Origin of the sequence: Haloarcula sp. CGMCC 1.2071 (assembly GCF_037078445.1) — an archaeon.
Classification (GTDB): domain Archaea; phylum Halobacteriota; class Halobacteria; order Halobacteriales; family Haloarculaceae; genus Haloarcula; species Haloarcula amylolytica.
In genome coordinates, this window is the sequence record NZ_JAYMGY010000003.1 from 336,052 (window position 1) to 390,284 (window position 54,233).

At 63.8% G+C, this 54,233-nt stretch carries 61 protein-coding genes and 2 tRNA genes (2 of these 63 only partly in view); 25 read left to right on the top strand and 38 right to left on the bottom strand.

Translation table 11 applies throughout. The features are described from left to right. The 10 genes from VI234_RS09045 to VI234_RS09090 form a co-directional block, all read right to left on the bottom strand. Positions 1–136 carry the 5' portion of a DNA-directed RNA polymerase subunit N gene (locus tag VI234_RS09045; RefSeq protein ID WP_004516797.1) on the bottom strand. 65 nt of this gene lie to the left of the window's left edge, so 136 of the gene's 201 nt are visible here — the first part of the coding sequence; its start codon is at positions 134–136; its stop codon lies off the left edge, out of view. A 12-nt stretch (positions 137–148) separates the two neighbouring features. Beyond that, entirely contained in the window at positions 149–547 is a 399-nt protein-coding gene (locus VI234_RS09050) for a 30S ribosomal protein S9 (protein ID WP_336329796.1), read from the bottom strand. Next, complete coding sequence (locus VI234_RS09055) at positions 541–978, bottom strand: 50S ribosomal protein L13 (protein ID WP_336329797.1); 438 nt, start codon at positions 976–978, stop codon at positions 541–543. The genes VI234_RS09050 and VI234_RS09055 overlap by 7 nt, the downstream gene beginning before the upstream one ends. Beyond that, on the bottom strand, positions 975–1,325 hold the full coding sequence (locus VI234_RS09060) for a 50S ribosomal protein L18e (protein WP_004516800.1): 351 nt from the start codon (positions 1,323–1,325) through the stop codon (positions 975–977). Before VI234_RS09060 ends, VI234_RS09055 begins: the two co-directional genes overlap by 4 nt. A gap of 24 nt (positions 1,326–1,349) precedes the next feature. Then, positions 1,350–1,434 (bottom strand) — tRNA-Leu (locus VI234_RS09065). 104 nt (positions 1,435–1,538) lie between these two features. After that, positions 1,539–2,318 (bottom strand): DNA-directed RNA polymerase subunit D, encoded by a 780-nt coding sequence (locus VI234_RS09070; protein WP_336329798.1) that lies wholly within the window; start codon positions 2,316–2,318, stop codon positions 1,539–1,541. 3 nt (positions 2,319–2,321) lie between these two features. Further along, positions 2,322–2,711 carry a 30S ribosomal protein S11 gene (locus tag VI234_RS09075; protein WP_004516802.1) on the bottom strand — a complete coding sequence of 130 codons (390 nt, stop codon included), beginning with the start codon at positions 2,709–2,711 and terminating at the stop codon, positions 2,322–2,324. After that, positions 2,708–3,223 carry a 30S ribosomal protein S4 gene (locus VI234_RS09080; RefSeq protein WP_004593562.1) on the bottom strand — a complete coding sequence of 172 codons (516 nt, stop codon included), beginning with the start codon at positions 3,221–3,223 and terminating at the stop codon, positions 2,708–2,710. The genes VI234_RS09075 and VI234_RS09080 overlap by 4 nt, the downstream gene beginning before the upstream one ends. After that, positions 3,223–3,756 carry a 30S ribosomal protein S13 gene (locus VI234_RS09085; RefSeq protein ID WP_008310371.1) on the bottom strand — a complete coding sequence of 178 codons (534 nt, stop codon included), beginning with the start codon at positions 3,754–3,756 and terminating at the stop codon, positions 3,223–3,225. Before VI234_RS09085 ends, VI234_RS09080 begins: the two co-directional genes overlap by 1 nt. A 21-nt stretch (positions 3,757–3,777) precedes the next feature. Next, a tRNA-Ser gene (locus tag VI234_RS09090) sits at positions 3,778–3,862 on the bottom strand. A 218-nt stretch (positions 3,863–4,080) separates the two neighbouring features. On the opposite strand from VI234_RS09090, the gene VI234_RS09095 reads away from it, so the two are divergent. Further along, on the top strand, positions 4,081–4,380 hold the full coding sequence (locus VI234_RS09095; RefSeq protein WP_008310373.1) for a hypothetical protein: 300 nt from the start codon (positions 4,081–4,083) through the stop codon (positions 4,378–4,380). Positions 4,381–4,511: 131 nt separating this feature from the next. Continuing rightward, positions 4,512–5,573, top strand: a complete 1,062-nt coding sequence (locus VI234_RS09100) for an Mrp/NBP35 family ATP-binding protein (RefSeq protein ID WP_336329799.1) — start codon at positions 4,512–4,514, stop codon at positions 5,571–5,573. 62 nt (positions 5,574–5,635) lie between these two features. Here VI234_RS09100 and VI234_RS09105 read toward each other — a convergent pair whose 3' ends face one another. The 5 genes from VI234_RS09105 to cofD form a co-directional block, all read right to left on the bottom strand. Continuing rightward, positions 5,636–5,827 (bottom strand): 30S ribosomal protein S17e, encoded by a 192-nt coding sequence (locus tag VI234_RS09105; RefSeq protein ID WP_004516807.1) that lies wholly within the window; start codon positions 5,825–5,827, stop codon positions 5,636–5,638. Between the two features lie 190 nt (positions 5,828–6,017). Continuing rightward, positions 6,018–6,644, bottom strand: a complete 627-nt coding sequence (locus VI234_RS09110; RefSeq protein WP_336329800.1) for a DUF447 domain-containing protein — start codon at positions 6,642–6,644, stop codon at positions 6,018–6,020. Then, positions 6,641–7,504: a triphosphoribosyl-dephospho-CoA synthase gene (locus VI234_RS09115; protein WP_336329801.1), complete on the bottom strand. Its 864-nt coding sequence runs from the start codon at positions 7,502–7,504 to the stop codon at positions 6,641–6,643. The genes VI234_RS09110 and VI234_RS09115 overlap by 4 nt, the downstream gene beginning before the upstream one ends. Next, the gene (locus VI234_RS09120) at positions 7,477–8,223 is read right to left on the bottom strand and encodes a tRNA-dihydrouridine synthase (protein ID WP_008310379.1); all 747 of its coding nucleotides are present in this window, start codon (positions 8,221–8,223) and stop codon (positions 7,477–7,479) included. The genes VI234_RS09115 and VI234_RS09120 overlap by 28 nt, the downstream gene beginning before the upstream one ends. Further along, a complete protein-coding gene (gene cofD, locus VI234_RS09125) occupies positions 8,223–9,215 on the bottom strand; it encodes a 2-phospho-L-lactate transferase (protein WP_336329802.1) in 993 nt (330 codons plus the stop codon). Before cofD ends, VI234_RS09120 begins: the two co-directional genes overlap by 1 nt. A 161-nt stretch (positions 9,216–9,376) precedes the next feature. Between cofD and VI234_RS09130 the strand changes: the two genes are divergently transcribed. After that, the gene (locus VI234_RS09130; RefSeq protein WP_336329803.1) at positions 9,377–9,916 is read left to right on the top strand and encodes a protein-tyrosine phosphatase family protein; all 540 of its coding nucleotides are present in this window, start codon (positions 9,377–9,379) and stop codon (positions 9,914–9,916) included. A 16-nt stretch (positions 9,917–9,932) separates the two neighbouring features. Here VI234_RS09130 and VI234_RS09135 read toward each other — a convergent pair whose 3' ends face one another. The 5 genes from VI234_RS09135 to VI234_RS09155 form a co-directional block, all read right to left on the bottom strand. Then, complete coding sequence (locus tag VI234_RS09135; RefSeq protein WP_008310382.1) at positions 9,933–10,673, bottom strand: ABC transporter permease; 741 nt, start codon at positions 10,671–10,673, stop codon at positions 9,933–9,935. After that, a complete protein-coding gene (locus tag VI234_RS09140; protein WP_336329804.1) occupies positions 10,670–11,611 on the bottom strand; it encodes an ABC transporter ATP-binding protein in 942 nt (313 codons plus the stop codon). Before VI234_RS09140 ends, VI234_RS09135 begins: the two co-directional genes overlap by 4 nt. A 269-nt stretch (positions 11,612–11,880) precedes the next feature. Continuing rightward, the gene (locus VI234_RS09145) at positions 11,881–12,120 is read right to left on the bottom strand and encodes a SelT/SelW/SelH family protein (RefSeq protein ID WP_008310386.1); all 240 of its coding nucleotides are present in this window, start codon (positions 12,118–12,120) and stop codon (positions 11,881–11,883) included. A 31-nt stretch (positions 12,121–12,151) separates the two neighbouring features. Beyond that, positions 12,152–12,853, bottom strand: a complete 702-nt coding sequence (locus tag VI234_RS09150) for a DUF7546 family protein (RefSeq protein WP_336329805.1) — start codon at positions 12,851–12,853, stop codon at positions 12,152–12,154. Then, positions 12,850–14,238 (bottom strand): heme o synthase, encoded by a 1,389-nt coding sequence (locus VI234_RS09155; protein ID WP_008310391.1) that lies wholly within the window; start codon positions 14,236–14,238, stop codon positions 12,850–12,852. Before VI234_RS09155 ends, VI234_RS09150 begins: the two co-directional genes overlap by 4 nt. A gap of 142 nt (positions 14,239–14,380) precedes the next feature. On the opposite strand from VI234_RS09155, the gene coxB reads away from it, so the two are divergent. Beyond that, positions 14,381–15,145, top strand: a complete 765-nt coding sequence (coxB, locus tag VI234_RS09160; RefSeq protein WP_008310393.1) for a cytochrome c oxidase subunit II — start codon at positions 14,381–14,383, stop codon at positions 15,143–15,145. Between the two features lie 894 nt (positions 15,146–16,039). On the opposite strand, the gene VI234_RS09165 is transcribed toward coxB, so the two are convergent. Then, a complete protein-coding gene (locus tag VI234_RS09165; RefSeq protein WP_014039742.1) occupies positions 16,040–16,810 on the bottom strand; it encodes a CAP domain-containing protein in 771 nt (256 codons plus the stop codon). Positions 16,811–16,932: 122 nt separating this feature from the next. Here VI234_RS09165 and srp19 point away from each other — a divergent pair, with 122 nt between their 5' ends. From srp19 to VI234_RS09180, 3 genes are all read left to right on the top strand, one after another. Next, positions 16,933–17,211, top strand: coding sequence for a signal recognition particle subunit SRP19 (gene srp19 / locus VI234_RS09170; RefSeq protein ID WP_004593581.1), 279 nt, complete (start codon positions 16,933–16,935; stop codon positions 17,209–17,211). Beyond that, on the top strand, positions 17,208–17,435 hold the full coding sequence (locus VI234_RS09175; protein ID WP_008310399.1) for an H/ACA ribonucleoprotein complex subunit GAR1: 228 nt from the start codon (positions 17,208–17,210) through the stop codon (positions 17,433–17,435). Before srp19 ends, VI234_RS09175 begins: the two co-directional genes overlap by 4 nt. A 75-nt stretch (positions 17,436–17,510) precedes the next feature. After that, a complete protein-coding gene (locus VI234_RS09180) occupies positions 17,511–18,623 on the top strand; it encodes a presenilin family intramembrane aspartyl protease PSH (protein ID WP_336329806.1) in 1,113 nt (370 codons plus the stop codon). 14 nt (positions 18,624–18,637) lie between these two features. Here the strand turns inward: VI234_RS09180 and VI234_RS09185 are convergent, their stop codons facing one another. Next, positions 18,638–19,645, bottom strand: coding sequence for an ornithine cyclodeaminase family protein (locus VI234_RS09185; RefSeq protein WP_008310403.1), 1,008 nt, complete (start codon positions 19,643–19,645; stop codon positions 18,638–18,640). A gap of 115 nt (positions 19,646–19,760) precedes the next feature. Continuing rightward, on the bottom strand, positions 19,761–19,994 hold the full coding sequence (locus VI234_RS09190; protein ID WP_008310405.1) for a hypothetical protein: 234 nt from the start codon (positions 19,992–19,994) through the stop codon (positions 19,761–19,763). 477 nt (positions 19,995–20,471) lie between these two features. Between VI234_RS09190 and VI234_RS09195 the strand changes: the two genes are divergently transcribed. After that, entirely contained in the window at positions 20,472–20,639 is a 168-nt protein-coding gene (locus tag VI234_RS09195) for a DUF7331 family protein (protein WP_004518770.1), read from the top strand. A gap of 36 nt (positions 20,640–20,675) precedes the next feature. On the opposite strand, the gene VI234_RS09200 is transcribed toward VI234_RS09195, so the two are convergent. Next, positions 20,676–21,089, bottom strand: a complete 414-nt coding sequence (locus VI234_RS09200; RefSeq protein ID WP_336329807.1) for a DUF3054 domain-containing protein — start codon at positions 21,087–21,089, stop codon at positions 20,676–20,678. 110 nt (positions 21,090–21,199) lie between these two features. Between VI234_RS09200 and VI234_RS09205 the strand changes: the two genes are divergently transcribed. Both VI234_RS09205 and fen read left to right on the top strand, forming a co-directional pair. Continuing rightward, the gene (locus VI234_RS09205) at positions 21,200–21,757 is read left to right on the top strand and encodes a GNAT family N-acetyltransferase (protein ID WP_008310413.1); all 558 of its coding nucleotides are present in this window, start codon (positions 21,200–21,202) and stop codon (positions 21,755–21,757) included. A gap of 83 nt (positions 21,758–21,840) precedes the next feature. Continuing rightward, the gene (gene fen / locus VI234_RS09210) at positions 21,841–22,821 is read left to right on the top strand and encodes a flap endonuclease-1 (protein ID WP_336329808.1); all 981 of its coding nucleotides are present in this window, start codon (positions 21,841–21,843) and stop codon (positions 22,819–22,821) included. A gap of 58 nt (positions 22,822–22,879) precedes the next feature. Here fen and VI234_RS09215 read toward each other — a convergent pair whose 3' ends face one another. The 3 genes from VI234_RS09215 to VI234_RS09225 are packed head-to-tail and all read right to left on the bottom strand — an operon-like array spanning position 22,880 to position 26,027. After that, a complete protein-coding gene (locus VI234_RS09215) occupies positions 22,880–24,019 on the bottom strand; it encodes an ABC transporter ATP-binding protein (protein WP_336329809.1) in 1,140 nt (379 codons plus the stop codon). Between the two features lie 17 nt (positions 24,020–24,036). After that, positions 24,037–24,966 (bottom strand): carbohydrate ABC transporter permease, encoded by a 930-nt coding sequence (locus tag VI234_RS09220; protein WP_008310416.1) that lies wholly within the window; start codon positions 24,964–24,966, stop codon positions 24,037–24,039. After that, complete coding sequence (locus VI234_RS09225; RefSeq protein WP_336329810.1) at positions 24,963–26,027, bottom strand: carbohydrate ABC transporter permease; 1,065 nt, start codon at positions 26,025–26,027, stop codon at positions 24,963–24,965. Before VI234_RS09225 ends, VI234_RS09220 begins: the two co-directional genes overlap by 4 nt. Before the next feature lie 567 nt (positions 26,028–26,594). On the opposite strand from VI234_RS09225, the gene VI234_RS09230 reads away from it, so the two are divergent. Both VI234_RS09230 and VI234_RS09235 read left to right on the top strand, forming a co-directional pair. After that, positions 26,595–28,001, top strand: coding sequence for a class II fumarate hydratase (locus VI234_RS09230; protein ID WP_008310418.1), 1,407 nt, complete (start codon positions 26,595–26,597; stop codon positions 27,999–28,001). A gap of 238 nt (positions 28,002–28,239) precedes the next feature. After that, positions 28,240–28,473 (top strand): hypothetical protein, encoded by a 234-nt coding sequence (locus tag VI234_RS09235; protein WP_336329811.1) that lies wholly within the window; start codon positions 28,240–28,242, stop codon positions 28,471–28,473. Positions 28,474–28,517: 44 nt separating this feature from the next. On the opposite strand, the gene VI234_RS09240 is transcribed toward VI234_RS09235, so the two are convergent. Further along, a complete protein-coding gene (locus VI234_RS09240; RefSeq protein ID WP_008310421.1) occupies positions 28,518–29,018 on the bottom strand; it encodes a GNAT family N-acetyltransferase in 501 nt (166 codons plus the stop codon). A 158-nt stretch (positions 29,019–29,176) separates the two neighbouring features. On the opposite strand from VI234_RS09240, the gene VI234_RS09245 reads away from it, so the two are divergent. Continuing rightward, positions 29,177–29,473, top strand: a complete 297-nt coding sequence (locus tag VI234_RS09245; protein WP_008310423.1) for a DUF5789 family protein — start codon at positions 29,177–29,179, stop codon at positions 29,471–29,473. A 34-nt stretch (positions 29,474–29,507) separates the two neighbouring features. Here the strand turns inward: VI234_RS09245 and VI234_RS09250 are convergent, their stop codons facing one another. After that, the gene (locus VI234_RS09250; protein WP_336329812.1) at positions 29,508–30,302 is read right to left on the bottom strand and encodes a DUF7537 family lipoprotein; all 795 of its coding nucleotides are present in this window, start codon (positions 30,300–30,302) and stop codon (positions 29,508–29,510) included. Between the two features lie 88 nt (positions 30,303–30,390). Here VI234_RS09250 and gatE point away from each other — a divergent pair, with 88 nt between their 5' ends. Further along, positions 30,391–32,262, top strand: a complete 1,872-nt coding sequence (gene gatE / locus VI234_RS09255; protein ID WP_336329813.1) for a Glu-tRNA(Gln) amidotransferase subunit GatE — start codon at positions 30,391–30,393, stop codon at positions 32,260–32,262. Here gatE and VI234_RS09260 read toward each other — a convergent pair. Beyond that, positions 32,259–32,678 (bottom strand): DUF7344 domain-containing protein, encoded by a 420-nt coding sequence (locus tag VI234_RS09260; RefSeq protein WP_336329814.1) that lies wholly within the window; start codon positions 32,676–32,678, stop codon positions 32,259–32,261. The two genes, gatE and VI234_RS09260, sit on opposite strands and share 4 nt — an antisense overlap. A 61-nt stretch (positions 32,679–32,739) precedes the next feature. Then, on the bottom strand, positions 32,740–33,228 hold the full coding sequence (locus VI234_RS09265; protein ID WP_336329815.1) for an HTH domain-containing protein: 489 nt from the start codon (positions 33,226–33,228) through the stop codon (positions 32,740–32,742). Positions 33,229–33,527: 299 nt separating this feature from the next. Between VI234_RS09265 and VI234_RS09270 the strand changes: the two genes are divergently transcribed. Next, positions 33,528–36,002, top strand: a complete 2,475-nt coding sequence (locus tag VI234_RS09270) for a bacterio-opsin activator domain-containing protein (RefSeq protein WP_336329816.1) — start codon at positions 33,528–33,530, stop codon at positions 36,000–36,002. A 3-nt stretch (positions 36,003–36,005) separates the two neighbouring features. On the opposite strand, the gene VI234_RS09275 is transcribed toward VI234_RS09270, so the two are convergent. Then, positions 36,006–36,731, bottom strand: coding sequence for an RNA methyltransferase (locus tag VI234_RS09275; RefSeq protein ID WP_336329817.1), 726 nt, complete (start codon positions 36,729–36,731; stop codon positions 36,006–36,008). Further along, the gene (locus VI234_RS09280) at positions 36,728–37,252 is read right to left on the bottom strand and encodes a hypothetical protein (RefSeq protein WP_014039720.1); all 525 of its coding nucleotides are present in this window, start codon (positions 37,250–37,252) and stop codon (positions 36,728–36,730) included. The genes VI234_RS09275 and VI234_RS09280 overlap by 4 nt, the downstream gene beginning before the upstream one ends. Before the next feature lie 265 nt (positions 37,253–37,517). On the opposite strand from VI234_RS09280, the gene VI234_RS09285 reads away from it, so the two are divergent. After that, a complete protein-coding gene (locus tag VI234_RS09285; RefSeq protein ID WP_008310442.1) occupies positions 37,518–38,477 on the top strand; it encodes a transcription initiation factor IIB in 960 nt (319 codons plus the stop codon). A 150-nt stretch (positions 38,478–38,627) separates the two neighbouring features. Next, on the top strand, positions 38,628–38,960 hold the full coding sequence (locus VI234_RS09290; RefSeq protein ID WP_336329818.1) for a hypothetical protein: 333 nt from the start codon (positions 38,628–38,630) through the stop codon (positions 38,958–38,960). A gap of 319 nt (positions 38,961–39,279) precedes the next feature. Here VI234_RS09290 and sop2 read toward each other — a convergent pair whose 3' ends face one another. Together sop2 and VI234_RS09300 are read right to left on the bottom strand one after the other, a co-directional pair. After that, positions 39,280–39,990, bottom strand: a complete 711-nt coding sequence (sop2, locus tag VI234_RS09295) for a sensory rhodopsin II (RefSeq protein ID WP_336329819.1) — start codon at positions 39,988–39,990, stop codon at positions 39,280–39,282. Positions 39,991–39,992: 2 nt separating this feature from the next. Beyond that, entirely contained in the window at positions 39,993–42,194 is a 2,202-nt protein-coding gene (locus tag VI234_RS09300; RefSeq protein WP_336329820.1) for a methyl-accepting chemotaxis protein, read from the bottom strand. A 401-nt stretch (positions 42,195–42,595) separates the two neighbouring features. Here VI234_RS09300 and VI234_RS09305 point away from each other — a divergent pair, with 401 nt between their 5' ends. Both VI234_RS09305 and VI234_RS09310 read left to right on the top strand, forming a co-directional pair. Further along, the gene (locus VI234_RS09305; protein WP_336329821.1) at positions 42,596–43,552 is read left to right on the top strand and encodes an NADPH:quinone reductase; all 957 of its coding nucleotides are present in this window, start codon (positions 42,596–42,598) and stop codon (positions 43,550–43,552) included. Between the two features lie 94 nt (positions 43,553–43,646). Continuing rightward, a complete protein-coding gene (locus VI234_RS09310; protein WP_336329822.1) occupies positions 43,647–44,357 on the top strand; it encodes an SDR family oxidoreductase in 711 nt (236 codons plus the stop codon). A 154-nt stretch (positions 44,358–44,511) separates the two neighbouring features. Here VI234_RS09310 and VI234_RS09315 read toward each other — a convergent pair whose 3' ends face one another. After that, entirely contained in the window at positions 44,512–44,808 is a 297-nt protein-coding gene (locus VI234_RS09315; RefSeq protein WP_008310451.1) for a DUF5789 family protein, read from the bottom strand. A gap of 315 nt (positions 44,809–45,123) precedes the next feature. Between VI234_RS09315 and VI234_RS09320 the strand changes: the two genes are divergently transcribed. Beyond that, positions 45,124–46,461, top strand: a complete 1,338-nt coding sequence (locus tag VI234_RS09320) for a sodium-dependent transporter (RefSeq protein WP_008310452.1) — start codon at positions 45,124–45,126, stop codon at positions 46,459–46,461. Between the two features lie 97 nt (positions 46,462–46,558). Here the strand turns inward: VI234_RS09320 and VI234_RS09325 are convergent, their stop codons facing one another. After that, the gene (locus VI234_RS09325; RefSeq protein ID WP_008310453.1) at positions 46,559–47,539 is read right to left on the bottom strand and encodes a DMT family transporter; all 981 of its coding nucleotides are present in this window, start codon (positions 47,537–47,539) and stop codon (positions 46,559–46,561) included. Between the two features lie 224 nt (positions 47,540–47,763). Between VI234_RS09325 and VI234_RS09330 the strand changes: the two genes are divergently transcribed. Next, the gene (locus VI234_RS09330) at positions 47,764–48,555 is read left to right on the top strand and encodes a helix-turn-helix transcriptional regulator (protein ID WP_008310454.1); all 792 of its coding nucleotides are present in this window, start codon (positions 47,764–47,766) and stop codon (positions 48,553–48,555) included. Between the two features lie 58 nt (positions 48,556–48,613). Here VI234_RS09330 and VI234_RS09335 read toward each other — a convergent pair whose 3' ends face one another. Next, positions 48,614–49,237, bottom strand: a complete 624-nt coding sequence (locus VI234_RS09335) for a uracil-DNA glycosylase family protein (RefSeq protein WP_336329823.1) — start codon at positions 49,235–49,237, stop codon at positions 48,614–48,616. A gap of 141 nt (positions 49,238–49,378) precedes the next feature. On the opposite strand from VI234_RS09335, the gene VI234_RS09340 reads away from it, so the two are divergent. The 4 genes from VI234_RS09340 to VI234_RS09355 all read left to right on the top strand — a co-directional run. Continuing rightward, positions 49,379–50,929: an acyl-CoA carboxylase subunit beta gene (locus tag VI234_RS09340; protein ID WP_008310456.1), complete on the top strand. Its 1,551-nt coding sequence runs from the start codon at positions 49,379–49,381 to the stop codon at positions 50,927–50,929. A gap of 2 nt (positions 50,930–50,931) precedes the next feature. Continuing rightward, entirely contained in the window at positions 50,932–51,237 is a 306-nt protein-coding gene (locus VI234_RS09345) for an acc operon protein (protein WP_336329824.1), read from the top strand. Positions 51,238–51,456: 219 nt separating this feature from the next. Then, entirely contained in the window at positions 51,457–53,301 is a 1,845-nt protein-coding gene (locus VI234_RS09350; RefSeq protein WP_336329825.1) for an acetyl-CoA carboxylase biotin carboxylase subunit, read from the top strand. Between the two features lie 81 nt (positions 53,302–53,382). Next, on the top strand, positions 53,383–54,233 hold the 5' portion of the coding sequence (locus tag VI234_RS09355) for a biotin--[acetyl-CoA-carboxylase] ligase (protein WP_336329826.1). Its footprint extends 97 nt past the window's final position; only the first 851 of its 948 coding nucleotides appear in the window; its start codon is at positions 53,383–53,385; its stop codon lies beyond the right edge, outside the window.

A 54,233-nucleotide genomic window follows, 5' to 3' on the forward strand; every position in this document is an offset into this window, starting at 1 on the left:
GCCGCTCGACGCCGAGTTCGTCGAGAACCTTCTCCGGGTCCTCGGGCTCTTCGGCCTCACGGGTGCGTGCCTTGAACTCCTCCCAGTGCTCGCCGACGACGTTACCGCAGGTGAAACACCGGACCGGTACCATCATGCTTGAATCACCTCAGCGGTACGATTTCTGGTAGCGGGCCCGCGCACCGGGGCCGCCCCACTTCTTGGGTTCAGACTGGCGAACGTCGTTGACCAGCAGCGAGCGGTCGAACTCCATGAACGCATCACGGAGTTCGGCGTCGTTGGTATGGTCGACGAGCCCGCGAGCGATGGCGGTTCGGGCGGCGTCTGCCTGCCCCATGACGCCGCCACCTTCGACGGACACTTCGACATCGACCTCGTCGCGGAGGTCGTCCTCAGCGATGCGGAACGGTTCCAGCATCTTGAGCTGCGCCAGCTCGGGGTCGACGAGTTCGACCGGCTGAGAGTCGATACGCACGCGGCCCTCACCCTCGCGAACGGTTGCGCGGGCGACGGCGGTCTTCTTCTTGCCAGACGTGTTCGTTACCATGTCTTGTTCGCTCCAAGTGTTTCGCTGACCTCGCCCAGCGTGACGAACTTGATGTTCGACAGTCGGTCGAGCGACGTGTCGTCGAGGACATCGCCGTCCTCGTCGTACGGGTTGCCGAGGTAGACACGGACGTTCTCGAACGCCTCGCGGCCACGCTGCTTCTTGTGGGGCAGCATGCCGCGGATGGTGCGCTTGAAGATACCGTCCGGTCGCTTGGGGTAGAAGTACCCGTTGTCGGCACCGTTGTCGACACGCCGCTTGTACTTCTCGGTGATCTGCTCCGCTCGGCCGGTGATCACGGCGCGTTCAGCGTTGACGACAGCGACCGTCTCGCCGTCGAGTGCCTGTTCGGCGACCTGTGATGCGACGCGGCCCATGATACAGTCGCGGGCATCAACGATGACGTCTGCGTCGAACTCTGCGACGCTCATCGGATCACCCGGACGTGGGAGCCTTCTGGGTTGTTTTCGATTGCCTGTTCGAGTGATACAGCCTCTCCAACCTGGTCGATCTTCGTCTCGGCGGTTCCGGAGAAGTCGACGGCGGCGACGGTGACGTCCTTCTGCAGGACACCGGAGCCAAGCACTTTGCCGGGCACAACGACGGTTTCGTCTTCCTGGGCGTATCGTTCGATACGGCCGAGGTTGACTTCCGCGTGTGTGCGCCGTGGCTTTTCTAAGCGCTCGGCGACGTCGCCCCAGACAGCACCGCCCGAACTGCGGGCGGCTGACTTCAGGTCGGCGATGAGACTACTGAGTCTCGGGTTCGTCTTGCTCATTTGATTCCTCCGTTGTAGGAAAAGTGCAGGGAGCAGGATTTGAACCTGCGGACCCCTACGGGACAGCGCCCTGAACGCTGCGCCGTTGGCCAAACTTGGCTATCCCTGCGCGCGAATGTTCGTTTTGCGTGCCCCGTAAAACCCCTTTCGGTCCTCGCGCTCGGGGAGCGGGCGGTCATCGGCGCCGTGGGGTTGTGTTGGGACATTGTATCGTTACAGTTGGACTGCGTCTTTCAGTTCGGTCGCGCGGTCACGCAGCGTCTCGACCGCGCGCAGGACCAATTCCTCGGTGGTGAACGACCCGTCCGTCTCGACGTGGAACACGAACGCGTTCGGCACGTCAGAGACCTCGACGTCCTTGCCGGGGTAGCGGTTCCGGAGGTCGTTGTCGAACTCGTCTGTCGCAACGAGTTCGCCGTTGGTGGCGTCGCCGGCGGCGTGGTCGGCCGCCTGCTCTTCGATGACGCCACGCAGGATGTTCGGGTTGTCGTCCTCGAACTCGCCGAGGTCACCGACGACCTCCACCTGCTGGAGATGTCGGTAACCGACAGCCACGCCGCCCTGATGTTTGGCGTGTTCCCGACCAGTGTCGAGAACGGCGTCGGCCTCGACTTCGAGGCGTTGGCCGTCTTTCAGGTCGATGATCGGAATGTTGTCGTCGGCCGCCTCGACCATCGGGTCCGAGGAGACGAGGTCGCTGGAGTAGGCCGTGCTCGGCCCGTCGACGGACAGCGACAGCGTCACCTCGTCGCCGATCTCGAAGTCGTCGAGGTCGGTCGTCAGCGGGACCAGTCCCAGTCGGAGACCGATCTGCTCGTTGAACATCACGCTGGTGTTCTCGATGACGCGGACGGTATCGATACTGAACGTCGGTACGTCCGCGACCATCGCTCGCCGGATGCCGTTGGCGAAAGCCGGCGTGATGCCGCGCACGAGGATCCGTGCCTCGCGCTCGCCGCGTTCGACGAACTCAACCTCGTAGTCCTGTGTCATTGGTTAGAATCCGGAGTTCTTGGGTGCACGAGTACCGTCGTGCGGGGTCGGCGTGACGTCCTCGATGCGACCGATCTCCAGACCTGCTCGGGCGAGTGCGCGGATCGTCGCCTGCGCACCCGGACCGGGCGAGGTCTGGAGGTTGCCGCCGGGACCGCGGACCCGGACGTCGACGCCCTCGACACCGCGGTCGAGGGCTTTCTCCGCAACGACCTCGGCCATCTGCATCGCCGCGTACGGCGACGCTTCGTCGCGGTTCTGCTTGACAACCGTCCCGCCGGAGCTCTTTGCGAGCGTTTCCGCGCCGGTCTGGTCGGTGATGGTGATGATCGTGTTGTTGAACGATGCGTGTACGTGGGCGATGCCCCAGATGTCTTCGGTTTCTTCGCTCATTCTTGGGCCTCCGCGCGCTCAGGATGGAGTTCGTCCGACAGCGAGCTGTGCTCGTCGAAGCCGACCGAGCTCTCGACGGCGGTCTCCACCGTCATGCCGGGTCGGGTGACGCGAGCGTCGTCCAGCACGATGTGTCCGTGGACGATGAACTGGCGGGCCTGCTCGGGCGTGTTTGCGTAGCCCTTGCGGTAAACGACCGTCTGCAGGCGGCGTTCCAGCACGTCGGTCACGTCGAGCGACAGCACGTCGTCGAGCTGGTCCTGCTCGTTGAGGATGCCGTAGCGCTTGAGCCGAGCGAGGAACTCCTCGGACTCGGTCTCGTGCTCGCCGGCGCTGCCCAGCAGCTTCCGGGCCTCGCGGCGGTAGCCGCGGAGCTCGGACTGTGCGCGCCAGAGCTCTTCTTTGTTCTTCAGGCCGTAGCGGCCGATGAGGTTGGCCTCGTCGGCGATGCGTTCGCCCTGGAAGGGATGATTCGGCGTCTCGTAGAACTTCGTGTTTGAACCAAGCGCCATTATTCGTCATCCTCCGCGGCGGCTTCCTCAGCCTGCTCTTCTTTGATCGCCTCGACGTTGACGCCGATGGTTCCCTCCGTCCGGCCGGTGGACTTGGTACGCTGTCCACGGACCTTCTGGCCGCGTTTGTGGCGGACACCGCGGTAGGAGTCGATCATCTTCATGCGGTTGATGTCCTGCCGGCGGGTGAGCTGGAGGTCGTTGCCGGTCTCGTGGGTGGTCTCACCGGTGAAGTAGTCCTTCTGGTGATTGGCCATCCACTCGGGCACCTCGTCAGCGAAGTTCTCGACGTGGTCGACGACGCGCTCGATGACGTCGTCGTCGAGCTTGCCGAAGACCGCGCGCCGGTCCACGTCCGCCTTCTGGGTGATGATTCGGGCGGCCCGGTGGCCGATACCGTTCAGTTCTGTCAGTGCTCGCTCGACGGATTTCGTCCCGTCGAGGTCTGTCTGTCCGATACGGACGAAATAGCGGATGTCCTCCTCCTCTTCGGCATCCGCGTCCTCGCCCGCGTTGGGGTCTTCTGCACTCATATGTAGGTACTGATGGGTGAGCGTCGTGGCGGGGATTCGAACCCCGGAGGCTGTACGCCACAGAGTTAGCAACCCTGCGCCTTGGGCCAGGCTTGGCTACCACGACACGCGTTCTATGACACTCGCGCCCGCAGCACGCGGACTCGGGGGCTGGTCCCCCTACACGAGTCTATCCGATTCTATTCCGGGGTTGTATTTAAACGCAACGAAGGGGCCCGACAGCGTGACTTCGGGACATACCCACAGAGACATGGAATCGCAAGCATCGCTGCACTTGTCAGGTGCCAGCACAACACATTCATCGATAGGCGCCCATGTCGACGTATGCGCCGGCGCGTTACCGACGGCGGCAACAGCGTCGACCCGACCGACCGAACAGCGGTCCGTGACCATCTGGAACGGTTCTCAGGGTCCGGCACGGTTACCGAAACGGACGACGGCACCCTCCGGGCCGACTTCAGCGGCCGAACCCACGTCGCAGTGGCCCCCGACGGGACATTAGATACCGGCATGCCGCTGCACTCGTTTGCCGGGACGCCGGAGCGACTCGTGTTCGACCACGACAGCGGCGAGTTGCGCGCCGAGTTGGACGGGGAGAGCGTCTACGTGTTTCGACGTCCATAGAGAGATAGTGTTCTTCGCGCACGCGAGAGTGACACATTAGAGCTTATCCGCTGTTGCGGGGCCGGGGCAGCAGACTGCCCGCATTCGACGGGTCACAATCCTTATCGCACCTCCGGGACCTACTCCTGTGCATGAATACAGACGACGTACGCGAGCGCCTGCGAACGGTCGAGGACCCGGACCTCGGAGCTGACATCGTCTCACTCGGGCTGATAAACAGTATCGACGTGACCGACGACGAGGTCAGCATCGACCTGGCGCTCGGTGCGCCGTACTCGCCGACGGAGACGAGCATCGCGAACGAGGTCCGCGAGGCGCTGGGTGACACCGATCAGGAGATAGACCTCTCGGCGAGCGTCGACCGCGGCGTCCCAGAGGCCGAGGACCCGCTCCCGAAGGTCAAGAACGTCATCGCGGTCGCCTCGGGGAAGGGTGGGGTCGGCAAGTCCACCGTCGCGGTGAACCTCGCCGCCGGCCTCTCGCGGCTCGGCGCCCGCGTCGGCCTGTTCGACGCCGACGTGTACGGCCCGAACGTCCCGCGGATGCTCGACGCCGACGAATCGCCGCGCGCGACCGAGGACGAGGAGATAATTCCCGTCGAGAAACACGGGATGAAGCTGATGAGCATGGACTTCCTCGTCGGCAAGGACGACCCGGTTATCTTCCGCGGCCCGATGGTCGACAACGTGCTCACACAGCTCTGGGACGACGTGCTGTGGGGCGAACTCGACTACATGGTCGTGGACCTGCCGCCGGGAACCGGCGACACGCAACTGACGATGCTCCAGCAGGTGCCCGTCTCCGGAGCCGTCATCGTCACGACCCCGGAGGAAGTCGCGCTCGACGACGCCCGGAAAGGGCTCCGGATGTTCGGCCGCCACGAGACGCCGGTCCTGGGTATCGTCGAGAACATGTCCTCGTTCGTCTGTCCGGACTGTGGCGGCACACACGACATCTTCGGCAGCGGCGGCGGCCGCGAGTTCGCCGACGAGACGGAGATGCCGTTCCTCGGGGAGATCCCGCTCGACCCCGAAGTCAGGGAAGGGGGCGCGACCGGGGAACCGCTCGTCCTCGACGTGGACAGCGACGTCGGCGAGTCGTTCCGCGACATCGCCGCCCGCACCGCCAACATGCAGGGCATTATCCACCGAAAGCGCCAGAGCGACAGCCAGCGCGCCCAGCCAGAGCAGTAAGGGTTCAGAGCCGATACAGCAGCGGCTCAGTCACCGGCAAGAAACAGAGAGAAAGAACCGAATTACGCTTCGACCGGGTTGTTCATCTTCCGGGTGACGTAGCCGGCGATGCGGTTGCGGACACCCTTGGATTCGATGTTGGTCAGTTCCTCGACGACGTCTTTGTTGTGTTCGAAGTCTGCACCGAAGGCGTCAGGGTATCGCTCCATGAGGAGCGTCCCGGTCTTCTTGACGTAGGCGGGTTTGATTGCCATGCGCGCTACTTGCTTGGTCGCACTCAAAAAGGGTTCGGAACGGACCACGCACGCGAACGTTTATCAGTAGGGGTGGAACGACCCGTTACCGTGCGCTGAACGTCGCCGTGGCAGGGTCCGCGAGAGTGCGACACAGTCTGTCACGAGTCGTCGTGTGTCGCCTGTGTGCCCCTCATTCCGTGCGGCGTCCCTACCACTCGGCGTCGACCAGGTCGCGTACGCGCTCGAAAGCCGCTCGCTCGCGTTCGCCGCCGGCCGTTTCGACCACGGATTCGAAGTACGCGAGACGGTCTAGCAGCGTCTCGCTGTCGTAGCTGAGCACGTCAAGTCGCGAGGCCGCGACAGTCGCCTCGACGACGGCGGCGTGGCCGCGGTTCGTCGTCGGCACGACCCGCCGCGTGACGGCGCTGTCAATGGGGTGGAGCGCCCACTCAACCCACTGCGTGTCTCCCTTCGAGCCAGAGTCACGCCGCTCCACATCGACTTCGACCCACGCGTCCGCGCTATCGAGGACAGGGTCGTCCTCCTCCCGGACCGACAGCGCCGCCTCGGCGAAGTCGACCGGGTCGCGCGTGAACTGGACGTAGCCGCCCCCACGCTCCCGGAAGTTCCGCCAGGTCCGGGTCCGGCCCCACGTCGTCGCCGTGGCTGGTCCGTCGCCGTCCGGCGCATGGACACCCAGCGCAGCCACATTCCAGCGCTCGTTCGGCCCCAGGGTAGTGACGACGGTCTCGGAGACGCCGGCGAGCGCGACAGGCCACTCCTTCCCGGAGCCACCGGAGTCCGGGCCGCCATCTCCAGAGGAATCCCCGGTCACACTTCGAGCCCCCGTTCGAGCGCGACGAACAGCGCGCCCGCAACGAGATCAGCAGTCGTTCCGGGGTTGATATCCCGCTCGACGAACTCCTCGGCGAGGTCGGTCGCGGTTTCCGCACCGTCGAGAACGGCCTGTGCCCGTCGCTGGACCTCCTCAGCGGTTTCGCGGTCCTGCCGCGTGACGATAAAGGTGTCCGGTTCCGCCGCGAGCAGTTCGATGAACACGTCCGATGCGCGGTCAGCGACTGGGCCAGACCCGTCCAGTAGCCACTCGCTGGCCTCGAACACGCGCTCGAAACCGGACACCCACTCAGCGGCCACGCCATCGACATCCGCGCTGGACGCCATCACGTCGAACAGCGTCATCTCTCGCGCGCGGAGTTCCAGAATCGCGTCGCGTCCACGGCGAACATCGAGCGGCTCCAGCCCGTCGGGCGGGTCGTCGACGGCCACGTCGACATGTTCGAAGGCGCGGTAGAACGCCGCCGCGTCGTCGACAGTCGTCTCATGAACCACAGCATCGACATCGGATGGTGACAGTCGCCTGTCCGCGGCCGCGGCGGCAAGGGGCGTGAGCACCAGCAAGGCCCCGAACTGGGTGTTCCCGCCGGATTGGGCGGCCATCCCTTCGACGGCTGTCTCGAACGCGGGACCGATAGGGTCGGCGGCAGCCGCGCGGTCAAGCCCCGGCCGCGCCCCCACAGCCCCGGCCATGAAATGCTCGAACCGCAGGTCATCGTACTCCCGCTCGCGGTCGACGTTGCCGGGCTTCGGCGTCCCGGAGACCTCCAGCAGCAGTGCAAGCTGGGCGTTCTGTGCAACCGACCGTTCGCTCACGGTGACACCTCCGACCCGAACCACGCCGCTGTCGTTGCGCGGACTTCGTCGAGTACCGCCGGCTTGTCGCTCGCGCGACCGACGCTGACGGCGTCAGCACCGTACGAGAGGTACTCCTGTGCTGTCTCCCTCCCTCGAACGCCGTTGTTGGCGACGACGAACAGGTCGGTGGCGTCGGCCACGTCAGCGATGACCGACTCCGAGTCCATCGCGTCGGCGTGGAACAGGTCTCCACCAGCGTCTTCGATGGCTTGAGCAACGGCTGGGAGCGAGACGCCATCGAGTTCGGCGCGGCCCTTCACCGACACCGTCGCACCCGTCGACGCCGCAGTTTCCACGAACTCGGCCAGGCGGTCCGGCTCCCGAAGCAGCGCCTCGCCGGCACCCATAGCGCACATCTCGTCCTGCCGACAGTGGGCGTTGATCTCGATGATGGCGTCGTGGCGCTGACAGACGGCGGCGACACGCTCGACGGGGCCAAGCGTCGCGCTCCGGACGTTGAACGCCGGGCGCAGTGGTGCGTCCGCAAGCGCGCCGAGCTGGTCGTCGACGAACGCGACCGGGTCATCGGGCAGGAACTCGGAGCGGTCGCGGTCCGTCATCGCTCGGGCGGCCTCGCGCGTCCGGTCGTCGAGTGCGATACCGCCGAGGAACGCACACCCGACGTGGGATTCGACCGCGCGGGCCCACGACGCGTCGGCCTCGCCGCTCAGACTCGCGAGGGCGACGCGCGGCTCGAACATCAGGCCACCTCCGAGAGGGCCGTTTCGACGGCACGGTTCACCCGCTCAGCGTCGGCCGCGTCGTCGAGGGTCGTGTCGGTTCGGACGACCGGCACGTCGAGCGGCGTGGAATCGTCGTCGTCCAGTACGAACGCGTCAGCGAAGGGGTACGCCTCGGCCACGCCGGCAGTGCTGGGCTCCAGCCCGACGCCGGCCATCAGGTCCGCCGCCGGCCCGGAAAACACCGTGTCCTCGATGAACGGCGAGACGGCGACGACTGGTGTCTCGTGTAGCGCCTGTTCGATGTCATTGATGGCGAGCATCGGTCCGAGCGAAGTCACGGGGTTCGACGGGCCGATGACAACCGTATCGTCGAGTGCGGTCAGGACGGCATCCGTCGTGCTGGCCGCCTCGGAGCCTCGGAACTCCACGTCCTCGACCGACGGCTCCCCGTTGCGGCCGACCCACCACTCCTGGAAGTGCATCGGACCGCTCGGCGTGTGGATGATCGAAGCGACGGGGTCGTCGCTCATCGGTAACAGCGTCCGGTCCAATCCGAACGCGTCGGCGAGCGTCCGAGTCACGGCTGTCAGTGATTGGCCCTCGTCAAGGAGCGAGGTGCGCGTGACGTGGACCGCGCGGTCCCGGTCGCCGATGTGCATGAACTCCGCAACGCCGGAGAAGCGTCGCCAGCGGGCGATATCTCGGCCCTCAGTCTGCGCGTCGTCGGGGAGGTATCGTGGGCCGCCATCGAGCCCGGCGGCGTCGGCGAGCCGCGTCAGTTCACTGTGTGTCTCGGCGGTGTCGTCGGCGATACCCCACCAGGTCTCCCGGTCGAGGACCTCACCGTCGAGAAACAGGACGGTATCGAGGTCCGGGCACACGAGGTGGCCCCCCAGTTCGATATCGTCGCCCGTGTTAGCGACGACAGTCGTCGCCGCCGGCGAAAACACGTCGTCGGCACCGGCAAGGAGCTTCGGCGTTCCCGTCCCGCCGGCGAGAAACGTCACCATGTCTCGACGTAGGGGGAACTGACAGTATAAACGTGGTCACTGAAGCTGGTCAGGGCTGGAAAGCGGTCTCGTGGAGACCACCTTCTATTCAGAGAATCACAGCTGAGAACTGGGTGGGTAGAATGAAGGGGGTCGGTGGGATAGGCAGGGTAACGGGTGCTATGCCCATCGTGAATCCACACCGCTTCGCGCCTGCAGCCTCCAACGAAGAGTACGTCTACGGGTCCTGTGCGCCGGGCTGGCATTCGGCCGCCACGCATCAGGACGCTCTCGACGATTGGATCGCACATATGCAGGCACACGACATCGAGCGGGTCTGCTGTCTGCTTCCCGGACAACAACTCGACGACGCTGGGGCCAACATCCAGCGCTATCGGGAGGCCTTCGGAGCGTCATCAGTCCGCCACGTACCGGTTCCCGATCACCAACTCATCCCTCAAGACCGCCTCCACGACGATATTCTGCCGTTCCTGGTCGATGCCTGTGAGACAGGGGAGCGAGTCGTCGTTCATTGCTTGGCCGGCATCGGCCGCACCGGGCAGGTACTCGCCGCATGGCTGGTGTATCATTACGACTACGGCCCCGACCGCGCCATCGAAACCGTCCAAGAGATGGGACGTGACCCCGAAGACGCTATCAAGTCGGGGAATGCGACTGAAGCGGAGCTGTCCAGTCTGCTGTCGTCGGTCGCACGCTTGTAAAAGGTCCCGTCGGTTCTCAGTCCGTCTGTGGGAGGAGCCGCGCACCGAGCACGAAGCCGACGACGGCACAGACTGTGAGAACAGCGAGCGGGCCGAGCGCATCCCCAGTTCCGGTCGTCGCCGCACGGACGCCACGCGAAAAGTACGTCAGCGGCGAGAGCCACGTCGGCAGCCACGCGGGCAGCAGGCTCTGCGGGACGAACGTCTCCGAGAGAAAGAGCAGCGGGAGCGCGAGGCCGTTGCTCGCCGCGATGACGCCATCCTGCGAGTCCGCAAGGCTGCCCAGCATCGCACCGACTGCACAGAACAGCGCGACGCCGAGGCCGACAAAGGGGAGCAGGAGCCCCGACGGGCGGATGGTCGCGCCGGTCAGCCACACCATCATGCCGAGTATGATGAGGCCGGCGATGCCGATGATAACGACGTTGACGAGTGTCTGTGCCAGCAGCCACTCGGTCCGGGTCAGTGGTGTCGTTGCCAGTTTCTCGAAGCGGTTGCCGTCCCGATGCCGCGCCACCTCACTACCGACGCGGGAGAGTGGCGTAAACAGGACGACGACGGCCAGATACCCCGGCGCGTAGAAGCTCGGCGGCTCCGTGAACAGCCCGCCGCCACCCGGCTGGGTCTGGACCAGCACGCCGAAGATGACGACGATGATGACCGGGAAGAAGAACGTGAAGAAGACGGCCGTCCGCCGCCGGAGGAAAGCCAGTGACGCCGCGCGCGTCTCCGCTGTGAGTCGCCCCACTCGGCTCATTGGACACCACCCGCGGCCGGCTCCGTCTGCTTTGGTTCACCGCGCTGGCCGACAGCCGTCCCGGTGAGTTCGAGGTACACGTCCTCCAGGTCCGGCTGTTTCCAGGTCAGGCTGTCGTACTCGATGCCCGCCTGCCCCAGTTGCTCGGTGATGTTGCCAATGGACTCCGGGCGGATCCCGTAGACGACCAGCCGGCCGTTCCGGAGCGCCGTCTCCGCCGGGTAGTCGATGACCGAGGCGGCGGCCTCGTCGAAGGTCCCGTCGACGATGAGTTGGCTGTCGCCGCCGTGCTCCGCCACGAGCGCGTCCGGCGAGTCGAGTGCGATGAGTGTCCCGTCGGCAAGGAGGCCGACGCGGTCCGCGAGCCGCTGGGCTTCCTCCATGTAGTGTGTCGTGACGAGTATCGTCACACCGCGGTCGGCAAGCCCCTCCAGCAGTCGCCAGAGGTCACGCCGACCGGCTGGGTCGATGCCGGTGGTCGGCTCGTCCAGCACGAGGAGGTCAGGGTCGTTAATCAGCGCCGTCGCGACGCAGGTCCGTCGCTGCTGCCCGCCCGAGAGATTCTCGTATGTCGTGCTGGCAGTGTCGGCCAGACCGACGTCGTCAAGGACAGCCTCGACGTCGCGAGTGTCATCGTACAGGCCGGCGTAGTATTCCAGCAGCTCCCGCGCCGTCAGCCGCTCGTGGGGCGAAAACGACTGTGGCAGCAGACCGATTCGGTCGCGGGCGACCGTTCTGGGCGACTGGCCGAACAGCGTCACCTCGCCGGTCGCGTCCGTCGTTCCGGTCAACGCCCGTACCAGCGTGGTCTTGCCAGCCCCGTTGGGACCGACCAGCGCGAGCACCTCTCCGGTGGTCGCCGTCAGCGAAACGCCGTCGAGTGCGACCGTATCGCCGTACCGCCGCCCGACATCCGACGCGACCAGTACCTCGTCCATGCGCCCTCGTCCGGTCGGGTGGCCGAAAGCAGTTCCGTTCTCGCGCGGCTATCGGCTACACGTTACGGCCACATCTCAGACAGACGGCCGGAAGCCACGGCTTGTCCGTGACGACTGGTTGAGTGTCTTCGCAGTGGTCACAGAACTCGGTTTTCGTCGCCATTTGCCGAAGATGTCACAGCAGAACAATAAATAGTTTGTTGTACGGTAGACCGTCTCAAACCGATGGCAGCTCCGGTACGGGATTCCACTGACATCACGATACCCTGTTACATGACGTGCGACCGGACCTCGCGTACGATAGCGTCTACGTCGAACTCCTCACTGGCCTCGGCTTTGTCGTAGACGGTCTCGTCGTCAACACTGATTCTGAACACGCCGTGGTCGCCCATGACCAGCCGGACGCTGTCGAGTTCCCGCTCCAGTCCGGATAAAACCGCCTGCTGAACATCTACTGCTCGCTCGCGGAACCCACACGGGACGCAGTATTCGATTTCGACAGAGCTCATACCGGCTTTCACGGCTGTCTGCGTGAAAGCTCTATGGTCGGTCGACCAGCGTTCGGAGCCGACCGACGAGCGTCACGTCAAAGCGGTGGACGCCGTACAGCAGTCCGACCGAGGTGACGAACACCACCGTCGAGAGGCCGTACGACTGGGACAGTGCCGCCTGTGACAGCGTCGCCCCGATGCCGACGAACCCGCCCAGTATCGACGCGATAATCGGGAGGACACAGGAGACACACGAAAAGAGGCCAACGACCCCGCCGACCGCGCCGCCGCTCGCGTCGACGGCAGTCACGAACACCAGATACGAGAGCGCCAGGTAGCCGGCGACTTTCCACGGGATGAGCACCACGCTGAGAGTCGCGCCGCTGAACACGACCGTCGGCGAGAACCCGGGCGGGGCCTGCGTGACTAGCCGGAACCCCGTCCCCTGGCCGCCTGTCCCGTACACGCCGCCGACGTACCCCAGCACGAGCAGGTAGCCCAGGGCGACGACCGCACTGCCGAGCGTTCGCCGGCGACTTGTCAGTTCCGGGCGCACCCGCAGGACAACGAGACCGGCGATGTTGAGCCAGATGAACGGGAACAGCAACAGGAAGGGGTCCGTCGCGGGTTGGGCCGTGTTGAGGACGTAGCCCAGAACGAGGATGGCCTCCGCGTTCAACACGGCTGCCCAGGTCACCAGCGAGCGTGTGTCCGGGATTGCATCTCTGAAGGTTGCTGTCGTGGTGCTCATAGTGCGAGTGCATCAACGACGATGGCGATCAGGACCGCCCCGAGGTAGGCGTTCGACGCGTGGAACGCCCGGAACGCCGCCGCTTCGGTCTGCTCACGGTGGAGCAGGATGACGGCCCAGAGGAACACTGCACCCAGCAACACCGACGTGACGGCGTACAGCCAGCTGAGTGACGTGAGCACGCCCAGAACGCCCGAGGCGATGAGCGTCGCCCCGAGATAGTAGACGATGTGTTTGCGCGTCTCGGTCTCGCCGCGGACGACCGGCATCATCGGGAAGCCGCCCGCCTCGTAGTCGTCCTTGTACGCGAGCGCGAGATTGTAGAAGTGTGCTGGCGTCCAGAGAAAGATGACGATAGCGAGGACGACGCCCGGGAGGCCGATCGACCCGTCAGCGGCGACCCAGCCGATGAGCGCCGGCAGCGCGCCGGCGGCCCCGCCGATGACGGTGTTCTGGACGGTGTTGGGCTTCAGTACGAGCGTGTAGATGACGCTGTAGAACAGGATCGCGGTCAGTCCGAGCAGCGCCACGAGCGCGTTCACTTGCCAGAACAGCCCCAGCGACGCAAGCGACAGGAGCAGTCCGAAGGCCAGTGCGTGCCGGACCGGAATCTGGTGGGTCGCGATGGGACGGTCCGAGGTCCGGTCCATCCGCTTGTCGATATCCCGTTCGAGGACGTGGTTGAACGTCCCCGACGCGCCGATAGAGAGGACGCCACCCCCGAGCGTGAGCAGCACCGTCCGAACGGTGAGCGTCTGCCCGGCGGCGAGTGCCATCCCGGCCGCGGCGACCAGACACAGGAGCCACATCAGCCGGGGCTTCATCAGGCGGAAGTACGCCGATGCGGTCTCGACGATGCGCTCGCGGGTGGAGAGCGTCGGCGACCGTGCCGGACCGTCGTCGGCTGGCTCCGGCGCGAGTGTCGGGTTCTTCACGGGGGTCTCGTCATCACTGCCCGTCTCAGCTTCGAGGTGCCACGCCAGGGCCAGCACGAACGAGCCGAAGATGCCCATCCCCAGAGCGAGGTGGGCACCGGGGAGCGCCGTCTCGGTGCTCGTCGCGACGACGGCACCGAGCGCTATCTGGACCGGGTACAGCGCGGTGCCGAGGAGGATAGCTGCCTTGACGCGGCCGCGACAGCTGGATCGGAGCCCGATAACGGCCACAGCCACCACGAGGAGTCCGACGGCGGCTGCGACGAGTCGGTGTCCCCAGGCGACCAGCAGGGCCGTGTTCGTCACGTCGACCGGTCCGTCACACAGCGGCCATGTAGTACAGGCTGCTGCCGCATCGGTGAGCGTTGTCGTCGCGCCGGCGAGAACTAGCAAGTACACGCCGACGGCGGTCGCGGCGAGCAGCCCGGTGAAGGTCCGGCTCTCTGCCATTATTGTATCCTTCGATGCTGGCCACTTAGACCTCGCGATTCCGCTGTCTCCGTCCGGAGCCGTTCCGCTGCCCTATCGCTGCAAATCGGGAGCCTGCGGCGAAGACAGCAGTTATTTATCCCCGAAATCCTAAGCCGCATCCATGACCCGGAAACGCGCCGGTCTGGTCGCTCTGTTCGGTGCTGCGTTGCTCGCGCTCGCCGCCGAGCCGGCCGCCGCCGCACAGATTCAGGACTCGACGACGGATAGCCTCATCTGGGGGCTGAACATGAACCTCCTGTACGTCGCCCTCCCGATTACGGTCCTCGTCGAAGGGATTCTGATCTACACCGTCTGGCGGTTCCGTAATCAGGAAGAGGCGCTTCCCACGCAGGAGAACCGCCGACTCGAAGTCACCTGGACCATCGCGACGGCGATCATTCTCCTGTTCGTCGGGGTCGCCTCCTACCAGGTGATGGCGAGCCCGTACGTCACCGCCGAGGCCGGTGACCAAGCCGAGCTGCAGGAGCAGGACACTGAACTCATTACCGTCGAAGCCCAGCGGTACGGCTGGACGTTCTACTACAACGAATCGAGCTGGGACGGCGAGGCGGAGGTGTCCACCACGACGAACATGAAGATACCGGCCAATCAGGACGTGTCCTTGCGGGTCACGTCGACCGACTGGCTACACGCGTTCCACGTTCCCGGACTTGGACTGAAATCCGACGCGTTCCCCGGCCAGTACAACCGTCTCCGAACCAACGCGGGTAACACCGGCACGTACCAGCTCTACTGTGCCGAGTACTGTGGCTCTGGTCACTCACAGATGCTCGGGACCGTTGAGGTCGTCCCGCAGGACGAGTACGAGGACTGGCTGGCAGAGCAAAAGAGCGGCGGCGACGACTCCGAAGGCAGCGACGAGTAGCGCGGTAGCTGGGCGTCTTTTCGCTTCGAGAACTGCCGAGTTACGGAAGATTATTCTCAGCCAGCAGATCGCGAATTTCCGGCAGGGTGAATGGGAGTCACGACCAAGTCGAGGTATCAGAAGTCGGCCGAAGAGGCCTGCCAGTCCGTTACTGAACGATCCATCTTCCAGTTACTTCGCCGTTCGAATCCACTGTCAGATCCACGCTTTGGTGGCTTCCGACCCGATCACGGAATACTTGCTTGCCATCGACATATAAGCCGATTCCACAGACCTCAGCGTCCGCCTCGCGGTTGATCCGGACTGATTCGCCTGGTTGAACTGAAAACTCCTTGTTCTGACAGGTGGCAGTTAGCACAACGTCGCCCGAGAAACCACCTGCGACTTGGACCGCCACGAGTTTCGATCCGGCACACATCGACGGCCAACATTCCGGTGTCGATACATCGGAAGGCGGCGTCCCGGTTTCAGTGGCGGTGTCGTTCGGCGTTTCTGTCGCCTTCGGTGCTGAAGAGTTGTTTTCGGTTGTACCGTCAAAATTCCACTCAACACAACCGGAGAGAGCTGGAAAGTGCTGAGATTGAGAGAAACTGTCGGCGATTCATGGTAGCTGGAGAGATCGGTTGTGTAAGTGTCTTGTGAGGGGCAGGAGAACAGCCACTGGTTTAGCCACGCTATGAGAGGCAGCAGCATACCGGGGAACGCTATAGTCAGATTGAGTACTGCCACCAGCGATTCCCCCGACCACAGAGAACAACGGGACAGCGACGGCACTGCTTGCATTTGGACGAAAAGCGTAGAATCTGAACAGAGAGAGGACGGTGGCAGTAAGACAGCACTCACGGGCAGCCCGGCGGTCAGAACAATTGCCGCGTCGGTCGTCCAGTCCGACCGCTATCCACAGATGTTGGCAGTCGCGTACACGTTGCCGGTATCGGTTATCTCCACGCCGATGCCGACGAGATTAGCGTTGCGGAGCGTGAGCCGTTCGCGGTAGTCCGGCCATGCCATCCAGTCGTCGACGATCTTTCTGGCGACTTCCTTATCGGTGGCGTGGAACCGCTCTTTGCCGTCCTCTTCGTACGTTTGTCCGGCGACTGTCTGCTCAACCGCCTCAAACCGGTTTCGGTCCGGTTGCTCTATGTACTCACCCTCCGCAGAGTCGAACGTACACCGGTCATAGAGCCCGGTGTTTTCGTATCGGTCTTTGCTGGAGACGCCGTCGATCTTGTGGATCGCCTGCCCTTCGACGGCCATCTGCTCGCTGTGGCCCTTTGCCATCTCGTTCAGATCCTCTTCGGTCCGGAGTCCCGACTCGAACGCTGGGACACCTGCAGCCTTACGTTCCTCGTTGAGGAACTGCCGGACGTAGTCGGAGACGTTCTGTTCATTGAACTTCCGTGCCGGGATCGACTCCTGTTTCGGGGTCGCAGTCTCGGCCGGTGTCGCCGTCCCGTTTGCTCCTGGCGTCGGTGTTGGCGTAGTGCTATTGCCCGCCGTCGCCGTCGTCGTTGAGCCACCGCTACCGTCGTCGCTCTGTGAGTCAGTTGTCTGTGTCGTCGTATCCGCTGTCCCGCCCGCGAACTGTGCTCCGACAAGCACTCCCGTCCCCAAGACCACGAGGAGCACCACGGCGGCGATAGCGAGTAACCCTTTCTTTACCATATGCCACGGATAGATTACAGAGGTATGTAAGCTTGATTCTTCATATACTTCATCTGATTTTCATTTCGTCTACTGTCGCCGGTGACGATAACCCATATATGCCACGGGCGGCCACTGCCGGTATGGTCGAGAACGTTATCTGGCCGGCGGCACTCGACGCCAACCGTTCGCGCAGCGACGGGCGTCGCGTGTCACTGGATCTGGCCGTCGAGGACCCGACTGTCGACGAGATCGCCAAAGCCGTCCAGCAGGTCGGTTACGACGCGGTCATCGAGCGGGACAAGACGTATCCACGCGAGTACGAGGCCCGCGGGCGAGTCGTCGTCAAGGACGCAGACGACGCGACGAAAAGCGACCTGCTTGGGGCTGTGGCGGCCTACATGCAGGCGCTACGTGAATGAAACGCATCGGCACTGTCTCGCGGGTCGCACAGGGACTGGCCGTCGTCCGGGCACCCGGCGACGAATACGCGTCCGTGGGAACCGACGTGGTCGACGAGGAACTCCAGACGGTTGGCTCCGTCGTCGACGTGTTCGGTCCGGTCGAGCGCCCGTATCTCGCTGTCTCGCCGAACGACAGCGTGCATCTCCCAGCGCTGGTCGGCACAGTCCTGTACGCGCGGTAAGAGCCCTCCGAACCGCCGACGTCTGTCAACATCTGCTTCGTAACGCTCAAACCGGTTCCTGCAGGACGTGTGTGCATGGAGCGACGGTGGCGAATCCTCGGCGGTTGTGGCCTTATCGCTGGTATCTTCCTGTTCGTCCAACTCGGCGCGCTGGCGCTGGTCCAGCCCTTCGAATCGGCTGGCTACCAAGCCGTCGAAGACCCGTCTGACCCCACGAACAGCCTCATGTACGTCGGGGCGATCCTGGTCGCAACGGCAGTTATGTTGCTTGCCTTCCGCTACGACGTGGACCAGCTCATTCGCGGGCTCATTGTCTTCTCCTCGGCCTGGCTCTCTCTATACGTGTTCCAGGTGCTGGTGCCGCCGGTGCTCACGTACGCCGGCCTCAACGTCGTTGCCGTCCTGTTGGCGCTGGGCCTGGGGACGGCACTGCTGGTCTATCCCGAGTGGTACGTCATCGACGCCGCCGGTGCGGTGATGGGGGCTGCCGCCGCCGGCCTGTTCGGCATCAGTTTCGGGGTGTTGCCAGCGCTCGTCCTGCTGACTGTACTCGCCGTGTACGATGCGATCAGCGTCTACGGAACTGAGCACATGCTCACGCTGGCCTCGGGCGTCATGGACCTCAAGGTCCCCGTCGTCCTCGTGATCCCGATGACGCTGTCGTACTCCTATCTCGACGCAACGGCGGCGGACTCGGTAGCAGAAGACGAGACTGACGACGACGCAACGGCGGCGGACGACGCGACCGAGGAGCCGGCGACCACAGAACCCGGAGCCGACGCGGACAGTCCGGCGGTTGCGGATGGGAGCCAGCCGGGGGAACGCCCCGACGAAGCGACGGGCGCCGGCGAAACAGACGAGAGTGACAGCAGTCACACTGACCCCCTAGAGCGCGACGCGCTGTTTATCGGTCTCGGTGACGCCATCATCCCGTCGATACTCGTCGCCAGCGCCGCGTTCTTCGCTTCGTCGGACGTACTGTCGGTGTTCGGTGTCCCGTTGCCGGCGCTGACCGCGATGCTCGGGTCCTACGTCGGCCTGACGATACTGCTCTGGATGGTTCTGAAGGGGCGCGCACACGCAGGACTCCCGCTTCTAAACGGTGGAACCATCGCCGGCTACATCGTCGGCGCACTCGCCGCCGGTATCAGTCTGGTAGACGCCCTCGGTCTCGGCCCGTACCTCTAATTCTCCTGTAGCCGCTACCGTCCGGTCAGGGCCTTGCTCGCGGGCGAGAAATCGATCTCCTCACCGCGACCCTCGGCCTTCGCCCGTTCGTACAACATGTGGCCCGCAGCGACGGTTTCGATGGCCGTGCCGCCGGAGTCGAAGACTGTAATCTCCTCGGGTGACTGCCGCCCGGGCGCGTTGCCGGCGACGATATCACCTAGCTCGGCGTGGACGTGGTCCTCGTCGATGACGCCCGCATCGAGGGCGTTGATGAACGACCCGGCGTCCTGTGTCACCCGCTCGCGCAAGTCCGGAACGTACGTGGCGCGTTCGATCGTCGTCGCGTCCAGTTCGTGCTTCTCGGGGTGGTACTGACCCATCGCGGTTACGTGAGTTCCCGGCTCGAGCAGGTCGCCGTCGAACACCGGGTCGCTCGCGCTGGTCGCCGTGATAACGACATCGGCCCCCTCGATTGCTGCGGCCGGGGACGCGACGGCAGCCACTGTCGGGTCCAGCGCGTCGTTCATCTCCGCGGCGAAGGACTCCCGGCTACTGGCCGTCGGGGAGTACACCTCGATGCGGTCGAAGTCTCGGACTGTCGCCGTCGCACGGACCTGGCCGCGGGCCTGTGCGCCACTGCCGATGACTGCGAGGTCGCTGGCGTCCCGGCGGGCCAGTGCGTCGACACCGACTGCCCCGGCCGCGCCAGTCTTGTGCGGGTTCATGCTCGCACCGTCGAGAACAGCGAGCGGGTCGCCACTGTCGGAGTCGAAGATCGGGAGCGTGAAGTGCGCGTCTCGCCCGCCGAAACCGGCCGCGTAGGTGTACCCGCCCATCGCGCCGGTGTCGGGGAGGATCGCGAGATAGCCCGTCAACATTCCCGCAGGCTCGTCCGAGAACAGCGTTGTTCTGGGAGTCGCCGGGGCACCCTCGCCACGCTGGCGATACCCCTCTCTGACGGCGTCGACGTACTCGGTGGGTTCGGCGAGGTCAGCTACTTCGTCGCTCTGCAGGAACAGCGCTGTCGCATCTGTCGTCATACTCCGTCGTTTGGGCGACCGACTCTTATACTGCCCGGCGGTGCCAATCTGTACGACCGGGGACCGGTTACCGGATATCTATCGAAAACGGGAGAGTAGACGGGCAGGAAAGCGCCTAATCCGCAGTCTGTAGCGGGTCCGACTGCGGGTTCTGTTGGGTCGACGTGTCGTTCGGAACCGGGTCGACGGGGGCACGGACGAACATCGCGTGGCCGATGAGGCCGACTGTTACGACAGAGGCCATCGGAATCGCCGTCGTCAGTTCGAAGCCGACAACGAACAGAGAGGCGGTGATGCCGGCCATGGCGAGCGGAATGAGTCCGAGAATGATGTCATAATATCCCGTCATAAGTATGAATTATTCTACGGTAGCGGAGTATATGAATGTTTCCCTAAAATACGGGATAATACACTCAATGGCCCCTACGAATTTATTCAGTACCCGCTGAGTAACAAACTCATAAGTTATGGATTGGATTTTGGGGAAAGATTAATATAGGCCTATTCTTGTGGACTGTTCACAATATAAGGGCAGGGACGACCCGTTGTTGCTGGCCCGCAGTCGTACGCAGGATATGATATTTCACCACAAACTGGAATGCGGTGTTTGCCGGCCGGGATACGATGACTGCTGTGACGGTTCTCTGTTTCTCGGGATAGAGCCATCCGAATCACCTGTTTTCAGAATTTGAGAACTAGATTAGGGGATTCATGGTGTGGTAATGCCCCCTATTTTCTCCGATGATAACTGGGTCCATGTGCTTATTAGGTACGCCAAGAGACGTTGAATCGGAGAAAAACGGAACGCCGATTCCCAAACGAGACAATGAGCACGAACGCAACGGACAACACGACGGACGCCGCGACCGACGATCAAGAACGACGATACGCAGAACTGAACATCGGCGACGAAGAGTTCGTAATCTACGACCGGGAGAACCACCAGGCATGGATTCAGTCGACAGAATCGCTCGAAGTCGCCGACCTGCGATAGTCCGTCAGCGACACCGCAGCTCTGCTACAGGCCGCCCTATTTTGCGACTGCAACTCCACCGCGCCAGAGCAGCAACAGCGTGCCACCGACGAGCACGGATACGAGCGCGAACGTCACTGCCGCATTGCCGGGGAATAGCGCCGTCGAACGGAGTCCCTGCGCGATTCCGACTGCTAGTACCCACCCCACGATAGTGCGGCCGAGAGCCGCTCGAACCGTTCCGGTCGCCGCGGCGGTGTACAGCCCCCCGAATCCGGCGACGAGGAGCCAGCCGACGTAAAAGGGGGTCAGCGTCCCGGCGAACCGACCCGGGTTGAGTACCGGATTGATACCGTGGGTCAACTCCCCGATACCGACGAACAAAGCAATCGCCAGCAGGTCACCGACGGCGACCAGCGCCGTCCGAGCGGACAGTTCGATACGACCGTTCCCCACCGTCGAGACGCTCATACAGGTAGTTCCGGCTCCGGGCACTTCGCTCTCCCGGATTCGACGACGGCGGTTGGTACCTTAGAACAGGGACCAGCACTGATTACAGTGGGCGGCCCCAGTGTCGGTGTATGGAGTTCACGCTGCTCGGCTGGCCCGAGGACGGCCACCGGCTCCGGCTGGACCACGAGCAGTTCGCGTACGCGGGCAAGTTCGTGATGACCTCGACCGGGAAGGCCGTCGTCGGGGACGATGGCGTGGTGGCCGCGGCCGCGTTCGACGCCGACCGGACCGACCCCGACACGCTCTGTGTCCGGTATATCACCGTTCGGCAGGACCGGCAGGGCGACCGGCTCGGTGCCCGCCTCCTCCGGTTCGTTCGGGACCGCGCTACGGAGCGGGACTTCGAGCGCGTGTCCATCGGCGTCAACAATCCGTTTTCCTACCAGGCCGCCTACCGGGCCGGGTTTTGCTTCAGCGGCGCGGAGTCGGGGATGGCCGAACTCGACCTCGTCTGGCCGGGCGACCGCAGTACCGAACGGTATCAGGCCGGTCTGGACCTGTTTCGGGAGCGCGATCTCTCGCCAGAGGAAGAGTCGTTTCTCGCGGCGAAGGCCGACGCCGACCCGCCGTCGGTTCTCGACGACTGGGCCGAACCGCCGTCCGGACGGACAGCCACATCAGGCTGATCGGCCCGATCGAGTCGACTGGCCTGCCGGAGCCCCGTGCCATCTCCGGGAAATTCAAACGGCTGTCGGCCAAAGGCCTGCCAATGGGAAACGCTGATTTACGGTCGCTCGCGGCGCTATCGGACGTGTCGTTCGGCGACCTCGGCGGGAGCGTCGTCGCCGTGGACGCCCACAACTGGCTCTATCGCTATCTGACGACGACGGTGAAGTTCACTAGCGAGTCGAAATACACCACCGGCGACGGCGAGGAGGTGGCGAACCTCATCGGCGTCATCCAGGGGCTACCGAAGTTCTTCGAACACGACCTCACGCCGGTGTTCGTCTTCGACGGCGCGGTCACGGACCTCAAAGACGACGAGGTCGAGAAGCGCCGCGAGCAACGCCAGAAATACGAGTCCGAACTGGAGGCAGCCCGGGAAGCGGGCGACAGCACCCGCGTTGCCAAGCTCGACTCCCGGACCCAGCGGCTGACCGAGACCATCGTCGACACGACGCGGGACCTGCTGGAACTGCTCGACGTGCCAATCGTCGACGCCCCCGCTGAAGGCGAGGGGCAGGCGTCGGTGATGGCCCGGCGGGGTGACGTAGACTACGTCGGGACGGAGGACTACGACGCGCTCCTGTTCGGTGCGCCGATGACGCTCCGCCAGATTACGTCGAAGGGCGACCCCGAACTGATGGACTTCGAGGCGACACTCGAACAGCACGACCTCACCTGGGAGCAACTGGTCGACGCCGCCATCCTGATGGGGACGGACTTCAACGAGGGGATCTCCGGCATCGGTCCCAAGACCGCCGTGACGGAACTCCACGAGCACGGCGACCTCTACGCCGTTCTCGAAGCCCGGGACGAACACATCGACCACGCCGACCGCATCCGGAACCTGTTTCTCGACCCCGCAGTCACCGACGACTACGAGATTCCGGACAGCATCGAGCCGGACGTCGACGCCGCCCGCGCGTTCGTCACCGAGCAGTGGGAGGTCGACGCCGAGGAGGTCGCTCGCGGGTTCGAGCGCATCGACGAGTCAGTCGTCCAGACCGGGCTTGACCGCTGGGCGTGACAGCGAAAACCCACGACTGACCAATAGCGCACTAAAAACGACCGCGGACGATTTCAGCTCAGACGACCGATTCGACCGTCTCGATTTCGTCGAGCGTGCGGTTCCGGATAGCCTGGCCGCTGGCCGTGTCGAAGAGGTGAATCGCGTTCTCGGGGAACCGGACTTTGACGCGCTGTCCGGCCTTGAGCTGTTTCATGCCGCCGACCGTCGCGATGAACTGGTCGTCCATTGTCTCGTCGAACTGCAGGTGGGCCGTGTTCTCGTTCCCGCGTGGCTCGACGACGTTGACCGTGGAATCGAACACGTTCGGGCCGGTGTCAGTCTGGACGAACTCGATGTCTTCGGGCCGGATGCCGAGCGTGATGTCGGTCGTCCCCTCGACTTCGGCGACCGTCTCGTCGCTGAGTTCGTACTCGAACCACTCGCCCCGTAGCGTCGACCCCTCCAGAGTCGTTGGGAAGAAGTTCATCGACGGCTCGCCGATGAAGCCGGCGACGAAGAGGTTGTTCGGCTCGTGGTAACACTCGAGCGGCGTCGCACATTGCTGGAGGACGCCGTCGTTGAGAATGGCGATACGGTCGCTCATCGTCATCGCCTCCGTCTGGTCGTGGGTGACGTAGACAGTGGTGACGTCGAGATCCTGCTGGAGCTCCTGGAGTTCCGTCCGCATCTCGGCTTTGAGCTTCGCGTCCAGGTTCGCCAGCGGCTCGTCCATCAGGAACACTTCGGGGTCCCGGACGATAGCGCGGCCGAGCGCCACGCGCTGTTGCTGACCGCCGGAGAGTTCCCCGGGCTTGCGGTCGATGAGTTCGAAGATGTCCATATCTCTGCACGCCTGCTCGACGCGCTCGTTGATCTCGTCGTCGGGCATGTCCGTCGATTCCTCCAGCCCGAACGCCATGTTCTCCCGCACGGTCATGTGTGGGTACAGGGCGTAGGACTGGAACACCATCGCCACGTTCCGGCGGGCCGGCGGCTGGTCGTTGATGATCTGACCGTCCAGTCGGATCTCGCCGCGCGTGATGTCTTCGAGCCCGGCGATCATCCGCAGCGTGGTCGATTTCCCACAGCCCGATGGGCCGACGACACAGAGGAACTCGCCGTCCTCGATGTCGACCGATACCTCGTCAACCGCGATGATTTCGCCGTCGTCGTCTTGGAACGTCTTCGTTACCTCGTCCAGTGTGAGTTGTGCCATTGTGAATACCTCCGTGATTACTCTCCAGCGACGCCTTTCGCGAACTGTTCGCCGAACACGATGTAGACGAGCAGCGTCGGCAGTGCTGCGACGATGGCCCCTGCCATCGTGGTGTTGAACGACTGGACGACCCCGCCAGTGAGCGCCGCGAGGCGCTGGGTCGCCACCTGCGAGGCCGGTTCGTTGATGAGCACCAGCGCGAACAGCAGGTCGTTGTACACCTGCGTGAACTGGTAGATGAGCGTCACCGCGAACATCGGCAGCGACAGCGGGAGGATGATGTTGCGGTAGATGCTGAACGCGCTCGCGCCGTCGAGGCGAGCGGCCTCGATCATCTCCTCGGAGATGCTCTGGTAGTACGACCGGAACAGCAGCGTACAGATCGGAATCCCGTACGCCGCGTGGGTAACCGACAGCTGCAGCAACTGTACGTAGCCGTTACGGCTCGGATACTGCCAACTGCCGCCCGTAATGAAGCCGAAGAGGGTGTTGATGAACCCTTCGGCCAGACCCGGGAACACCCGGAACCAGAACTGTGAGAGCGGGACGAGCACGGCCTGGTAGGGGATGAAGATGCCCGCGATGATGAGGACGACGACACCGACCTGGCCGCGCCAGCTAATCGTCGTCAGTCCGTACGCGGTCAGGCTTCCCAGCAGCGCCGACATAATCGTCGCCGGAATCGCCATCAACAGCGAGTTTATCAGTCCCGGGCGGAGCGTGTTCCAGGCGGTACTGAGCGCGTCGAGCGTGAAGCCGTCAGCGCCCGGCGGCGCGAACGGGAGCGTCCGGGCGAACGCGCTCTCGGTCTTGAACATCGTCATCACGGCCGTCTCTACCGGGAAGAGGTAGAAGGCGATGCCCGCCAGCAGGAGGGCATACAGGCCGATACGACTGTTCTCTGTACTGCGGAGTTCGTCGATGAAATTGCCGCCTCTGATACTCATAGTTCACCCCGTCGGTATTCGCTGTAGAGGTACGGGCCGATGACCAGCAGCGCGAGGGCAAACAGCACGATAGCGACGGCTGACCCGTACGCCCACTGGAGGCTGTCGAATGCGACCCGATACATCATCGTCGCCAAAATGTCCATGTTCGCCCCCGGCTGTGAGCCACGGAGCGCGTAGATGAAGTCGAACGCTTTCAGCGCAAACACCATCAGCACCACCGACGCCGACACCGCGGAGGCACGGAGCTGCGGGATGATGACCCGCGCGTACAGACGAACCGTCGACGCACCGTCGACCCGCGCGGCCTCGTAGTGTTCGGTCGGAATTGCTCGAAGGCCGGCGAGGAAGACGACCATCGCGTAGCCGCTGAACTGCCAGATCAGCGCGAAGATGACCGCCGCCAAGGCGGTCGTGTTCCAGGAGAGCCACTGAATGACCTCGGCGTTGACCCCGGCCGGGCGGAGTAGTCCCACGATGGCTCCTTCGAGATTGAATACCCGGAGAAGTTGATTGAGAACGCCGTTGCGGGCGTTGTACACCCACGCCCACATCGTCGCTGTGACGACGAACGAGAGGCTCATCGGGAGCAAGTATATCGTTCGGAACGTGTTCTCGAAGCGTATCTGCTGGTCGATGAGGATGGCCACGAACAGGCCAAGCGCCAGACAGAGGACGGTGAACACGACGAGTAATACCACCGTGTTCTGTGCCGCCTGCCAGAACGCCCCGTCGTTCAACAGGCGGCTGTACATGCTGAGGTCGAAGGTCTCGTACTGTGCACCGCCGAGGCCGTTGTAATCGGTCAGCGACAGGAGGAAGTTCCAGGCGATAGCGCCGTAGACGAAAAAGCCCGCAAACAGGACTGGCGGGAGCCAGAACGGGGCGGATTCGACGAGTTCCCACTCGACCGGCAGTGAGTTCCGGAGCGAGTCGCCCCGGGTCGTCTTCACGGTCGCCCCCCCGTCTGTTGCCAGTTGGTCACCGTCCGATTCGTCTCTCGATACCGCCGACCGGAGCCGACCCCCGGTGGCGAGGAGTCTGCTGAGTATCTCGCGCATGGTTGTGTCAGTCGTTCGCCGACGTGAGTTCGCCGTCCATCGTCCCGACGGATGTGTCGTCAGTCACATAGTCTCGCCAGCCAGCACGCGCGTAGCCCACGCGACCCGGCCAGCCTGTCGCACCAACACAGGCTGGCAGGTGGCGTGGGAACGCACGGTGACGGGTGTGCCATCCCGTCGTCGTGCCGAGCGGGCGAGCGGTTGCAACGCGGCGGATACACCGGCTGCGAGTGTTCGCGATGTGTCACGTCCGTCGGTGTCCCATCGGGCCCCGACAGCCGACGACGGCAGCGACACACCGCCGTCACCGGACATTGTGGGGCATCAGTCATGAACGTCTCTGTGGCGTCGAACTCATGGTAAGTGGAGAGAGATTCTACTTAATATTTCCGAATGATAATACACGTTTATCTAGGTCACGGGTTCTGAGCCCCACGGTCTCCGCTGTCGGACCGGGGACCCGTGGTGCTCAGTGAGCGACTGTCCCGGCAGCCCCAGGCCTGTGCCGAGTGGTGTCCCGACTCGTACCGGTGGGTTTTACGACCGGGCGGACCACCCCCCGGACGTATGACCGACGAGTACCGGACAGAGCAGGACAGTCTCGGTGAGATGCAGGTGCCAGCCGACGCGTACTGGGGCGCACAAACGCAGCGCGCCGTCGAGAACTTCCCGATCAGCGACGTGACCTTCGGGCGGCGGTTCATCCGAGCGCTCGGCGTGGTCAAGAAAGCGGCCGCACAGGCGAACCGCGACCTCGGAACGATACCGGAAGACAAAGCCGACTGTATCGTCGAGGCCGCCGACGAGGTCATCGCCGGCGAACACGACGACCAGTTCCCCGTCGACGTGTTCCAGACTGGCTCGGGCACGTCCTCGAACATGAACGCCAACGAGGTCATTTCCAACCGCGCCACGGAACTGTACGGCGGTGACATCGGGACCCGGGAGATCCACCCCAACGACCACGTCAACTTCGGCCAGTCCAGCAACGACGTGATTCCGACGGCGATGCACGTCGCCTCGCTGGAAGCCGTCGAGAAGGACGTCATTCCGGGCCTGAAGACGCTCCGTGACGAACTCCAGGCCAAGGAAGACGAGTTCGAGAACGTCGTCAAGACCGGTCGAACCCATCTCCAGGACGCGACGCCGGTGACGCTGGGCCAGGAGTTCTCCGGCTACCGCACGCAGGTCGAGAAAGGCATCTCCCGCGTACAGGACGTTCACGGCCGTCTCGCCGAACTCGCGCTCGGCGGAACCGCGGTCGGAACCGGCCTGAACACCCATCCCGAGTTCCCGGCGAAAGCGGCGGCGTACATCAGCGAGGAAACCGGCCTGGAGTTCCGCGAGGCCGACAACCACTTCGAGGCCCAGGCCGCCCACGACGCGATGTCCGAGGCCCACGGTGCGCTCCGGACGGTCGCCGGCTCGCTGAACAAAATCGCCAACGACCTCCGACTGCTCGCGTCCGGACCTCGCAACGGGCTGGGCGAGATAGACCAGCCAGAGAACCAGCCCGGCTCTTCGATCATGCCCGGGAAGATCAACCCCGTCGTCGCCGAGGCAGTCAATCAGGTCCACAAGCAGGTCGTCGGCAACGACGCCGCCGTCTCGGCCGGCGCGGCGGAGGGCCAGATCGACCTGAACCTCTACAAGCCCGTGCTGGCCTCGAACTTCCTGCAGTCGGCCAAGCTTATCGCCAACAGCAGCGCGGTGTTCGGCGAGAAGTTCGTCGCCAAGCTCGAAGCCGACGCCGAGCACTGCGCCGAGCGCGTCGAGCAGAGCATGGCGCTGGCGACGGCGCTCAACCCCGCCATCGGCTACGACAAGGCGAGCAAGGTCGCCAAGAAGGCCCTCGCCGAGGAAAAGACCATCCGCGAGGTCGTCCTCGAAGAGGGCTATCTCGACGAGGACGAGGTCGACGACGTACTCGACCCCGAGAAGATGACGAAGCGTGGAATCCTCGGCGACGAGTAGCGAGGAAGCGACCGTAGGGAGCTTCCTCGAAAATGCGAGCGGGGAACGGAGTGACCCGTGAGCAGCGAGGGGCGCGAACGGAGTGAGCGGCCCTCGTACCGGAACGGCGACGTGAGGAGCCGCGAACAGCAGAGAGTTCCGCTGTGACTCAGTAGTTTCTGTTCGGTTCTGCTCGGATAATCAGCGACACCCCGACCTGACCGTATCGGTTATGTCCTATCGTGTCAAAAGATAATACATGAGCGCCACAGTGTTCCTCGACAGTTCGATGGACGGCGATACCAGTATCGAGTGTACGACAGCCAAAGTCATGGGGAACGTCGTCTGGGCCGTACCGGAGGACGACGGCCGGGAGCGCGTTGTCCCACTCTCAAACGTGACGGGCCTCGCCGGTGACGTCGTCGAGCAGGAGGTCGACGAGGTCGAGTACCCGGGTGGCCGCGTCACGGAACTCGTCACGCACCTCTCGTGAGGTGAGAGCCTTCGAGAGCGGCGGCGCTGCGAGCGATTCGTCGCTCAGGTCCACGACTCGCCGTCGAGAACGTACCGGCTCTCGGGGTAGCGCTCGCCGCCGATTTCGGTTTCGCTCTCGTCGGCGAACTCGAACCCGAACTGCTGGTAGAACTCGACTCCGGGCTCGTTCGCCGAGAGGACCATCGCGTTAATCCGGTCGATGTCGTGCTCGAACAGTTCCTCGCAGGTCCGTTCTAGCAGCGACCGACCGATCCCCTCGCGCCGGTAGTCGGGATGGACGTACAGCCGGAGGATGTACCCCGCGCGGTCGGTTTCGTGCCACGTCGCGTGTGCGAACCCGACGACGTGCTCTTCGCGCTCGGCGACGAACAGAAGGGTCTGCGATTCGACCAGTTCCGATTCGATCTGTTCGGGCGAATACCAGTCGCCAACGCCGTCTTCGACTGTTTCCTGGGTGAGCAACGGGTAATCCGTCTCCCAGGCAGCCGTCGCAACCTGGTTGATGGCCGTCACATCGTCCGAAGTTGCTGGTCTGATTGTCATGTGAAAGTATATGTCATTATCAGTGATATGTTTTCCCCGCAAAGGGATACTGAGGTATTTGGTTTCGCCTTCGCCGCCAGATCCGACTGGCAAAACCAATCACCAGACAATTCATATTCATAATGCTTTTTAATTATGAACTTGGGTATCTGATACAGATGCGTTACTCCGAAACGTTACAGTTGTTCGACCAGGCCTGTGATTTTCCCGCGGACCACGCCACTATCGTCCACCAGCTCGGCGACGTCGAGCTGGTCGCCCAGAACGGCGACTCCGTAGAGATGAGTGAGGTACTGGCCCGGACCAGCGAAGCCACGTACCAGTCCGCAGAGGGGCTGTACAACTCTCTCGTCGGGAACCTTGACGACGGTTTCATCGGCCGGAAGTACTACGACGACCGGGCCGGGAGCACGTCCGGAACCGACGAAGTTCGAACCGAAACGGACCGCCTGTAGCCGCTGGGTGTGCGGTGCCGCGTGCTGGCCCCACTCAGTTCGTCGATGCGGATTCGTTGAGCCACGCCGGCCGCTCCGCCGTCGTCTCGCCGATATCCTCGTACCAGAAGCTGTATTCGACGATGCGGTCTTCGGTGCGATACCAGACGCTGAATCGGCGGACGAGGCCGGCAGGTTCGACCAGCAGTTCGATTCGGAACTCCGCCAGCCGTTCTGTGGTCGGAATCTCGCCGCCGGAACCGCGAATCCGGTAGGTGCGGCTGCCGTCCCGTGTGACGACGGCCGTGGCGCTCTGGTTGACCACGGCGTAGCGGTTCAGGTAGAACGCCGTCCGGTAGGCGTACTTGTCGCGGGTGAATCGGACCTCGCCACGCTGGCGCTCGACGGTGCCGTCGTCCCGTCGTTCGTACCAGTTGGTGCCGTCGGCGTAGGTCGACTGTTCGTACCGCTCGACAGTCCCGTTCGAGTCAGTCGTCAGTCTGACCATCTCGTCGCGATACCGCGTCGGTGATTCGACGGCGACAGTCTCGGTGCGCCGGACAGAGGTGCTGTCGTTCCCGATTGTGAGTTCGGTGTAGCGTTCGTTCAGGGTGTAGGTAGTGCCGTTGAGCGCCTGCCGGTGGGCCGCTGACAGGAGCGCGACGTTTTCGAGCCGTTCCGTGGTAACGCCGGGCGGCGAGTCCAGCGACGTTGCCGTGTCCGACTCCGCCGCTGTCGGAACCGGTGCCGGCGTGACGGTGCCCCCTTCGGTGTCGTCAGCGCCGATGAGGGCGCTACAGCCGGCTGTCAGGAGAAGGACGGCCACCGCGGCTGTCGACAGCCAGCGCATACTGACAGTGAGGGAGACACGGCCAAAAGCACGGCGGCGAGCGCGGGAAGGGTGCGTTTTTTGGCCCCCGGTCCCGGACACCTCGACAATGACTGAGTACGACTACGAGGAGCTGGGGCTCGTCGCCGGGCTGGAGATCCACCAGCAACTCGACACCGCGACGAAACTGTTCTGTGACTGTCCGACGGCGATCCGCGAACCCGAGGAGAGCGGGCGCTCCTTTACCCGCTATCTGCACCCGACCAAGAGCGAACTCGGGGAGATCGACCAGGCGGCCTTAGAGGAGAGCATGGTCGACCGGGAGTTCGAGTACCTGGCCTACGACACGACCTGCCTCGTCGAGGAGGACGACGAGCCGCCCCACCGGGTCGACCGCGAGGCGATGGAGACGACGCTCGAAATCGCCCAGCTACTGGACATGTCCGTCGTCGACCAGGTGAACGTCATGCGCAAGATCGTCGTCGACGGCTCGAACACCACGGGGTTCCAGCGCTCGATGCTGGTCGCCAACGACGGGGCCATCGAGACGAGCGCCGGCCCGGTCGGTATCGAGGACATGCTATTGGAGGAGGAGTCCTGCCAGCGCGTCGAAGAGACCGACGACGGCGTCCGGTTCTCGCTGGACCGACTCGGCATCCCGCTGGTCGAAATCGGGACGAAACCCGACATCAGTTCGCCCGAGCAGGCCCGCGAGGCCGCCGAGCGCATCGGGATGCTCCTCCGTTCCACCGGGAAGGTCAAACGCGGCCTCGGGACCATCCGCCAGGACGTGAACGTCTCCATTGCGGAGGGCGCACGAATCGAACTGAAAGGCGTTCAGAGCCTCGACGATATCGACGACCTCGTCCGCAACGAGGTCCGTCGGCAGGTCGAACTGCTGGACATCGCCGAGGAACTCGCCGACCGTGACGCTTCGGTGGGTGAGCCACAGGACGTGACCGAGGTGTTCGAGGACACGGATTCGGGTGTCATCGAAGGTGCACTCTCTTCAGGCGGCAAGGTTCAGGGCCTCCTGCTGTCCGGCTTCGACGGTCTCGTCGGCCACGAGATTCAGCCCGACCGGCGGCTCGGGACGGAACTGTCCGACCACGCCAAGCGCCACGGCGCGGGCGGCATCTTCCATACCGACGAACTGCCGGCCTACGGCGTCACTAAGGCGGAAGTCGAGGCGCTGCGGGACGCTGTTGTGGCCGGCCCCGAGGACGCTGTCGCCATCGTCGCCGACGACCCCGAAACCGCCGAACTGGCTATCGACGCCGTTGCCGAACGGGCCGAGACGGCGCTCGAAGGCGTCCCCGAGGAGACCCGCGATGCGAACGAGGACGCCACGTCGCGGTACCTCCGTCCGCTCCCCGGCGCGGCCCGGATGTACCCCGAGACGGACGTGCCGCCCGTCGAACCTGACGTGACCGAAGTCGAGACCCCGGAGCTACTCACCGAGAAGGTCGACCGGTACGAGCGCGAGTTCGACCTCGGCTCCGGCCTCGCCGAGCAGGTCGCCTACGGCCAGCGATGGCCGCTGTTCGAGGCGCTGGTGGAGGGCGAGGGCGTCGACCCGACGCTGGCCGCCGGCACGCTGGAGTCGACGCTGACCGAACTCCGCCGCGACGACGTGCCTGTCGGGAACCTCACCGACGAGCACCTGCGGGACGCAATCTTGCTGGTCGACGGCGGAGACGTGCCGCGCGAGGGGATGGAAGCCCTCCTGACGGCACTCGCCGAGACCCCGTCGCTGACGGCCGAGGAAGCCGTCGAGCAGGAGGGGCTGGGCGGCGTCGACGAGTCGGAGGTCCGGGACGCCGTTGCCGAGGTCGTCGAGCGCCACGAGGACCAGGTCGCCGAGGAGGGAATGGGGGCGTTCTCGGCGCTGATGGGCGAGTGCATGGGCGCACTCCGTGGCAAAGCTGACGGCGATACAGTCAGTGACGTGTTGCGCTCGGAGATACAGAAGCGGGCTTAATTGCTCCGCTCGGGCTGTAAGGAGTCGATATCGACAGGGTCCCGTGACAGGCCGTCACCGTTCGCGGACAGGTCGTGTTCGACCGTCGACTCGAGCAGCGGGACGAGGGTCGGCGCATTCGGCCCGATATCGACCATATCTTCCGACTGGTCGTACTGGACGACACCGGCATCGACCAGCCGCGGAAGGTGGTTGTGATAGAGGGCCGTGTAAATCTTGAGTCGCTCGTCGCGGTGCTGTTCGGCCGGTGTCCCGTGTTCGAATTCGGTCACCGTATCCGTGAGCACGGCTAGTGAAACCGGCGTCGTGTACTGTGAAAGCCCGTACAGGAGGTACCGCCGGTAGTGCGACGACAGGAGCGACAGTCGGTCGTCCAGCGGGAGCGAGTCGGGGATCTCAGTTTGTTTCGTATTCATTTTGATTGGTATGGTGCTGGATGGGGACAGTTATCGTGGCAGGTTCGGGGCGGTTCGAACGCTATTGTACCACGGTACGCTCGTGCTCGAGTTCGTCGGCTAGGTCTGCGGTATCCGCGAGACGGTTGACACGGTCGGTGACGCGGTGGACCGTTCCATCCCGCGTACAGGGGGCGACGTGCGTGAGGTCATCGTCAACGTATTCCGCGAGGGCAAGCGTCGGCAGCGTGATCACGCTGACCGATTCGTCAGAAACCATGTTCGTCAGCGGGTGCTCCCAGTCGAAGGCGGCAAGCGAGGCATCGGCGTCGCGCTCCCACTGTTCGAACATGGAAAGCCGCTCCAACAGGTGTCGTCCCTCCGCAGTCCGCTGTGCGAGCCGCGGTTCGATCCGGCGCCCCCAGATTAATATCGACAGGTCCTCGATATAGCCCGCGTCCTCGAGAGCCTGTAACCGGTCGATCAGGTAGTTCTGTTGTTGCGTTGCATCTCCCGGACAGAGGGACCGGACGAACAGTTCGACGCGAACCGGATTGGCAGTGGAATCCATAGTGAGATGTTGAGTATCCTGTGCCTCGCTACAGCGCTGACTGTCCTAAGCACTCTCTCTAGGCCCCTAGAATAAATCGGGGCGAATCGGATTCATGGATGATATATCTGGGTCAATCGGTAATTGGTTAGTATATGAATATCTGATAGTTGTTTTGCCAAGCTTGTGTTCAAATCAGCTCGAATACAGCTCTGGAGTTCGATTTCTGCATAGTATTCACCACAGACGTGTGCCCCGACCAAATATTACTATTCTAACCAGACACCGGGCGTTAAGTAGCTCGCCACCACACTTGACTCATGGTCCCAAGTGTCATGGATGGCCATGATATCCCAGCCCTGTACGGGCCAGCCATGGATACACTCCCACTCATGTTTGCGATCGTAGACGAGTCCGGGGTGATCCTCTCGACGAACGAGACGTGGAGCGAGTTCGGCCGGGCAAACGGAACAGAGCTGACACCGAATACGCTGGGCGTGAACTACCTCGACGTCGCTGACATGGCTGACGACGTGACCGGGCAACAGGCAGCCGACGGGATCAGAACCGTCCTCGCCGGCGACCAGTCCTCGTTCGAACTCGAATACCCGTGTCACACCACGTCGGCGAAACGGTGGTTCCGGTTGTGCGCCGCTCCGTTCACCATCGATGGGGCGAGGTACGCCTCCATCGCACATATCGACATCACGGCCCGGAAGCAACGAGAGTCAGTGCTCGAAGCGGCCTACGATATCTGTACCGACGCGAACCGGACGTTCACAGAACAACTCGACGCGCTGCTAGAGCTCGGCTGTGAGACGCTCGATACGTCGTTTGGGACGCTCTCCCGGGTCCACGGCGACGAGTACGTGTTCGAGGCAGTCACTGCACCGGCGACTGCCGACCTCGAAGCCGGCAGCACGACCAGCATCGAGGACCTCCCGAACTGCAGACACGTCGTCGAACACCGCGAACCGCTCGCGATCAGCGACGTTGCTGCGGACGCGCCGGACCTCGCTGACCCGGAGTGGGGAATCGCGAACTACATCGGCGCGCCCGTCGTCGTCGACGGGGCCGTGTACGGGACGTTCTGCTTCTACGGGCTGGAACCACGCGAGACAGTGTTCACGCAGTGGGATCTGACGTTCGTCCGGTTGCTCTCGGACTGGGCGGGCTACGAACTCGAACGACAGCGCCACACGGAACAGCGAAGCGCGTTGAATACTGCCCTCCCAGACCCCAGTTTCATCATTGATGCGGAAGGGCGATTTCTCGACTGTCTGACCGACCCCGAGACGATGGTGACGGTCGACGATACGGACACGCTTGTCGGTCAGACGCTACACGAGTGTCTTCCACACAAGACCGCTGATTCGCTACTGGCGACTGTTCGTGCGGCCCTGCGGACCGGGTCGTTCCAGTCCGTGGAGTACACACTGCAGGTTCCCAGTGGCAAGCGGTGGTTCGAGGCGCGGGTCGCGCCGCTGGAAAGTCGCGCGTACGACCTCGACACCGTCATCTTCGTCGCTCGGGACATCACTGCGCACAAAGACCGACAGGCCGAACTCGAACGACAGCGTGACGAACTCGAACAGACACAGCGGCTCAACGTGCTGGGCAGAGAGATCGCGAAGGCGCTACAGGACACACAGACGCGTGAGGAAATCGAATCGGCAGTGTGTACGCATCTCACTGAATCGGACCTGTACCAGGCCGTGTGGGCCGGGAGCCGCGGGAGTGCCACGAGGATAACACTGAGTGCCGCCGCTGGGATCGACACGGCAACGCCGGAGCAGATTTCGCCCGGCGAGCACAGTCTCGCCATCGACGCCATCGACACCGGCGAGGTACAGGTCGTCGAGGATATCACCGACGTGTCGACGCCCTCGGACACCAGGATGGACCGCCCACTACTCACAGACCGCTGCTCCGTCGCGGCTGTTCCCCTGACAACTGGCGAGACCACGTACGGCGTCCTGATGGTGTACGCATCGACAGAAGCCACGATTGGCTGCCGTGAGTCGAGTATTCTGGCCGATCTAGGGCGACTTATCGCGCTTTCTATCCAGCGCGTCCACAGTCAGCAGTCACTGCTGGCGGCGACGACGGTCGAACTCGAATTCCTGACGCCGGACTCCGACGACGTCTTCGCCGGCCTCTCGGCGATGCACGACTGTTCGTTTACGCTCGAACGGCGCGTCCCGACCAGTTCCGGGAACTGCCTCCACTACGTTCGCATCAGCGGTGTGGACATTGATCGGGTGTGTCAGGCGCTCACTGAGACGCCGTCGGTCGAGTCCTGTACCGTCGTGGAAACGGCGGCGGAGAACCGAGCGCCCCTGCTCGAAGTCGCGCTCGACGAGATATCCGCATCGCCGCTTGACACGCTCACAGATTACGGCGGGGCCGTGCGGCGGGCCGTCGCAGCGGACGGCGACCTGCGGTTCACAGCGGAGATGGCACCGGATATCAACGTCCGCGCCGTCGTCGAGGCGATTCAGGAGGTCGCGCCCGGGACAGAACTGCGGAGCAAGCAGTACGTCGACCAGCCAGTCTCGACGGCCACGGATTTCCAGACGCGGATACGCGACCGGCTGACGCCGAAACAGGCCGCCGCACTCAAGACTGCCTACGCACGCGGCTACTACGACTGGCCGCGAGGGAGTTCCGCCGAGGAACTGGCTGAGACACTCGACATCTCCGCGCCGACCTTACACTACCGTCTGCGGAAGGCTCACGACGCCGTCATCGGCGCGCTGTTCGACTCCGGAACCGGACCTGAGAAACACGACTGAACCTCACTCGTCTTCGGCACGCTCGATTCGCTGTCGGGCCTGCCGGAACAGGCCGCGAAGGGTCTTCGTCTCCCGGCCAGTGGGTTGTGCACGCCCGAGCACCCGGCGGAACAGCCGCCGGGCCTTGTGCTGTTTCTCTTCGGGGTGACCGATAGCACCGAGGAAGCGGTCGAACTCCTCGTGTAGCCCCTCGACGGACGGCGTCTCGGCGAGCGTGTGCAGCCGTTCGGGGTGCTGGGTCTCGTCGACAGTTAGCTCGCGGAGTTCGTAGAGCACGATGGTGGCCGCCTGACCGAGGTTCAACACCGGGTACGACGCGCTGGCCGGGATAGAGCAGATGACGTCCAGCCGTGCGAGTTCGTCGTTCGAGAGCCCGACCCGTTCGCGGCCGAAGACGACGCAGATGTCGCCCTCGACATCCTGAAGCGAGTCGGCCAGGTCGGCTGGCGTCGTCGCCGGATACCGGACGTGGTTGGCGGGGTCCTCGTTCGTCGTCGCCGTGCAGGCGACGGTGTGATAATTCTCGACGATCTCGTCGAACGTCACCGTCCGGGCGTTCGGGAGGATGTCGTCGCGGGCCTGTCCGGCAAAGCCGTACGCTTCGCCATCGGGGTCCAGTTCCGGCGGGTCGACAAGTAACAGCTCCGACAGGCCGAAGTTCTTCATCGACCGGGCGATGGTGCCGACGTTGCCCGGCGTCTCCGCGTCGACGACGGCGACCGATATCATACGTCCAGGTCGCTGAGGTCCATATCAATCGTGTCGAGGTCTTCCTCGTCCATCTGCTCGACTTCTTCTTCGAGTCCCGGAATCGCTTCGTCCCTGTCGGGGGCCTCCGGCAGCGCTGTCGGGTCCTCCTCGACGTGTTCGAGGCCGACATATCCCTCGGGAGCTCGGTTCCCGTCGAGGAACCACTCGTGGAAGGCCGAGGCCAGGTCCGTCTCTCCGGCGTGGGCCTCGCCGCCCTCCTCGCGGAACCAGTAGATGAAGTCCGTCTCGTGGTCCGAGCAGACGACCACCTCGCCCATCGGCTCCCCGTAAATAGCATCTGCGACGTTGCACTGCTCGATGTCTTCGTCGCCGTGAATCAGCCAGCAGGCGTCACAGGGGTCGACGACCCGCTCTGCGAGCACCAGCAGCCGCTGCCGGGTTTCCGGTTCCATCGTCTTGAGCGGCCGGACCCGTCCGTCCGGCCCGAGTACGTCCTCGTCGAAGCGCCAGCCACGAAGCCCGATATTGACCTTGCTCATACGTCAGAGTGGGAGAGTCCCGGACTAAAAGAGCGCGATATGCCGGTCGACCGCTACCGATCCGTCCGCGCTCCATCATCATCGCGGAGTGTAAACGGGGTGTGTCAGCCGGTTACACCCACCGCTCGTTCGAAACATAGACAGTTCTAGCTAAATTTAACATGATTATTCCAGCTAGCATCCGCGGCCAGCATCCAGATCCGGCAAATCTGTTGGTCTCGCCCAAACATTTATACGTGATTGGCTTTTCTCCGTAAAAGAACACATGGAACGGCCGACGCGCCAGCGGGATTCTGACCAGGAGGAACGCGAGGAGGAGTCCGAGAGCACGGGCCAGCAGACCTGCCCCGAGTGTGAGTCGGAGTCCATATCTAGCGACGGCGGTGGTGAACTCGTCTGCGAGGACTGTGGCCTCGTCATCGAGGACGAGAACATCGACCGCGGGCCGGAGTGGCGGGCGTTCAATCACTCCGAACGCCAGTCCAAGTCACGCGTCGGAGCCCCCACGACCCAGACGATGCACGACAAGGGGCTGACCACACAGATCGACTGGAAGGACAAGGACGCCTACGGTCGGTCACTCTCCTCGGAGAAGCGGAGCCAGATGCACCGCCTCCGGAAGTGGCAGGAACGCATCCGAACGAAAGACGCCGGCGAACGGAACCTGCAGTTCGCGCTGTCGGAGATCGACCGCATGGCCAGCGCACTGGGCGTCCCCCGCTCGGTTCGAGAGGTCGCGTCGGTCATCTACCGACGCGCGCTCAACGAGGACCTCATCCGCGGTCGCTCCATCGAGGGCGTCGCCACGGCCTGTCTGTACGCGGCCTGTCGACAGGAAGGTATCCCACGGAGCCTGGAGGAGGTCTCGGACGTCTCCCGGGTCGAGCAGAAGGAGATCGGGCGGACGTATCGGTACGTCGCCCAGGAACTCGAACTGAAGATGGAGCCGGTCGACCCCAAGCAGTACGTCCCGCGTTTTGCCTCCGAACTGGAACTCTCCGAAGAGGTCCAGTCCAAGGCCAACGAGATCATCGACACGACCGCCGAGCAGGGCCTGCTCTCGGGGAAATCACCCACCGGCTACGCCGCCGCGGCCATCTACGCCGCCTCGCTGCTGTGCAACGAGAAGAAGACCCAGCGCGAGGTCGCCGACGTGGCCCAGGTGACAGAGGTCACCATCCGGAACCGGTATCAGGAGCAGATCGAAGCGATGGGCATCCACTGACTGGCCGCGTTCCCTGTTGTGCGGTAGCATCGTTCTCTGTTCGCTCTCATTATGCAGGTACTGGCACCGGTAGTGCAGCTTATACGTTCGTTACCGGACTGGGAACGACAGGCGTGCAGAACTATCTGTCTGGACACCGATACCGTAAGTATGCCTGTCTCCTCGTCGCAGAAACGGATCGCACTTCTCGTCATCGGACTCGTGATCCTCTTTGCACCCGCGCTGTTCCTCGTCGCCACGCTGGAGTTTCTCATCCTGTCCGGCGACCTCGCGCTCAACGAGATTTCGCTCCTCGAATTCGTCGAACTGTATCTCATCGACCTGGTGCTGTTCGTCCTGCTCGGGTACGGCGTCTACCGGTTGACGTTCTGGCTGATTGAGAACCAGCTTCCGGAGGCACTCGATACCGTCGAGGAGACCGAGGCAGCCGACGCGACTGACGAAGCAGAACCGTCTGGTGGCGTCAATGAGGACCGGTCCTGAAAGACCGGCACTGTTGAGGCGACACAACGACGTGCCGTGAGTTTCTCGCAAAGTCGGGACCGCTCGCGGGTTTTCGGCCGCCGACCGCGTCAACGAGGCCGACTCAGTGCTCGCGGGTCGTTCCTCCCCGCTCGCGACAACGAGGGCCGCTCACTGCTCGCGGGTCGTTCCTCCCCGCTCGCGACAACGAGGGCCGCTCACTGCTCGCGGATCGTTCCTCCCCGCTCGCGACAACGAGGGCCCCTCGCTTCGTTCGCGCCCCTCGCTTCGTTCGCGCCCCTCGCTTCGTTCGCGCCCCTCGCTTCGTTCGCGCCCCTCGCTAGTCCCCTGCAACCGCTGTCGGCTCCTCGGCAGTCTCGCCGACCGACCCGAGGTCCATCATCGCTAGCAAGGCGATGACGCCGAAGCCGACTTTCGTGACCACGTCGAGGTAAACGATCACGAGTGTCGCGGTTTCGACGTCCATTAGCCCCAGGCCTGCCGCACCGAGCAGCCACACGACCGGGTACACCATCCAGAGGACGACGACGAAGTTCCGGAGCGTGCGGTACAGGCTGATCTCTATGTCGGACAGGGTCGACTTCGCAGCCGCCGCAATGTTCCGGTAGAGGAGGTAGATGACGCCACCGAACAGCGCTGCGCCGACCGCGAACAGCGCGTAGCTAATCGGCGATGGCGTGACAGCACCGGCGAACCCGAAGACGATAGTCAACGCCTGCAGGACGACGAGTTTCACCGTGTCCTCCCGACTTGCACCGGCGAGGAGCGCCAGGAACCAGACGTTGAGCGGCGTCGTCAACAGCCAGTCAATGTAGCGGATCACGTACACCGTGTGGCCGCCACTCTGTATCGAGCCGAAGCCGAGCGCCATCAGGGCGTAGGCGACGATGGCGATACCTGGGATGGCGATCAACAGCAGGTATCGCTTCCGCATCTCTTCGGGGACGAGCGTGTAGCCGTACGCCAGCACGGCCGTCCCGAGCAGTTCACCCAGTAGTCCCAGCGTGAACCAGGTCGTTATGGTTGCCATTGTTAGTCGTCCCCCACCGCAGCCGTGCTGTCGGTGTCCGTCCCAGCTGAGTTTTCGACAGTGAAGCGGTCCAGGAGCGATTCGAGGTCGTCAGCCCGCTGCCTGAGTTCCGTTGCGGAGTCCGACACTTCGTCGATGGACGCGGACTGGTCCTGTGCCGCGCCGGCCACAGTATCTGCCTCCGTCGCCGTCTGCTGACTGATCGTCGTCAGGTCGTCGATTGTCCCCATCACGTCCTGTGCGGTACGGGCCTGCTCCTCGGTCGCCCGGTCGATTTCCTGGATGCCGGTGTCGACCTCTTCAGTGTACTCGACGATGGTCTCCAGCGCGTCGACGGTCTCCTCGACCGTCGAGACGCCTTCAGTAATCCGGTTACTGGTCGACTCCATCGTCTCGACCGTGTCGCCGGCCTGCTCTTGGATGCCCGCAATGCGCTGCTCGATGTCGGCGGCGGCCTCTTTGGTCTCCTCTGCGAGGCCCTTGATCTCGTCCGCGACGACGGCGAACCCTTCGCCGTCACCGTCAGCGTGGGCGGCCTCGATGGAGGCGTTCAGCGCGAGCATGTTCGTCTGCTCGACGATGCTCGTGATGACGCCGACGATCTCGCCGATCTCGTCGAGTTCGTCGTCGAGCGCGTTGATCTCCTCGACGGTCTCGCCGGTCTCGTCCTCGATGGCGCTCATCTCCGCGATAGCCTCCTGTGCGGCTTCGCGGCCGTCCTCACCGACTTCGGCGGCCGACTGGGACGTAGTAGCGACCTGCTGTGCGGAGGAAGCGACCTGTTGTGCGGTCGCCGAGAGGTTCTGCATCTCGGCGGCCGCCGATTCGAGCCCCTCGTTTTGCTCGGTCGTGCCTTCGAAAATCTCGTTGATGGACTTCGACACTTGCTTGCTGGCCTGGTCGACCCGCTCCGCGTTCGAGTTGACGCGGTCGCTGGACTGGATGACGTTGGCCGCGAACGCCTTCATGTCGGCAATGGTGTCTTCGAGCGCATCCAGCGTCGTGTTGATGTCCTCGCCGACCTCCGCCATCGCTTCGTTCATACTGTCCGTATCTACCCGTGCGGTGAGGTCACCGTTAGCGGCGGCGGCGAGCGCGTCGCTGTACTGCTGTGCCTTGAGTTCGAGGTGGCCGGTCAGCGCCTCCATCTCGTTGCGTTCGGATTCGACCTCCTCACGGGCCGTCTGTGCCTGCTCTTTGGCCTCCTCGGCTTCCTGCCGTGCGGTTTCGGCTTCGGATATCTGCGTCCGGAGGTTCGCCCGCATATTGTCGAAGGCGGCGTACAGCGTTCCGAACTCGTCCTCGCGTGACGTGCTGAGGTCGACGTCGAGTTCCCCCTCGGCCATCGCTTCGGCCTTCACCGAAAGCCGTCGCAGCGAAGCGATCGTGTTTCCGCCGATCGTGACTCCGATGAGTCCGAGGTTGACGACGGCAAGCAAAATGAGCCCGATGAGGTCGGAGTTGATCTGGTCGCTCAGGGCGTACGCGTTCTGGCGATCAGCGTGGACCATAACGACCCAGTCCTGTGATTCGAGTCGGTTCAGTCCCATCAGCATACTGTCCGTTTCGTGGAAGGCGCTCTCGCCGGGTTCGAGCGTCCCCAGCGGGTTCGACTCCATCTCCGAGATCGGTGCCGTCGACCCGATCATCGAGGTGTTGGGGTGGGAGACGAACTCGCCGTCAGTGTTGACGACCGTGGTAAACGACCCATCGCGCTGGTTCGATATCTGATCGGCCTTCTCCCGGAGGTCGATCATGTACACGAGCGCTCTGTCTTCGTCACCGGGGACCGGCGAAACGACGGCCACTATCGGATGGTCGACGACCGAGACAGAGAACGGCTCCGTCACATGCGTGTCGTCGGGACCGTCGAACTGCGGCGGGTCCGTAGCGAACGGTGCGCCCTGCTCGGCAGCGTTGACCCCGATGAAGTCCTGGTTCGAACTGGCGCGAATCTCGTTTGTCTCGGTGTCGAAGTAGTGCACTGCGACGACACCGGGCGGGAGTTCATCGTTGGACCGTAACTCCTCCAGTCGTTGCTGTTTCTCCGTGTTCGTCCCGTCAGTGAACACGGGGAGTCGCGACGTTGATCGGACATCCCGCTGCGATGTCGTCAACCATTCGTCCAACTGTGCGGCCTGCGTCTCTGACAGCGCCGTGATGTCGTCCGCAACGTCTTCCTCGAGAGTGGCGGACGCCTGCACGCTTGTCAGGACCCCGGCAGCGATAATGATAATTATCGCGAATGAAAGCGCCAACCCAAGTCTAGCGGCGTAACTGCCAGCAATAAAACCCGGGAGTGGCGAGTCCCTATCTGATTCCATCATCCAGTGCTATGCAAACGTGCTAATAAAGGGTTGTTACGCAATTTTCACCGATGATAAACGCTACGGCTAACTGTGGAAACCCATAGCCACCAGCACGGCTAACGGTGGTTAGTTATGTTGTTTTGATAGTATCCTCCGCAGTCACCGATATGAGTACTGACCCAACTCGTTCGCTGTCGGCACTGTCACTCAACGTACCGCGATATGTTGAGAAGCGTATTCGGGACCGCTCAGTCCGTGGGGAAAGGTTTTGCCGGTACCACCTGACGCATACCCCAATGCGTGCTGTACGATTCCACGAATACGGCGGGACGGATGTGCTCCGCGTCGACGACATTGAACGACCCACACCAGGTCCGGAGGAGGTCCTGCTAGAAGTCGAGGCAGCGGCGGTCAATCCGGTTGATACGTACTTCCGGAGCGGCGATTACGAACCGGGCGAACTGCCCTGGATACCCGGCTCAGACTGCGCCGGGACCGTCGCCGCGACCGGTGAGCGCGTGGCCACCGTCGCCGAGGGCGACCGGGCGTTCGCGACCGGGCTGGGCAACTGGCTTCAGGGAACCTGCGCGGAGTACGTCACCGTTCCGGAGTCGCATCTGGCGCGGCTCCCCGACGGGGTGCCCGCCGAGGCGGGCGCGGCCGTCGCGCTCGTCGGCGTCACCGCCTGGCAGACGCTCGTCGACGCCTGCGCGCTGGAGCCGGCCGAGCGAGCGCTGATTCACGGCGGGAGCGGCGGTGTCGGCCACGTTGCGGTCCAGTTAGCTGCGGCGAACGGGGCGCGGGTCACGACGACGGCGTCACCGGCCTACCACGACCAGCTGGCCGGCCTCGGGGCGGACGACGTGTTCGACTACAGCCGAGACGACCTCGCCGACGCGGTGATCGACGCCGGCGCGCCGGACGTGATTCTCGACCACCGGCTCGACGACTATCTCGCGTTCGACGCCGAGGTGGCCGCCCAGGGCGCGCGAATCGCCGCTATCGGGAACACCGATCTCGCGGCGACGTTCGAGAACGTCCCGCGCTGCCGGGCCAAGGCCCTCAGCGTCCACCATGTCTCGATGTTCAATACGCCCGAGTTCGGCGCGGTGCTGGACCGGCTGGCGACGCTCATGGCCGACGACGACCTGACGCCGGTCGTCGCCCGCCGGTACGACCTCGACGACGTCCCGGCCGCCCACGACGACGTACTGAACGACAGCTTCCTCGGCAAACTCGTCGTCACGCCGTAGACCGGCTACTGCGGACCCCGTCGTCGGTTTACCGGCCCGCCCCTCGCGTTTCCGGGGATGGGCATTTATCTTCCTACTATCCGTTGACAGATGTATGTCAGCCGAATTTAATTTCGACGGCGAGGTAGCACTGGTTACGGGTATCGGCGGGGCGCTGGGCAGCGCGGTCGCAAACGCGTTCCTCGAAGCCGGGACGACCGTCTGTGGCAGCGACATCGTCGAACCGAACACCGAGGACTTCCTGTTGTCCGATCCCGACAGCGTGGATTTCTACCAGGCGGACTTCAGCGACGAGGAGGCTGTCGCCGAGACTGTCGACGCAGTCGTTGACGAACACGGGCGACTGGACTACTTGCTGAACATCGCCGGGACGTGGCGGGGTGGCACACCGATCCACGAGACGGACGCGGACACGTTCGACTTCCTGTTCGACGTGAACCTGAAGACGATGTTTCTGGCGTCGAAACACGCGATTCCACACTTGCGGGCTGCCGAGGGCGCAATCGTCTCCGTCTCCGCGCGGTCGTCACTGGAGGGCGGTGACGGCGACGGTATCTACCGCGCATCGAAAGCCGGCGTCCGACTACTGACCGAGACCATCGCGGCGGAGAACCTCGGGGCCGTGCGAGCCAACGCCGTGATGCCGAGCGTCATCGACACCCCGATGAACCGCGAGATGATGCCCGACTCCGACTTCGAAACGTGGGTCGACCCGAAAGACATCGCGGACGTGATGTTGTTCCTCTGTTCGGACGCCGCCACCGTGACCAGCGGCGCAGCGGTGCCGGTGTACGGCGAGGTCTGATACTGTTAGCTAAACCGTCGGACAGTGTCGTCTACCGGCAGTACGGTCCACCACGTCACGGGTGACTATTCTGGGTATCGATGTGATTGCCTGGTCACCCACCGATATCGTGTCCAGAACGGCGACCGGGAGTCTGGATGAGCGGGAGCAATCGTCAGAAGGAGACGGTAGATTCGTCTCTGATCTCAGTTCCGATTGCGATCCCCCCGCGATCATCATAGTACTTGCGTCCAATGAATGTCTCGTCGAGATTGCCGATAATCGAGGTGTAAAGCGCATCCGCGGTCAGATAACTCTCCTCTTCGACCGGGTCTAACGTCTCTTGAATAGTCACCGAGTTACCGGAGGGAGACGTTATTTCAATGGCACCGATCTGTTCAATCACAGCCGTATGCGTCGCTGGGAACTCGAGCGATTCATCAACAATCCGCTCTGTATCTGAATAGTCCATGTCTGTTGTCCGAGAACCGGAGGTTCGGTCTCTACGTTCCACAGTACGCGGCGAACATGAATCAAACCCAACAATTTTCATCGTGGATTTGTTTTTGATTATTTGAGATACAGATTCCAGACGTGGTCAGATAGGTAGATTCGAAGTCACATATCCGCGCTGTCGAGAAATGACCAGCAAGGAGGTGTCAGTGTGGACCTCTCGGCTGCTGCTGTTCGCCGTCGCAAATGATGTCAGACTGTTCATACTATCGGATGGTATTGCGAACCGGAATCACGGTGGTTTTTATACCCCAGAAGAATATGCCGCATCACAATGAGTGACAGAGAAACGTGGGCCTCACGGCTCGGGTTCCTTCTCGCAGCGATCGGTAGCGCAGTCGGTCTCGGAAACATCTGGCAGTTCCCGTTCAAGACCGCGACAAACGGCGGCGCAGTGTTCCTCGTCTTTTACCTCGCCGCCGTGTTGCTCATCGGCTTCCCGGCAATGCTGGCGGAGTTCATCATCGGTCGGCGAACGAACCGTAATGCCGTCGACGCGTTCGCAGAACTCGGGTTCAAGCAGTGGCGGGTCGTCGGTGGCCTGGGCGTCTTTACGGGATTCTGGATCCTCTCGTATTACAACGTCGTCGGCGGGTGGGTCATGCGGTATATCCTCGGTAGCGCGACGGGCGCATACTTCGGCAACTCCGCGGAGTACTTCGGCGCTATCTCCAGTGGTCCAGAGGCCGTCGCCGGGCAGGCGCTGTTCCTGCTAATCTGTGTCGGCATCGTCGCAGTGGGTGTCGAGGACGGTATCGAGAAGGCGACGAAGGTGATGGTCCCCAGCATCGTCATCCTCATGATCGGGATGGCGGCCTGGGTCACCACACTCGAGGGAGCAGGCGCTGGCTACAGCTACTTCCTCTCGCCGGACTTCTCCACGCTGGCGGCGAACGCCGGCGACCTGATCCCGTTCGCAGTTGGACAGGCGTTTTTCACCCTCTCGCTGGGGATGGCAGCCATGATCACCTACTCCTCGTACATCGGTGACGACGAGAGCCTCCCGGTCGACGGTGGCATCATCGTCGTGACGAACACGCTCGTCGGTGTGCTGGCGGGTCTCGTCGTGTTCCCGATTCTCTTCGCCATCAACATCAGTCCCGACACCAGCGGCCCGTCCGCCATCTTCGTCGCGATGGCGTCGGCGTTCCCACAGCTCCCCGGGGGGCGACTCCTCGGTATCGTGTTCTTCGGCGTTGTCCTCATCGCCGCGATCTCCTCCGCGATCAGCCTGCTCGAAGTTGCAGTCTCCTACGGCGTCGACAACACGTCGTACTCGCGAGTGTCTCTGTCGGCGATGCTCGGAGTTGTGCTGTTCGTTCTCGGATTCCCATCAGCCTGGGACCTGGCGTGGTTCGGCTGGTTCGACACGCTCGCGTACAAGCTGTTCCTCCCGCTGTCGGTGCTGCTCGTTCTGGTGTTCGTCGGCTGGGTGCTCTCCTCTGACGCAGTTGCCGAGCTTCGACAGGGGACGGGTGGACTCCGGGCGTTCGGCCCGACCTGGCTCTGGATGGTCCGAACGGTGGTCATCCTCGGCGTCATCCTGACGCTGGCGCTCGGCCTGCAGACGCTGTTCCTCGCCGAGGACCCGGCGATCATCCCGCCGATATAACCGACGTACGGTATCGGTTTCCGGCGGATGCAGACCCGCTTTTCAACAACCCGGCTGACCGGTTGACAGCAGCTATACGACACCCTAACAGCCAATCTCAGTCGGATTCGAACCCGCGTGGTTCGTCCGCGATGCCGAGACTCTCGGACGCAGTGTCACCCTCGTCAGCGGTACCCGGGAGCAGTGCGTGGATATCGACCGACTCGCTGCCAAGCACCGCGAATCCCGTGAAGATGGTCAGAAAGCCCACCACTGCGGTCGAGGTGATAGTCTCACCGAGCACGGCCCACCCGCCAAGCGTCGACACGACGGGGACCACGTAGAAGATGAGGTTGGCCTGGATCGCACCGGTGACATCGAGCAGGCCGAAGTAGGCGATGTAGGCGATTGCCCCGGCGAAGATACCGACGTACAGCAGGGCCGCTATCGCGGTCGGAGACCAGACCGCCGTGGCCGCCGATTCGCCCATGCCGATGCTCAGCGCGTGAGAGAGCGCGGCGGCGACGGGGAGCGCCCACGCGGTCCGGACCGTACTCGACAGGTCGCCGCCGGACCACCGGATGAGGACGCTGCCCAGCGCGGCGCTGGTCGCGCCAGCGAACAGAATGAGCTTGCCGATGCCCCCGCTCAGGAGCATCGCCGGGTCGGGGCTGACGACGAGGCCGACGCCGAGCAGGCCGATGACCATCCCGAGGCCGCCGCGGGCCGAGAGCCGCTCGTCGGAGAGCAGAATGGCGGCGAACACCGGCGTCAGTATCGGGTTGAGACTGAACACGATGGCCGCGACCGCGCTGGTGGCGGACTGCTGGCCCACGAATATCAGCGCGTTCGCGAGGCCGAGCGCGAATAGACCCGTCGAGAGAATCGCCAGCACGTCGCCACGGGTTCGCGGGAGCAGTTCGTCCCGGGACCGGGTCACGACGACGTAGCCGAGGAGCACGACGGCGGCGATGTCGAACCGAAGGGCGACGAACAGAAGCGGTGGGAGGTACGAGAGGCCTGCCTTCGCTCCGACGAAGGTCCCACCGAGCAGGACGCTGGCAACCGTAGCGAGGGCGAGCGTGCGGCGCGAAATCATGCCGCCACCTCGTATTTAATTTCTGAAATATCTGCACAGCCGACAGAGAGAGGGCGTGGAGAAACCTGAGTCATCGTACTCTACGGTACGGGATCGAGGCTTATAGGGCCGTTTAGAAAATCTTACATAACGCGAAACGGCCGAACACCCGTGGCGGATATTCACGGTGTGAAATTATTTCACACTGCGAAAGCGCTTTAGGACGGACTCCCCAACGCGGCGGTATGGAATCGGCGCTCGAAGAGATCGAGTTCCTCGCGCTCTCGTCGAACCGGGTCGAGGTGTTACGGCTTCTGGCGGCGGACCCCCACTCGCGCGGGGAACTCGCGGCCGAAACCGGTGCGTCACAGGCGACGCTCGGGCGTATCATCGCGGACTTCGAAGAGCGGTCGTGGATACGCCGAACGGGCGGCGAGTACGTCGCAACGGCGACGGGCCGCATCGTCGCCGACGGGTTCACCGACCTGCTCGACAGCCTCGAAACCGAGCGCCGGCTGCGCAACATCGTCCAGTACCTTCCCACCGACGCGATAGACTTCGACCTGCAACATCTGGCCGACGCCACGATAACCGTCCCGAGCCAGACGCGCCCGAACGCGCCGGTCCAGCGGCTGCTTGACCTGCTTCGGGACGCCGAGGAGGTCCGGACCTTCTCACACGCGTTCAACGACCAGGCGATTCGGGTCGTTCAGGAACGAGTCAGCGCGGGGGAGCAGCGGTTCTCGGGCGTGTTCTCGCCAAGCGCCATCGACGCGCTCGCGGCGGACGACCGACTCCGGCGTCGGCTCGAATCGCTCCGTGTCGAGCCGGACGCGTCGGTCCGGGTCCGGAGCGACGGCGTGCCACTCGCCGTGATGATTGCCGACGACGTGGTCCACCTCCTGCTGCGGGATGGCAACGGCGTCCTGCAGGCGTCAATCGACACGACCGCGCCGGCCGTCCGCGAGTGGGCTATCGAGACGTTCGACACGTACTGGGCGTCCGCGGACCCGCTCTCGGACGAGTGGTCGCTGTAATTCCGTTGTTTCGAGTCACCGGGAACCGCGACCGCCAGAGAAATCAGTCGAGGCGCAGCTACCGCACCAGATACGGGTCCTCGCCCGGCATGAACCGTCCGAGGTCCGCCTCGCGGCGGTAGTCCGTCTCCAGCAGCGCGGTCAGCGCGTCGACGAGGGCGTCCTCCTCGTCAGCGGTCCACTCCGCGGGCTCTTTGATGGGGTAGACGAGCCAGCCGCTCCCGACGACCTCCGTGGCGTGGCGCGCGTCCATGTCTATGGACTCGGTCGGCTCCGATGTCGTGTTCGCGAACACATGTCGCGTGGCGCGCTCGCCGACGGGCAGGAGAACGTGGGCGGTGATGGCCCGGAGTTCCGTGTCGAACAGCGGTTCCAGGTCGTCGTAGTCCGACTCGGTCGGCGGTTCGCCGCCGCACATGTACAGATACGACAGATACGTCTTTTCGACGGTCGGTGGCGCACCGGCTTCGGCCAGCAGTCCGGCCTCGACGAGCGCCCGCTGGAGACGTTCGCCCGCGGCGTTGTCGGTAAAGGGGATGCCGGACGTTTCGCCACCGTGGACACCCGGATGGTCGCCGATGACGTGGAAGTGGGCGTTGGCGTCGCCGTACCCGGGCACGAACGGCTCACACGGTGCGTCGAAGCCGAAGGGGTTGTGCTGGCGGGCCGTGACGTTCTTCACGCGCGAACTCAACGGGCCATCGCTCAAAACTCCGCCGGTTTCGGTTATCGAATACGAGAAATAATGGTGAAGTTTGATAACGCTTTTCTCGGATGCCCGCAAGGAGTCGGATATGCTCCGGTCCGGGAGAAGTGATATCGCGTGAGCCACGATGACCGTGTCGAGGACCTTCGAGAACGAAAAGCCGAGGCCGAGCGGGGCGGCGGCGAGGAACGGATCGAGGCGCAACACGACCGCGGGAAACTCACCGCTCGTGAGCGCATCGACTACTTCCTCGACGACGGTACCTTCGTCGAGATCGACTCGCTCCGTGAACACCGCTCGACGAACTTCGATATGGCAGACAAGAAGGTACCAGGCGACGGCGTCGTCGTCGGCTACGGAAAGGTCGACGGCCGCCGGGTGTACGTCTTCGCCCACGACTTCACCGTCTTCGGTGGGTCGCTGGGCGAGGCGTTCGCACAGAAAGTCTGTAAAGTGATGGACAAGGCCATCGAGACGGGTGCGCCCATCATCGGCCTGAACGACTCCGCCGGCGCGCGGATTCAGGAGGGCATCGACTCGCTGGCGGGCTACGCCGACATCTTCCACCGCAATCAGCAGGCCAGCGGTGTCGTCCCGCAGATTTCGGCCATCATGGGGCCGTGTGCCGGCGGCGCGGTGTACTCGCCGTCCATTACGGACTTCGTCTACATGGTCGAGGAGACCAGCCACATGTTCATCACCGGGCCGGACGTCATCGAGACGGTGACCGGCGAGGAGGTCGGCTTCGACGAACTCGGCGGGGCGAAGACCCACGCCTCCGAGTCCGGGGTGGCCCACTTCACGGCCGCCGACGAGAAGGACGCGATGGACGATATCCGGTATCTCCTCTCGTATCTCCCCCAGAACAACGTCGAGGACCCGCCGCGGGTCGAGCCCTGGGACGACCCTGACCGCCGGGACGAGGGGCTGAAGACGGCCGTCCCCGACGCACCGCAGAAGCCCTACGACATGACGGACGTCGTCGGGCACATCGTCGACGAGGACTCCTTCTTCGAGGTCGCCGAGGACTTCGCGCGCAACATCGTCATCGGGTTCGCCCGCATGGACGGCCACAGCGTCGGCGTCGTCGGCAACCAACCGCGGGTCAACGCCGGGACGCTGGACATCAACGCCTCGCGGAAGGGCGCGCGCTTCGTCCGGTTCTGTGACGCGTTCAACATCCCGATTCTCACGTTCGTCGACGTGCCCGGGTTCATGCCCGGCAAGGACCAGGAGCGCAACGCCATCATCAACCACGGCGCGAAGCTCCTGTACGCCTACTCGGAGGCCACCGTCCCGCTGGTGACCGTCATCACGCGGAAAGCCTACGGCGGGGCCTACGACGTGATGGCGTCGAAGCACATCGGCGCGGACATGAACTACGCCTGGCCGACCGCCGAAATCGCCGTGATGGGGCCGAAGGGCGCGGTGAACGTCCTCTACGACGACGAACTGGAAGACGCCGACGACGTGGAGGCCCGCCGGCAGCAACTCATCGACGAGTACCGCGACGCCTTCGCGAACCCCTACACGGCGGCCAAGCGCGGCTTCGTCGACGACGTCATCGAACCGCAGGAGACCCGCCCGCGGCTCATCGACGACCTGGACCTCCTCAGGGGGAAACGCAAGGACCAGCCTGACCGCAAGCACGGCAACATCCCACTGTAACGATGGCGGCAGACACTGACTCGGCTGTCGACGCCGAACTGGTCGCGGAGATCGCCGCACAGCTCGACGACGCCTCGACGGACGAGGCGGCCGCCATTGCCGTCGCTGTCGGCGCGCATCTCACTGACCGCCAGCGCGCGGCGGCAGCGGCCGCGGCGGCTGCGGCGGCAGACGACGGGGACTCCTGGGACGGCAAACAGTGGTCGTTCTCCGGGCGCGTCGAAGCTACGCAGAAACGGTCCGTTCGAGTCCGCACGGACGCGCCGACCGACCCCTGGAGCGCCGCCGGCCGCACCGAACGGTTCTGACCACGGACAGTTCTTCTGTTATACGGATTGGTGGAGCGATTTATTGGTATGCTCCGACCCCGGTGTCGGAGCTATCCGGAAATAATCTACACCAATCCGTATCAGTTGGCGGTGCCCTATCTGGATTTGCGGCCATGTCCCATACTAACATGATTATATATGTAAGTTTGGCCGCTATCTGCGCATAGTTTTATGGGCCGACTCTCAGTATGAGGGCGTATGTTCGATAAGGTGCTCGTCGCTAATCGCGGGGAGATAGCGGTGCGCGTGATGCGCGCATGCGAGGAGTTGGGCATCGGCACAGTGGCCGTCTACTCTGACGCCGACAAGCACGCCGGGCACGTCCGATACGCTGACGAGGCGTACAACGTCGGTCCGGCCCGTGCTGCGGACTCCTATCTCGATCAGGAAGCGATTATCGACGCTGCCAAGCAGGCCGACGCCGACGCCATCCATCCCGGGTACGGCTTCCTCGCGGAGAACGCCGACTTCGCCGCGCGCGTCCAAGAGACGGACGGCGTCACCTGGGTCGGCCCCGAGAGCGAGTCGATGGAGGCGCTGGGCGAGAAGACGAAGGCCCGCAAGATCATGCAGTCGGCCGACGTGCCAATCGTCCCGGGAACGACCGACCCGGTCGAGGACCCCGAGGAGGTCGTCGAGTTCGGCGAGGAAAACGGCTTCCCGGTTGCCATCAAGGCCGAGGGCGGCGGTGGCGGCCGTGGGATGAAGATCGTCCACGATCCCGAGGAAGCCGAGGAGCAACTCGAAAGCGCAAAGCGGGAGGGTGAGGCGTACTTCTCGAACGATTCGGTGTATCTCGAACGGTATCTTGAGAACCCCCGCCACATCGAGGTCCAGATCATCGCCGACCACCACGGCAACGTCCGGCATCTGGGCGAGCGTGACTGCTCGCTCCAGCGCCGCCACCAGAAGGTCATCGAGGAGGGGCCATCGCCGGCCCTGAACGACGCTCTCCGGGAGAAAATCGGCGACGCCGCCCGCCGCGGCGTCCGCGAATCGGACTACTACAACGCCGGGACCGTCGAGTTCCTCGTCGAAGAGGACACCGACCGCGAGCCGGGTGAACTGCTCGGCGAGGACGCGAACTTCTACTTCCTCGAAGTGAACACCCGTATTCAGGTCGAGCACTGCGTCACCGAGGAGATCACCGACATCGACATCGTCAAGTGGCAACTACGGGTGGCGATGGACGAGGAGATCACTTTCGCACAGGACGACGTGGAGATCGAAGGTCACGCGATGGAGTTCCGCATCAACGCCGAGAACGCCGCGGACGACTTCGCGCCCGCGACCGGCGGCAGCCTCGACACCTACGACCCACCGGGCGGTATCGGCGTCCGCCTCGACGACGCGCTCCGGCAGGGCGACGACCTCGTCACCGACTACGACTCGATGATCGCGAAACTCATCACCTACGGTGGGGACCGCGAGGAGTGTATCGAGCGCGGGAAACGGGCGCTCAAGGACTTCGACATCGACGGCATCCCGACCGTCATCCCGTTCCACCGCCTGATGCTCACCGACGAGAAGTTCGTCGGCGGCACACACACCACGAAGTACCTCGACGAGCAACTCGACCGGACGCGTGTCGAGGAGGCCCAGGAGAAGTGGGGCACCGTCACCGAATCCGACGGCGACGAGGACGAGGAAGTCGTCGAGCGCGAGTTTACCGTGGAGGTCAACGGCAAGCGCTTCCAGGTCGACCTCGAAGAGCGCGGCGCACCCCCGATCAACGTCGGCGACGTGGACGCCGACGGCGGGAGCCAGCCACAGCGGCCACAGGGCGGCAGTAGTTCCGACGGCGGGGGCGGCAGTGCCACCGCCGCTGAGGGGCAGGAAGTCGCCGCGGAGATGCAGGGGACGATTCTAGAGGTCAACGTCGAGGAAGGCGACGAAGTCGAGGCCGGCGACGTCCTCTGTGTGCTCGAAGCGATGAAGATGGAGAACGACATCGTCGCCGAACGCGGCGGCACGATCAACGACGTGGCCGTCAGCGAGGGCGAGTCCGTCGACATGGGCGACCTGCTGTTCGTGATTAGGTGAGGTCGGGGCCGGGCATCACGCCGCCCCATTCCGAATCGCTTCTGCAGACGCCTTTTATTCCGGCCGGTCGAAGCCCCGCATATGAACGAGACACGCCACCGGGTGCTCGACGCACTGGCGGACGGCCCCGTCTCGGGGCCGACCCTCGCCGACGAACTGGATATCTCGCGCTCCGCGGTCTGGAAGCACGTCGAAGCCCTCCGCGACGAGGGGTTCGAGGTCCGGAGCGACGACGCGGGTTACGTCCTCGATTCGGTACCGGAGTTCGGGGCGAGCGCGGTCGAATACGGCCTCGATGCGCCGTTTTCTGTCGAGTACCACGACAGCATCCCGAGCACGAACGCTCGTGCCCGCGACCTCGCGGCGGAGGGGGCGTCGGACGTCGTGGTGCTGGCCGACGAGCAGACCGGCGGCCGGGGGCGACTCGACCGCGATTGGCACTCGCCGAGCGGCGGGGTCTGGCTCTCGGTGCTGTTCCGGCCCGACGTCCCGATGGCCCACGCGCCGGTGTTTACACTTGCGTCGGCCGTGGCGGTGACGCGGGCCGCTCGCGAGGCCGGTGTCGAGGCCAGCATCAAGTGGCCAAACGACGTGCTCGTCCGGCGCGGCGAGGAAGAACGCAAGCTAGTCGGCATCCTCACCGAGATGGAAGGCGAGGCCGACCGCGTCTCGTGGGTCGTCGTGGGCATCGGCGTCAACGCGAACGTCGACCCCGCGGACTTACCCGACGAGGCGAACCCGACGAGCCTCTCGGCCGAACGCGGCGAACCGGTCGACAGACGGCTGTTCACCCAGCGATTGCTGGAGGAGTTCGACTCACTGCGCCAGGACACGGAGCAGGTCGTCGAGGCGTGGCGGGAGTACGCGACGACGCTGGGACAACAGGTCCGGGTCGAGACGCCGGGCGGCCCCATCGAGGGCGAAGCTGTTGA

Excerpts from the sequence above, each read along its gene's own strand:
- VI234_RS09050 (WP_336329796.1), bottom strand. The coding sequence starts at position 547 with ATGGTAACGAACACGTCTGGCAAGAAGAAGACCGCCGTCGCCCGCGCA.
- VI234_RS09055 (WP_336329797.1), bottom strand. The coding sequence starts at position 978 with ATGAGCGTCGCAGAGTTCGACGCAGACGTCATCGTTGATGCCCGCGAC.
- VI234_RS09060 (WP_004516800.1), bottom strand. The coding sequence starts at position 1,325 with ATGAGCAAGACGAACCCGAGACTCAGTAGTCTCATCGCCGACCTGAAG.
- VI234_RS09070 (WP_336329798.1), bottom strand. The coding sequence starts at position 2,318 with ATGACACAGGACTACGAGGTTGAGTTCGTCGAACGCGGCGAGCGCGAG.
- VI234_RS09075 (WP_004516802.1), bottom strand. The coding sequence starts at position 2,711 with ATGAGCGAAGAAACCGAAGACATCTGGGGCATCGCCCACGTACACGCA.
- VI234_RS09080 (WP_004593562.1), bottom strand. The coding sequence starts at position 3,223 with ATGGCGCTTGGTTCAAACACGAAGTTCTACGAGACGCCGAATCATCCC.
- VI234_RS09085 (WP_008310371.1), bottom strand. The coding sequence starts at position 3,756 with ATGAGTGCAGAAGACCCCAACGCGGGCGAGGACGCGGATGCCGAAGAG.
- VI234_RS09095 (WP_008310373.1), top strand. The coding sequence starts at position 4,081 with ATGCGCCGGCGCGTTACCGACGGCGGCAACAGCGTCGACCCGACCGAC.
- VI234_RS09100 (WP_336329799.1), top strand. The coding sequence starts at position 4,512 with ATGAATACAGACGACGTACGCGAGCGCCTGCGAACGGTCGAGGACCCG.
- VI234_RS09105 (WP_004516807.1), bottom strand. The coding sequence starts at position 5,827 with ATGGCAATCAAACCCGCCTACGTCAAGAAGACCGGGACGCTCCTCATG.
- VI234_RS09120 (WP_008310379.1), bottom strand. The coding sequence starts at position 8,223 with ATGTTCGAGCCGCGCGTCGCCCTCGCGAGTCTGAGCGGCGAGGCCGAC.
- cofD (WP_336329802.1), bottom strand. The coding sequence starts at position 9,215 with ATGGTGACGTTTCTCGCCGGCGGGACGGGAACGCCGAAGCTCCTTGCC.
- VI234_RS09130 (WP_336329803.1), top strand. The coding sequence starts at position 9,377 with ATGCCCATCGTGAATCCACACCGCTTCGCGCCTGCAGCCTCCAACGAA.
- VI234_RS09135 (WP_008310382.1), bottom strand. The coding sequence starts at position 10,673 with ATGAGCCGAGTGGGGCGACTCACAGCGGAGACGCGCGCGGCGTCACTG.
- VI234_RS09140 (WP_336329804.1), bottom strand. The coding sequence starts at position 11,611 with ATGGACGAGGTACTGGTCGCGTCGGATGTCGGGCGGCGGTACGGCGAT.
- VI234_RS09145 (WP_008310386.1), bottom strand. The coding sequence starts at position 12,120 with ATGAGCTCTGTCGAAATCGAATACTGCGTCCCGTGTGGGTTCCGCGAG.
- VI234_RS09150 (WP_336329805.1), bottom strand. The coding sequence starts at position 12,853 with ATGAGCACCACGACAGCAACCTTCAGAGATGCAATCCCGGACACACGC.
- VI234_RS09155 (WP_008310391.1), bottom strand. The coding sequence starts at position 14,238 with ATGGCAGAGAGCCGGACCTTCACCGGGCTGCTCGCCGCGACCGCCGTC.
- coxB (WP_008310393.1), top strand. The coding sequence starts at position 14,381 with ATGACCCGGAAACGCGCCGGTCTGGTCGCTCTGTTCGGTGCTGCGTTG.
- VI234_RS09165 (WP_014039742.1), bottom strand. The coding sequence starts at position 16,810 with ATGGTAAAGAAAGGGTTACTCGCTATCGCCGCCGTGGTGCTCCTCGTG.
- srp19 (WP_004593581.1), top strand. The coding sequence starts at position 16,933 with ATGGTCGAGAACGTTATCTGGCCGGCGGCACTCGACGCCAACCGTTCG.
- VI234_RS09175 (WP_008310399.1), top strand. The coding sequence starts at position 17,208 with ATGAAACGCATCGGCACTGTCTCGCGGGTCGCACAGGGACTGGCCGTC.
- VI234_RS09180 (WP_336329806.1), top strand. The coding sequence starts at position 17,511 with ATGGAGCGACGGTGGCGAATCCTCGGCGGTTGTGGCCTTATCGCTGGT.
- VI234_RS09185 (WP_008310403.1), bottom strand. The coding sequence starts at position 19,645 with ATGACGACAGATGCGACAGCGCTGTTCCTGCAGAGCGACGAAGTAGCT.
- VI234_RS09190 (WP_008310405.1), bottom strand. The coding sequence starts at position 19,994 with ATGACGGGATATTATGACATCATTCTCGGACTCATTCCGCTCGCCATG.
- VI234_RS09195 (WP_004518770.1), top strand. The coding sequence starts at position 20,472 with ATGAGCACGAACGCAACGGACAACACGACGGACGCCGCGACCGACGAT.
- VI234_RS09200 (WP_336329807.1), bottom strand. The coding sequence starts at position 21,089 with ATGAGCGTCTCGACGGTGGGGAACGGTCGTATCGAACTGTCCGCTCGG.
- VI234_RS09205 (WP_008310413.1), top strand. The coding sequence starts at position 21,200 with ATGGAGTTCACGCTGCTCGGCTGGCCCGAGGACGGCCACCGGCTCCGG.
- fen (WP_336329808.1), top strand. The coding sequence starts at position 21,841 with ATGGGAAACGCTGATTTACGGTCGCTCGCGGCGCTATCGGACGTGTCG.
- VI234_RS09215 (WP_336329809.1), bottom strand. The coding sequence starts at position 24,019 with ATGGCACAACTCACACTGGACGAGGTAACGAAGACGTTCCAAGACGAC.
- VI234_RS09220 (WP_008310416.1), bottom strand. The coding sequence starts at position 24,966 with ATGAGTATCAGAGGCGGCAATTTCATCGACGAACTCCGCAGTACAGAG.
- VI234_RS09225 (WP_336329810.1), bottom strand. The coding sequence starts at position 26,027 with ATGCGCGAGATACTCAGCAGACTCCTCGCCACCGGGGGTCGGCTCCGG.
- VI234_RS09230 (WP_008310418.1), top strand. The coding sequence starts at position 26,595 with ATGACCGACGAGTACCGGACAGAGCAGGACAGTCTCGGTGAGATGCAG.
- VI234_RS09235 (WP_336329811.1), top strand. The coding sequence starts at position 28,240 with ATGAGCGCCACAGTGTTCCTCGACAGTTCGATGGACGGCGATACCAGT.
- VI234_RS09240 (WP_008310421.1), bottom strand. The coding sequence starts at position 29,018 with ATGACAATCAGACCAGCAACTTCGGACGATGTGACGGCCATCAACCAG.
- VI234_RS09245 (WP_008310423.1), top strand. The coding sequence starts at position 29,177 with ATGCGTTACTCCGAAACGTTACAGTTGTTCGACCAGGCCTGTGATTTT.
- VI234_RS09250 (WP_336329812.1), bottom strand. The coding sequence starts at position 30,302 with ATGCGCTGGCTGTCGACAGCCGCGGTGGCCGTCCTTCTCCTGACAGCC.
- gatE (WP_336329813.1), top strand. The coding sequence starts at position 30,391 with ATGACTGAGTACGACTACGAGGAGCTGGGGCTCGTCGCCGGGCTGGAG.
- VI234_RS09260 (WP_336329814.1), bottom strand. The coding sequence starts at position 32,678 with ATGAATACGAAACAAACTGAGATCCCCGACTCGCTCCCGCTGGACGAC.
- VI234_RS09265 (WP_336329815.1), bottom strand. The coding sequence starts at position 33,228 with ATGGATTCCACTGCCAATCCGGTTCGCGTCGAACTGTTCGTCCGGTCC.
- VI234_RS09270 (WP_336329816.1), top strand. The coding sequence starts at position 33,528 with ATGGTCCCAAGTGTCATGGATGGCCATGATATCCCAGCCCTGTACGGG.
- VI234_RS09275 (WP_336329817.1), bottom strand. The coding sequence starts at position 36,731 with ATGATATCGGTCGCCGTCGTCGACGCGGAGACGCCGGGCAACGTCGGC.
- VI234_RS09280 (WP_014039720.1), bottom strand. The coding sequence starts at position 37,252 with ATGAGCAAGGTCAATATCGGGCTTCGTGGCTGGCGCTTCGACGAGGAC.
- VI234_RS09285 (WP_008310442.1), top strand. The coding sequence starts at position 37,518 with ATGGAACGGCCGACGCGCCAGCGGGATTCTGACCAGGAGGAACGCGAG.
- VI234_RS09290 (WP_336329818.1), top strand. The coding sequence starts at position 38,628 with ATGCCTGTCTCCTCGTCGCAGAAACGGATCGCACTTCTCGTCATCGGA.
- sop2 (WP_336329819.1), bottom strand. The coding sequence starts at position 39,990 with ATGGCAACCATAACGACCTGGTTCACGCTGGGACTACTGGGTGAACTG.
- VI234_RS09305 (WP_336329821.1), top strand. The coding sequence starts at position 42,596 with ATGCGTGCTGTACGATTCCACGAATACGGCGGGACGGATGTGCTCCGC.
- VI234_RS09310 (WP_336329822.1), top strand. The coding sequence starts at position 43,647 with ATGTCAGCCGAATTTAATTTCGACGGCGAGGTAGCACTGGTTACGGGT.
- VI234_RS09315 (WP_008310451.1), bottom strand. The coding sequence starts at position 44,808 with ATGGACTATTCAGATACAGAGCGGATTGTTGATGAATCGCTCGAGTTC.
- VI234_RS09320 (WP_008310452.1), top strand. The coding sequence starts at position 45,124 with ATGAGTGACAGAGAAACGTGGGCCTCACGGCTCGGGTTCCTTCTCGCA.
- VI234_RS09325 (WP_008310453.1), bottom strand. The coding sequence starts at position 47,539 with ATGATTTCGCGCCGCACGCTCGCCCTCGCTACGGTTGCCAGCGTCCTG.
- VI234_RS09330 (WP_008310454.1), top strand. The coding sequence starts at position 47,764 with ATGGAATCGGCGCTCGAAGAGATCGAGTTCCTCGCGCTCTCGTCGAAC.
- VI234_RS09345 (WP_336329824.1), top strand. The coding sequence starts at position 50,932 with ATGGCGGCAGACACTGACTCGGCTGTCGACGCCGAACTGGTCGCGGAG.
- VI234_RS09350 (WP_336329825.1), top strand. The coding sequence starts at position 51,457 with ATGTTCGATAAGGTGCTCGTCGCTAATCGCGGGGAGATAGCGGTGCGC.